Consider the following 57,671-nt stretch of genomic DNA (forward strand, 5'->3'; position numbering starts at 1 on the left):
TCTATCAAATAAAACTGCGGTCAAAAATCACAAAATTTTGACCGCAGTTTTTAACAGGGATTTTTATTAGTTGAAGGTTATTTCTTATCTTCGACCCGTACGCCGTAGAAGGATGTATAACCGAACGGGCTTTGTTTGAAATCGCGAACCCGGGCGCTTAACGGCGCATAAGTTACTGCGTGAGCCATTGGGATCCAAGGAGCCTGATCGTGCGCGATAACTTGCGCTTGTTTATAAAGTGCCGCACGTTGCGCTTTATCCGTTAAGCCGATGGCTTTATCCAACAAAGCGTCAAACTCGGCATTTTTCCAACGGGCATAGTTGCTGTTACCCGCATTAGCGCCGGCTAATAACGGTGATAAAAAATTATCGGGGTCGCCGTTATCACCTGACCAGCCAAAGGTTCCCGCGGTTAATTCGCCGGCCTTCGCCCGTTTAATGTAATCGCCCCATTCATAGCTGACTAATTTGGCTTTTACGCCGACTTTTTCCCAATCGCTTTGTACTAATTCAGACATTCGACGAGGATTAGGATTTGAATTACGCACCACCGGCTGAACCCAAAGCTCCGTTTCAAACCCGTTCGGGAAACCGGCTTCCGCTAAAAGTTGTTTTGCCTTTTCCGGATTATATTCATAAGGCTGAATCTGATCGTTATAACCCCAAATGGTCGGCGGCAGCGGATTCTTGGCGGCAATACCCGCACCTTGATATACCGCATTTAGGATAGTGTTTTTGTCCACCGCATAATTTAATGCCTGGCGCACTTTTACATTATCAAACGGCGCTTTTTCCGTATTAAAGGCGATATAGGCCACATTCAAACTTTCCTGTGACGGCATTTGAATACGCTTGTCCGCTTTCATGCGTTCAATATCCGCGGTATTCGGAAACTCCGCTAAATCACAGGCGCCTTGTTGTAATTTAGCATAACGTGTACCCGCATCAGGGGTAATGCTGAAAACCAAACGGTCAATAGCGGCTTTACCTTTCCAGTAGTCTTTGTTTGCTACAAAACGAACCGCTTTATCCACCTGATAGCCGGCAAAAACAAAAGGACCTGTACCAATCGGCTGATTATCAATAGTTTCCGGTTTGCCTGCCCGCATCATTTTATCGGCATATTCCGCCGAATAAATAGATAAAAAATCCATCCCTAAGCTGGCAAGAAAGGTCGCATCTTTGCGGGTTAAGGTAATTCTGACCTGATGATCATTCAGTTTTTCCACAGATTTCAACAAACTTGGAAATTTCATTGAATTGAAATACGGATAAGTTCCGTTTGAGACCTTGTGATAAGGATGATTCGAATCTAATTGACGTTGGAATGAAAAGATTACATCGTCCGCATTAAATTCACGGGTAGGCGTAAATTCTTTATTTGCATGAAATTTAACGCCTTTACGCAAATGAAAAGTATAAGTTAAACCGTCATCGCTGATATCCCAGCTTTCCGCTAATCCCGGTTCAATATCTACGCTGCCGCGTTTAAACTCGACTAAACGGTTATAAACCTGCTGAGAACTGGCGTTATAAGAAATACCGTCCATAACAAGCGCCGGGCTGAAGCCCGTAGGTGCGCGACTGGTACAGTTTATAAAGGTGGTTTCCGCCGCTTGAACAAAGCCGATTGCGGATAATACCAATGCCGCAAGAGTAAATTTAGTTGTTAATTTCATAGAGTTTCCTCTCTTTACAGGGGACAGATAGTTCTAAGATAAAACTAAACCAATCATAAAGTAAATAATCAATCATTATTTATTATAACTATTACTTATGTAAATGCGCACCGTCTTCCTTTTTTAATCCGCTCAGAACAAGCACTAACAAAACGCCGAAACTCGCCGAAGTTAAATAGGTGTAGCCGAAAGCTTGTTGCAATTGCACCGCACTTTCACCGATAAAATAACGATAAAGGCTTAAAATCAAAGCGGAAACCGCAATTCCCAAACCGATGCCCACTTGCTGTACAACACTTAAAAACGTCGAACCGGCACTGGCGTCCTGGTCGCTTAACTCGCTAATCGTTAATGTATTTACCGCCGTAAACACAATAGAAATGCAACCGCCATAAAGCGCCACGTTAACAATTAATATCCAAACAGGGCTGTCGATGTGTAAAAATGACATGACGGCAATAGACAGAGTTAATACAATTGAGGCGCTAATTAACGCAGTACGGTATCCGAGTTTGGTTAAAATACGTCCGCACAAAGGTTTGACTAACATCGAACTCAGCGCAATCGGCGCAATCAACATCCCCGCTTTATCCGCGCTATAATGAAAAACCACCTGATACATCAACGGCAACAGAAAGGGAATACCCGAAGCGCAAAGGCGAATCAGCATATTCGCCATAATGCCGACCCGAAAGGTACGGATTTTAAACAATGATAAAGGCAACAATGCCAGCCGTTCGCGTTTTTGGGCATGAAAACAATAAGTAATAATTAAAATCACCCCTAAAATAACGATAACCGTAGCCTGCCATTTAGCAATAAATTCTTCGCTGATGAGATCAAAACCTAAAGTTACGCCGACTAAACCGCCGCCCAGAAAGAAAAATCCCGCCCAGTCAAGTTTTTGCAAACTGCCCGTTACATTCGGCATGTAACGGTTCGCCAGCCAAATACCCAACAAACTCATAGGAATATTAATTAAAAAAATCCAATGCCAACTGGTATAAGTCACGATCCAGCCGCCTAAAATCGGGCCAAGAATAGGACCGGTTAAACCGGCGGTCGCCATTAAATTCCAGACCGGCAATAACTCCTGTTTCGGCACGCTGCGAATAATCGAAAGTCGTGCAACCGGCATCATTAATGCGCCGCCAAAGCCCTGTAACACTCGGGAAAAAATCAGCATAATTAAAGAAGAAGACATCGCACAGGCTAAAGAACCCAGCGCAAACATACCGACGGCAAAACGAAAGACCCGCAAGGTGCCGTATTTATCGGCGACCCAGCCGCTAATAGGAATAAACAATGCCACAGTCAACGCATAGCTAATCACCGCTAACTGCATTTCTAAGGGAGAATGATGAAGATCCGCGGCAATGGTCGGCAATGCCGTATTTAATATAGTGGCGTCCAAAGATTGCATAAACAAGGCGCTTGCCGCAATCCATGCTAAAGAACGATAATTTGCTTCACCACTTGCCATAATACTTCCCGAATTACTTTCTCACTTTATTTAGCAAAATTTTCGTTTTTTTGACCGCACTTTTCTTCATACCAACGTTGAATAAACCGTGCGACGGCGGGAACATCATTAATATTTAAATCCGGCAGGTTTTGAACGAGCGGATAATCCGTTGCGGTGGCTATAACATACTCATCTAATTCGGGTAACGTTTTTTCCATTCCTTTGCGGTGTAACAAAATCTTCGCAATAGGTTCCTGCTTAAAGCCTTCCACCAGCACTAAATCCGTTAATGCGCTGTCAAATTGACCGGCTAAATAGCTTAACGATACCGGTTGTCGGGTTTCCGTCATAATAGCCCAGCGCCGGTCACAGGTCATAATCACCTGGCTGGCACCCGCTTCTTTCATACGCCAACTGTCTTTGCCCGGTTTATCAATATTTACATCATGATGAGTATGCTTAATAACCGCGACACGAATACCCAATCCGGTCAGTTGCGGCACTAGTTTTTCCAATAGGGTTGTTTTGCCGCTGCCACTATAACCGGTAATGCCCAGCATTGGCAGGCTGTTTTGTGTCGTCATCTTATTCATCTCATCAAAAATCATGACGAAATTATATAATGCTTAACCCAACTTCTCTAGAAAAAACGTAGCGCTTTTTATTTTGCGACTATGGCGAATTAAGATCCGCCAAATTATTGATATTAATAAAGCCTTGTTTTTCCGTACTAAAATCTACCGCTACGGCACCGTGCATTTGCATAAACTGCAGCATCCGACGTTCTCCGCCGGCGAGATAATCCGCCAATGCGTTTTTTAATTGAGTAGAAACCAAACAAAAAGTCGGATGATCGCGTTCGCCGTCGTGGGCATAAGCCAACGAAATTTGCGAAAATTCCACCGCACTTTTTAGTTTTTCCAATAAATTCAACGGAAAATTAGGACAATCACAGGGCACAAATAACACATAATCGCTGGTCGCCCGTTCCAATGCGGTTAATATTCCGCTCAACGGACCTTGAAAGCCAGCAAGTCTATCGCCAAACACCGGCACGCCAAGGCGGGCATAAATTTCCTGGTTACGGTTCGCATTAATGGAAATCCGCTCAATTTGACGGTGAAGATGCTGATAAACGGTCTCAATTAAGGGCTTACCCCGCCAAAATTGCAAGCCTTTATCCACCCCGCCCATACGTCGACCGAGTCCGCCCGCTAAAATTACTGCGCTAATTGTTATCGTCATAAATTGTCAACCGCTCTTAATTCAAGTATGATTCGCACCATCTTTTTTTATTTATTAGGATAATAAGGAAAACTTTATGAAATGTCATCGTCTTAATGAAGTCTTAGAGCTTCTTCAGCCTTACTGGTCGAAAGATTCGGATTTAAATTTAATTCAGATTCTGCAAAAAATCGCCGACGAAGCGGGCTTTGAAAAACCGCTGGCGGAATTATCCGACGAAGTGATTATTTATCATCTGAAAATGCACGGCACGGACAAACTGGAACCGATTCCGGGCATTAAAAAAGATTATGAAGAAGACTTTAAAACCGCCATTTTAAAAGCGCGTGGCATTATCAAATAATTTTCGTTTTATTTTAAGGATCTATCGTATGAAAAAATTGTTTCTGGCTTGTTTTACAGCCTTAGCCACCGTGACTTTCCAAGTGCAGGCGACGGATTTAACCGAAGGCAAACAATATGAAGTATTGGCATTAGAACATTCCGCACAACCTGAAGTGGTTGAATTTTTCTCCTTCTACTGCCCGCATTGTTATTCCTTTGAAATGCAATACAAAATTCCGGAAAAAATCAAGCAAGCCATTCCTGCAAATGCCTCATTCAAACAATATCATGTTAATTTCTTAGGCAGCCAGGGTGAAAACCTAACCAGAGCCTGGGCGTTAGCCATGGCAATCGGCGCTGAAGATAAAATAAGAGCGCCATTATTCAAAGCCGCTCAAGCTAATAGTCTTCGTTCTATGGACGACATTCGCCAAATTTTCATTGATAACGGCGTTACCGCAGAACAATTCGACGGCAGCATTAACAGTTTCGCAGTGACTGCGTTAGTCAATAAACAAACTAATCTTGCCGAACAATTTAAAGTCCGCGGCGTACCGGATTTTTATGTGAATAATAAATTCCATATCAATATGGAAGGATTATCCCATGATAATTTCGTACAAGACTATGTTGACACGGTAAATGAATTATTAAGCAAATAATTATTTGCAAAAAGGCAAAAAAGTGGTTTAATGCCTGCCACTTTTTTAAAGTACAGACAGAGAGGATATTATGGCTGAAAGTTTTAGCGTTGAACGTCGTTTCTTCGACGACAAAAATTACCCACGAGGTTTTGCACGTCACGGTGACTACACAATTAAAGAATCGCAAGCTCTTGAACAATACGGTCAAGCGTTTAAAGCATTAGATTCCGGTGAACGTGCGCCTGTAACCGATGAAGAAGAATTATTTGTTTCTTTCTGCCGTGGTGAACGCCCTGCCGCAACATTTTTCGAAAAAACCTGGAACAAATACCGTTCCCGTATCTCTGCCACTAAACGCGTTTACACATTATCAGGTGTTGTAGGCGACGGCTTGGACGAATTCAACGCAAACGACTAATTTTAAGTTGAATACCAAAACAAAAGGCTTGAATATTGTTCAAGCCTTTTTCTTCATAAAAATTTACCGCACTTTTAAGCAAGATAATCCACCACATTAATTTCTAATTCGGCAGATAAAATATCCGCAAATTTTGCACCGGCTTCAATAAAATGCGGCTGTTGCGTATGAAGTTTCAAATCTTCCATAGACTGCCATTGTTCAATAAAGGTATAAGTATTTTCTTTACCCTGAACCAGGCCGCAGGCATAAGATATACAGCCCTGATCCCCGCGGGATTTCGCCACTAATTCTTTAACCACATCTTCAAATGCGGTAATTTTATCCGCTTTCACTTTTGCTATTGCATAAACTGCGATCATAATTTACTCCTTATTGATTTAACTAAAAGTGCGGTCGAAATTTGCAAAATTTTCACCGCACTTTTATGCCGGGATACATTAAACGTTTACGTTCGCTTTTAAAAAATCCAGCAATTGATCTTTGGCAATCATCTGTTTTTCACTCGTGCGGCGGTTTTTATATTCGATTTCGCCGTTCTCCAGATTTTTCTCGCCGATAATCACCATGTGCGGCACACCGATTAATTCCATATCCGCAAACATCACGCCCGGGCGTTCTTTGCGATCATCAAAAATAACTTCTACGCCTTGGGCAAGCAAGGTTTGATAAAGCTCTTCCGCATAATCCTGAACGCTTTCCGATTTGTGCATATTCATCGGCACAATCGCCACGGTAAACGGCGCAATGGCATCACTTGGCCAAATAATACCGCGCTCGTCATGATGTTGTTCAATCGCCGACGCCACCACGCGGGTTACCCCGATACCGTAACAACCCATAGTCATCACCAGCGGTTTGCCGTCTTCGCCTTGTACAGTGGCATTCATCGCTTCCGAATATTTCTGACCTAATTGGAAAATATGCCCCACTTCAATACCGCGTTTAATTAGTAACGTGCCTTTGCCGTCCGGACTTGGATCGCCCTCAACCACATTACGTAAATCCGCGATCTTAGGCAAGGCTACATCACGTTCCCAGTTAATGTTGAAATAATGCTTACCGTCAATATTCGCACCGGCGCCGAAATCGCTCATAAGCGCTACCGAACGGTCAATAATAACGGGAATATTCAGATTGACCGGGCCTAACGAGCCCACGCCCGCACCGATTTGGGCTTTAATGTCCGCTTCATCGGCAAATTCAAACGGGGACGCCACTTCCGGTAATTTTTCCGCTTTGATTTCATTCAAATCGTGGTCGCCGCGAATGATTAACGCCACTAAAGGCTGCTCTTCCGTTGCGCCTTTAACGATTAAGGTTTTCACCGTTTTTTCAATCGGTAAATTAAATTGCTCCACTAACTCCGCAATGGTTTTCGCATTCGGCGTATCTACCAACTGCATTGCGGCGCCGGGCTGCGCGCGTTCGCCCACCGCGATGGCTTCGGCGAGTTCAATATTCGCCGCATAATCGGATTCCGTTGAGAACACCACATCATCTTCGCCACTGGAAGCCAATACCTGAAATTCATGAGAAGCTGAACCGCCGATTGAACCGGTATCCGCCTGAACCGCACGGAAATCCAAACCTAAACGGGTAAAAATATTGCTATAAGTCTGATACATTACATCATAGGTTTCTTGCAAGGATTCTTTAGTGGTGTGGAAAGAATAGGCATCTTTCATAATAAATTCCCGCGAACGCATAACGCCGAAACGAGGGCGCACCTCATCGCGGAACTTGGTTTGAATTTGGTATAAATTTAACGGCAGTTGTTTGTATGAACTCACTTCGCGGCGTACCAAATCCGTAATCACCTCTTCATGGGTCGGGCCTAATACGAAATCACGATTGCCACGGTCGTTAAAACGCAGTAATTCCGGGCCGTATTGCTCCCAGCGACCGGATTCCTGCCATAATTCCGCGGGTTGCACCACCGGCATTAATACTTCGATAGCACCGCTTTTGTTCATTTCTTCACGGATAATATTTTTGACTTTTTCTAATACGCGAATCCCGGTAGGCAACCAGTTATACAAACCTGAAGCCATCGGGCGAATCATACCCGCACGTAACATTAATTGATGGCTAACCACTTGGGCGTCGTTCGGGGTTTCTTTGAGGGTTGAGAAAAGATATTTGCTTGTACGCATTATAATTGGATTCCTATTATTTTTTTAAATTAAAAAATTGTCGGTAGTTTACCATTTACCGCTGGTTTGTAGAACGGGATTCTGGAAAATTTTGCGATTCCTATTTGTTATGTCTAAGGAGATAGACGTTCCCGGACCCATTCGCCCTTTTCTAAACGATAACGAATGCGATCATGCAAACGGCTTGGACGCCCCTGCCAAAACTCGATTAATTCGGGGATCACAATATAACCGCCCCAATGAGGCGGACGGGGAACCTGCAACGGATGTTTTGCCGCGATCAAGGCGGCTTTGGTCAGCAATGAATTTTTACCGGAAATAACCGCACTCTGTTCGCTTGCCCATGCACCGATTCGGCTTGTATAAGGCCGGCTGGCGAAATATTCGTCGGAAGCCTGCGGGGAAATCAGCTCTACTCGCCCTTCTATCCTGACCTGGCGCTGTAATTCCGCCCAAAACAAATTCACCGCGGCAAAGGGATTTACCGCCAAATCCCGCCCCTTATGGCTGTGATAATTGGTGAAAAAAACCAATCCCCGCTCATTAACTTCTTTTAACAAAACCACCCGGCTGCTTGGCTTGCCGTTTTCTCCGACTGTTGCCACATTCATTGCCGTAGGTTCGTTTACTTTCGCCTGAATGGCTTCATTTAACCATTTTTCCAGCTGCTTTAACGGGTCGTCATCGCATTGTTTTTCCGATAACGCCTGTTGGCTGTATTCATTACGAATATTGTGTAAGTCTATCAATTTATTATTCCTGTATTTGGGAGCTGTTTATCTTTTATAAACAGACTCTAATAATAATCGGATTTCAGTATAAAACTTAACAAGAAAAAAGCCACCGCAAAATAAACGGTGGCGAAGATAATACCAATATGAAAAAGACAATTAGAGGATCAATTAGAATTCACATTTTTTAAGAAAATTTGGCGAGGTGATTTTAGTCCTAGTTTTTCCGCCTCGTTAACTAAATTCAGCGCTTTGTTTACGTCTTTCGCTTTCAGCGCTTTGGTTACCGCTTGATTGAAATAGGCTTCGGTATCTTTATCCACGGCGGTAACTACGGCATTTGGATTTTGCGCGGCGGTTGCCGGCGAAGCCGCCGGTTTGCCTACCGGAGTGGAAGCCTTGTTAGAACTGAAAATTTCTGTCGGTAAGCCTATAAATTTAGTGCCGTTTGCACTTGATACATTAATTTGAACTTGCCCGTTTAGGCTGTGTGCCACTTCAATGTCGTTAATTGCCGGCGGCTGTCTGCTCGTTGCTTTGGCATATAATTTGGCCGGGTGCGGCATCATTGTGGTTTTAGCTAAATCCTGTTGGGTAGTGTAAATCAACAGGTAAATATAATCCTGATTCATAGCGGGAGTTAAATTAAGTTCCGCGCTTAAACGGTTACCTTTTAACCCGCCTTCTTCCTGTAATTTAAATGAGGAGGAAGGATAAGTCGCCGCTACATTAAAATTGCCGTCCAATACTACTGCGGTCGGTACGAATAAGGTTTGATCTATAACCGGGCTTTCAATTTCAATTTCCAATGTGCCTTGATTAGCAGGTATACGGTAAGCCGCCACCGGGCTTGCAATACCGGCAAATTGTGCGGTAAACGCCTGTTTTTGTTGTTCCGTTAAGGTTGTTTTGACGGTTTGAGAAAACGGCACGTCTTGCCATTGAATTTGCGCTAATGCCGTTGAGTTAATATGAACGGGCGTACCTGCCGAACTATTTGCGATACCGGGCAAAACAACAAACATATTAGCCAATAAAAGTGCGGTTGAAATTAGTGTTTTTTTCATATTAACCTCTAAAAAAACGTCGAAAAATATTACAGTAAATCAAATATTTAAATCGTAACCGCAGCTTAAACGGTGGGCTGGCAAGCCCACCCTACGGTAACTATCCTCATTAAGCGGATTCTACCACCATGCTTCGAATTGTACACCGGCAATAAATTCAGCATCTTTTGCTTTGTAACCGGCATCAGTACGGTTAGCAATGTTGAATTTATCGTTCCAGTGGCCGTAAGTACCGAACACACGGATTGCAGGACGCGCCCAAATGCTGTCGCCCGCTTGCCATTGTTGTGCAAGCGTTACTTTAGCTAAGTCATTTTTCTTGCCTGATGATTGTTCTTTAATACGGTCATAACCTACTTCAAGCAATGTACTCATAGTTTTATTCCATTTATACATTGGGCGAACGCCGGCGGAGTACCAAGTTTTACCTTGATTATTATCTAAGTCTGTTTTCTCGTAAATCAACGCATACATAACTTCGACTTTATCGCTTGCCGCAACCACACCTTGGTTGATTAAACGAATCATATCACCTTTATTGCTTGCTGAACCGCCTTGTGAGTGACCAGTATTCCAAGATGTCATAGAGTCTGTCGCATATTGAGCAGTAAATTTATTGAAGCCACCGAAGAAGTTACCTTGAGTGTGTTCAACAGTTACCATATAACCATTTTTACTTGCACCTTCTACACGGGAAGCATGATTTTTAGTGTGTGAATTACCGTAATCAAAACCGATTTCCAAACTACCGTTTTCACTGACTTTAAGATCTGCTAAACGCACATCAATAACATCATTGTAAACGTCTTTCTTATCATCTTTATTTGATACCCAAGTTTTGGTTGTTGTATCGTAGCGCCAACCGTAAGCACCTTCAGGTTCAGTATTACGAGTTACCGCTAAAGATAATTTACCGAACCCTAAATCAATATTTTCAACCCCTGCACCCGGACCAGAAATATCCCAGTAGTAGAAGTCGTTCATATGCACGTCATGACGTTGGTAGAAGCGTTTACCCGCCCATAATGTCGCGCCAGGTAAAGAATCTAAGAAGTTTTTGAACTGAACGTTAATTTCACGTAATGCAGGATCTGTCGCTTCCCAGTCAACTTGTTGGTTTACGGAATACGCAACGTTGGTATCCAAATAAATGGATTTTTCGCCGTCTTTGAAAAGCTCCTGACCTAATTTGAATTCCGTATAGGTTTCCGCTTCGTTACCTAAACGGTATTTAGAACCGCCGCCATTCACTTGAAGAGCTGTTTGTTCACCGCCACCGGATGTCCAACCGATACCGGAACGGGCATAACCGTGGAAATCTACCGCCGCCGCACTTGTTGCAAACATCGCACCGCCGATTGCAACTGCTAGAAGTGTTTTTTTCATAATAAGACCTCTCTTATATTTTAGTCTAACTTAGGTTAATTATTAATTGATCGGGCGATACAGCCTTGCCCTAAAATCAGTAAATAAAAATGAATAGATTGCGTTTATACGCCTTTTTCCACAAATAAACGTTGGCAGGCTGTGCCGTCTTCTTTAAACAGATGACAACGCTCCGGCACAATACCGATGTTCATTTCATCGCCTTCATTAACTAGTATCACGTCGTTTTGGCGATAAATAAAAGACGGTTGTTTAATTTCCGGAATTTCTAAATGAATCTGGGTTTCGTTACCTAACAATTCCACTACTTGCACAATGCCCCTTAAACTAACTTGCGCTTGTTCTGCCGGTACTAAATGCTCGGGGCGAATACCCAAAGATAAATTTTCCCCTATATTTACCCCTTCGCCGGAAACAGGAATCCAGAAGTTGTGATGATTTGCATCCGGCAATTCAATTTTGACTTGGTTCTCTTCCACTGCGGTGACTTTCACCGGCAGAAAATTCATTTTCGGAGAACCGATAAATCCGGCTACAAAACGATTTGCCGGATAATGATAAAGCTCTAAAGGTTTGCCTACCTGAGCAACACCGCCCGCGTTTAACACCACAATTTTATCAGCGAGAGTCATCGCTTCCACTTGGTCGTGAGTTACATAGATCATGGTGCGGTTTAATTTTTTATGTAATTTAGAAATTTCTACCCGCATTTGTACGCGCAATGCGGCATCAAGATTAGAAAGCGGTTCGTCCAATAAGAATACTTCGGGCTGGGAAACAAGGGTGCGGCCTATCGCCACACGTTGGCGTTGACCGCCGGAAAGCGCTTTCGGTTTGCGATCCAGTAAATGGGCAAGTTGCAGGATTTCCGCTACCTGGTTGACCCGTTGATCCCGCTCGTTTTTTTTCACGCCCGCCAATTTCAAACCGAAAGACATATTGTCCGCTACGTCCAAATGGGGGTAAAGCGCGTAAGATTGGAACACCATACCGATACCGCGTTTGGAAGGCTCGACGTCATTCATTAATTTCTCGCCAATATACAGTTCGCCTGTGGTAATATCTTCGAGACCTGCAATCATACGCAATAGGGTTGATTTTCCACAGCCTGACGGACCGACGAAAACAACAAATTCGCCTTCATTAATTTCTAAATTAATATCTTTAGAAATATGAACGTCGCCATAAGATTTACCCACGTTGCGTAACGATACATTCGCCATAATTAAAACCTCTTATTTTGCTTGTGGTCTGATTTTGGGCTAAATAGTCGCCTTTTTACTTAAAGAAGAAATCATCCCAAAGCGATTTTTTTAAGGATTAGAACAAAAATGTTCTCATTCGCTCAAAAAAGACACAATTCAGGAAAATAAAATGAATTTTGTGATCCAGATCGGTTTTTCATGTCAATTTTTTGTGAGAATGATCACAAAAACGACAAAAGTGTTAGTTAGATCATACTTTTAATTGGGGGGGCGTAGGACAGAGGGTGATCTCAAATAGAAATAATTGCCCATAATTTGCCATAACTCAGAGAAATGAATTTCCTCTCATTTCTGTTCTTTCACCTCAAGGAGCTTAATTTATGAAAAATAAATGCGTCAAACTCACTTTAACCGCGATTGCAGGTTTAGTTCTTTCCACTTCCGTCATGGCTAAAATGACGGAAGGTAAACTTGTTATCTGGATTAACGGCGATAAAGGCTATAACGGTCTTGCGGAAGTCGGTAAAAAATTCGAAAAAGATACGGGTGTACAGGTGTTAGTGGAACATCCGGACAGATTAGAAGAAAAATTCGCCCAGGTCGCTTCAACCGGTGACGGCCCGGATATTATGTTTTGGGCGCACGACCGTTTTGGCGGTTATGCACAAGCCGGTTTATTGACGGAAGTCAGCGTAAGCAAAGAATTTAAAGATAAATTCGTTGATTTCGCCTGGGATGCGGAAACCTACAACGGTAAAATTATCGGTTATCCGGTTGCTATTGAAGCCATTTCTTTAATATATAACAAAGACTTAGTAAAAGAAGCGCCAAAATCCTGGGAAGAAATTCTTGAGTTAGACAAAAAGCTCAAAAAAGAAGGCAAAAACGCCATTATGTGGAATCTTTCCGAACCTTATTTCACCTGGCCGGTGGCCGCATCTAACGGCGCTTACGCCTTCAAATACAAGGACGGCAAATATGACGTAAAAGACATCGGTGTGAACAACGAAGGCGCGGTGAAAGCCTTACAATTTGTAGTTGATATGGTGAAAAACAAAAATATCAGCGCGGATATGGACTATGCCGTGGCGGAAGCTTCTTTTAATAAAGGTCAAACCGCATTAACCATTAACGGTCCTTGGTCTTGGGGTAATATTGATAAAAGCGGCGTAAAATACGGCGTAGCGGTATTACCTACTTTAAACGGTCAGGCGTCTAAACCGTTCGTGGGCGTATTAAGCGCCGGTGTGAACAGTGCAAGCCCGAACAAAGATTTGGCGAAAGAATTCCTGGAAAACTATTTGTTAACCGATGAAGGTTTGGATACGGTAAATAAAGATAAACCTTTAGGTGCGGTAGCGTTAAAATCTTATCAGGAAAAACTGGCGGCGGATCCGCGTATTGCGGCGACCATGGAAAATGCGAAAAACGGTGAAATCATGCCGAATATTCCGCAGATGACTTCTTTCTGGTATGCGGAAAAATCCGCAATCAACAATGCGGTAACCGGTCGTCAAACAGTGAAAGCGGCGTTGGATGATGCGCACGCCCGTATTCAAAAACAACAATAATTTTCTTAATTTGAGTGGGCTAATCCGCCCACTCCGTTTTCAAATTCACCCCAAAGTGCGGTCAAAATTCGAGGTGTTTTTATGTCCACTCTAACTCAACCCAAATCCACTCATTGGTTTAAATATCTGATAGCGGGCATTGTGCTGTTATTTGATTTTTACCTGGTCGGATTAATGTATTTGCAAGGCGAATATTTGTTTGCCATTTTAACCCTCGTAATCCTGACTTCGGGTGTTTATGTATTTACCAACAAAAATGCTTACGCATGGCGTTATGTTTATCCCGGTATTATGGGAATGACCATTTTTATTTTGTTCCCCTTAGTGGCGACCATAGCTATTGCCTTTACCAATTACAGCGGCTCGAATCAATTGTCTTTTGAACGTGCGCTTTCCGTACTTACCGAGCAACGCTATTTTGCCGGCGATAAATACAATTTTAAACTTTATCCGCAGGCGGATAATCAATATAAAATCGTGTTAACCAATCCCGCTACGGCGCAAACCTTCGTGTCCGAAAGTATTGCCTTAAAGGCGGCGGATGTGCCGGTTAGCGAACAAGCCGAGCCGACAGGCGAGATTGCACCGCTTAGAATTATTACCCAAAATCGCAGTGCTCTTCAGGCAATGAAAGTGATTTTACCGAATGACAATGAATTGACCATGAGTTCATTGCGCCAGTTTTCCGCACAAAAAGCCCGTTATCAATTCGATAAAGAAAATAACATTTTACGCAATAATGAAAACGGCAAATTATATAAAGCCAACGATGAAACCGGCTTCTTTCAGGCGGTAAACGAAAGCGGCGACTGGTTAAGCGAAACCCTTGAACCCGGTTATACGGTGGGTTCCGGTTTTCATAATTTTGTTAAAATTTTCACCGATAAAGGTATTCAAAAACCTTTTGTACAAATCTTTATTTGGACGGTGGTGTTCTCCCTATTAACCGTGGTATTCACCGTTATTCTCGGTATGGTGTTGGCTTGTTTAGTGCAATGGGAAGCCCTGAAAGGCAAAGCGATTTATCGTTTATTGTTGATTTTACCTTATGCGGTACCGTCTTTTATTTCCATCTTGATTTTCAAAGGGTTGTTTAACCAAAGTTTCGGCGAAATCAATATGATTCTGAACCAATTATTCGGTATCAGCCCCGAATGGTTTAATGATCCCTTCCTTGCCAAGGCGATGATTCTTATTGTTAACACCTGGCTCGGTTATCCTTATATGATGATTTTATGTATGGGTTTATTAAAAGCGATTCCGTCGGATTTATACGAAGCCTCGGCAATGGACGGCGCCTCTACCTGGCAAAATTTCAGCAAAATCACCTTCCCGTTGCTGCTAAAACCGTTAACTCCGTTGATGATTGCCTCTTTTGCATTCAACTTTAATAACTTCGTTCTGATTCAGTTGTTAACCAACGGTCGCCCGGACATGATCGGTACCACCACCCCGGCGGGTTATACGGATTTGCTGGTAAGTTACACCTACCGCATCGCATTCGAAGGCAGCGGCACTCAGGATTTCGGTCTGGCGGCGGCCATTGCGACCATTATCTTCCTGTTGGTGGGCGGTTTGGCGTTATTGAATATTAAAGCGACCAAAATGGAATTATAAAAATGTTTCGGGTTAAGGAATTACCCTTAACCCCCTGTTGATTTAAGGAGTATATATGGCGATTGTTCAATCTAAATCAGTGCGTTATCGCGTATGGGCAACCCATTTAATTTTAATTAGCTTTCTTGCCTTGATTATTTTTCCGTTATTAATGGTCATCGGTATTTCTTTACGTCCGGGCAACCTTGCTATCGGCGATATTATCCCAAGCCAAATTTCCTGGGAACACTGGCAGGCGGCATTAGGCTTTGAAGTGACTCACGCGGACGGCACGGTAACCCCACCGCCATTCCCGGTATTACGTTGGTTATGGAATTCCATTAAAGTGGCGACCATTACCTCTATCGGCATTGTGACCTTATCCACAACCTGTGCGTATGCTTTCGCCCGTATGAAATTCAAAGGTAAAAAGACCATTTTACAGGGCATGTTAATATTCCAAATGTTCCCGGCGGTGCTTTCCTTAGTGGCGTTATACGCCTTATTTGACCGTTTAGGACAATACGTTCCTTTCCTCGGTTTAAATACCCACGGCGGCGTGATCTTTGCTTATTTAGGCGGTATAGCGCTACATGTTTGGACAATCAAAGGTTATTTCGAAACCATTGACGGTTCTTTAGAAGAAGCGGCGGCACTGGACGGCGCCACACCATGGCAAGCCTTCCGCCTGATTTTATTACCGCTTTCCGTACCGATTTTAGCGGTGGTATTTATTCTTTCCTTTATTGCGGCGATTACCGAAGTACCGGTGGCGTCACTGTTATTGCGTGATGTGAACAGCTACACTCTGGCGGTGGGCATGCAACAATACTTATATCCGCAAAACTACTTATGGGGCGATTTTGCTGCCGCCGCTGTACTATCGGCCATCCCGATTACATTAGTGTTCTTACTGGCGCAACGCTGGTTAATCGGCGGATTAACCGCAGGTGGGGTAAAAGGTTAAATTTGCTTGTAATCCCCTCTTTAACAAAGAGGGGATCAGAATATTAAATCCGGCTCGGCTAATAATCCGGCCTTTTAACGATAGCCTCTAACCCATGCCCAATCAACAAGTACAAGCTAAAGCCTGCGCTATCGCAGAGACAGCAAAAGTGCGGTCACAAATCAAGGTTTTTTAAACCGGAAAACATTCTTTACAAATCAGGTTACTATGAAAAAATCGTTACTCTATCTTTGTTTGTTCACCTCTTCCGCAGCTTTCGCGCAAGGCTGGCAACATACGCATTTTCAGCATTTCAACGACAACGCCGAAAGCAATTTATTTCAATCGCAAACGCCGTTGGAAAAAGGTAATTATCCCTTAACTTTCACCTTTGATAACCAATGTTATCAGCCTCAAAGTGCGGTGAAATTAAATCAAACGGTTTCGCTGATTCCTTGCTCCGGCGAAGCGCCGCAGCTTCGTTTATTCCGGCAGGGCAATTATATTGCCCAAATCGATATGCGCAGCGGTACGCCGACCCTGAGAATCGGCGTGGAACAGCGGGCGGAAAACGATAATAATACGGTAAAAAGCTGTCCGGTTTGGAATAAGCAACCCATTGAAATCGACGTATCTTCAACTTTTACCGAGGGTGAATCGGTGCGGGATTTTTATTCGGGGCAAACGGCTAAAGTGAAAAACGGCAAAGTAACCATGATGCCCGCAGAAAATGCCGGCGGATTAATTCTGTTGGAGAAAAGTGCGGATAAAAAAACGGAAGTTTTTGACTGGAAAAACGCTACCGTTTATTTTGTCCTTACCGACCGCTTCCACAACGGAAATCCCGCCAACGATAACAGTTACGGACGGCATAAAGACGGCATGCAGGAAATCGGCACCTTTCACGGCGGTGATTTGCAGGGCTTAACGGCAAAACTGGATTATTTGCAACAATTAGGGGTAAACGTGTTATGGATCAGCTCGCCGCTGGAACAAATGCACGGTTGGGTCGGCGGCGGCAATAAGGGCGATTTTCCTCATTACGGCTACCATGGCTACTACCATCTTGATTGGACAAAACTGGATGCTAACATGGGAACGGAGGCGGATCTGAAAAATCTGATGCGGCAAGCTCACCGGCGCGGTATCCGGGTGCTGTTTGACGTCGTGATGAACCACACCGGCTATGCCACTCTTGCCGATATGCAGGAATTTAACTTCGGCGATTTTTATCTCAAACCGGAAGAAATGACCGCTACCCTTGGCAAAAAATGGACAAACTGGCAACCGAAAAAAGGACAAAACTGGCACAGTTTTAACGACTTCATCAAATTCGGCGATAGCAAAGCCTGGCAAAACTGGTGGGGAAAAGATTGGGTGCGGGCTGACATCGGCGATTACGACAGCCCTAAATTCGACGATTTAAAAATGTCGCTTTCCGCCTTACCGGATTTAAAAACGGAAAGCGAAAGTGCGGTCAAATTACCGCGATTTTTTCAACATAAAAACACCAATGCAAAAGAATTGGCAAATGCCAAAGTGCGCGATTATTTAATCACATGGTTAACGGATTGGGTGCGCCGATACGGCGTTGACGGTTTCCGCGTGGATACGGCAAAACATGTGGAAAAACCTACCTGGCTTGCGTTGAAACAGGCTTCGCAACAAGCCTTAAAAGAATGGCAACAAAAAAATCCGCAAGAAAGTTTCGGCGACGATTTCTGGATGACGGGCGAAGCCTGGGGCCACGGCGTATTCAAAAGCGATTATTATCAGAACGGTTTTGACGCTATGATTAATTTTGATTTTCAGGATCAGGCAAAAAATGCATTGGACTGTTTTGCCCGGATTGACCCCGTATATCAAGACATGAGCAATAAACTGAAAGATTTCAATGTGTTGAGTTATTTATCTTCCCACGACACCCGATTATTTTTCCATTCCGACAGCGAACGCAATGCGGTAAAACAAAAAACCGCGGCTAACCTGCTTCTTCTTTCTTCGGGGGCGGTGCAGATTTATTACGGGGATGAAAGCGGGCGTGAGTTCGGTGCCACCGGCTCCGATCCGGTACAGGGCACTCGTTCGGATATGAACTGGAAGGAGTTGCAAAATGATCAAAGTAAACAGGCGTTGCATCAGCACTGGCAAAAATTGGCGCAATTCCGCCAACGTCACCGGGCTGTCGGAGCCGGCGTTCATCAAACCCTAAAATCGGAAGGATACTTTGCTTTCAGCCGAACTCTTGGCGAAGATAAAGTGATGGTGGTTTGGGCCGGGAATTAGATAAATCAGAAAAAGTGCGGTCGAAATTTTGAAAGTTTTTCGCCGCACTTTGATTTTAGTGTTCTTAATTATATCCCATCAATGCCAGTAATTCTTTGGTGTAACTGATAGCTTCGTTGCGGTTGGTTACGCCGATTTTTTGATAAAGATTGCGGATGTGGGTTTTGATGGTCGTGGCCGCCACCTGCAATTCATCGGAGATTTGCTCATTGCTGTAACCGGAATAAATCAGCCCCAACACCTGCCATTCCCGTTGAGTCAGCGGACTGATTTTCAAAAGCTCGGGAACTTTCGGATTTTTCAATAACTGGCTGACAAAAGTTTCGTCAAAGTGGGCGAATTTATGCCGGTAGAATTGGTTAATATTGCGCAAAATAAACTGCGCTTTATGTAAAACCAGTTCGTCCAGTACATTTAATTGCAATAAATTACGGATTTGTTGCGCCATCACATCGCCTTCAACCACAAAAGCGCTGATAAAATTGGTTTGTCGCGTCAGTTTCAGAGCGGCGATGAGATCCTGTTGCGCCAGCTCTTTCGCACCTTGCAGAAAATAAAGACGATTACGCACAATTAAAGCACGATTCAAATCGCTGGTGAGTGAAAATTTCTCGGCGGTTTCAATTAAATTATCCAAAATTTCCTGCGCTTTATCATACTGCCCCAACAGAATTCTTGCCCGCGCAATATTACGCCATTGAATTTGAGTGAAATGATTTTTATCTGAAATCGGTGCGGGATTCTGAATTAACCAATTGCGTGCGGCGGCGCCGTCATTAGTCATTTGCCAATAAAGCATCCGTACTTGATCCGCACTTGCCGTCCAGTCATGATGATAAGCATGAGAACGTTCCAACTGTTCGACTTCGTTCAACAAACGCGAGGTATTATCTAAATTACCCCGCACTAAAGAAATTTTAGTTAATAGTGCCAGGCATTGCAGTTTATCCTCAAATTTTTGCAATGCGTTCATGCCGGCAACCGCCATGGATTCCGCTTTATCAAGATTGTACCATTCCCACAGAATTTTACCTTTCAATCGCAAAAGAAACTCATACATCGGCACTTTTTGCAGATGGTTTTCTTTTACGAATTCACTGGCTTTATCCAACATATCATAAGCGGCTTGAGAGAAACCTTGAGCAAGCAAAATTTCCGATTGCTGCAATAATGACCAGAGAATATTGTGATAAGTATGATGTTGGCGCGCCATACGTTCGGCTTTTTGCAACATAGACAAGGCTTCGGCAAGATTGCCGTGGCAATGATGCGCCTCGCCGATAATGGATGTCGCGACAATATGAGCGTAATAGGCGTTTTCCGACAAATCTTTCAGAGCATCGGAAGCTAACTGAAGCGCGGTGTTTTCATCACCGGAATTAATGGCAACCTGCGCGCGCAATACGTTAAATTCCGCTTGTGCGGTTTTACTTAATTCCACTTTATTTTCATTCAGCGCCCGCGAAAACTCCGCTAAAATACCGCTCACTTCGACATGACGGTGCTGACTTTGCACCAACCAGGCTTTAAGCAGCACTAAATTCGTATGTTCCGTTAAATGGGCATAATCAAGGCTGTTTAAACTTTCTTCCAATAATTGCAATTCGCCTTGATGGAATACCGTCCATGCGTGTTCATCCAAGATTTCCAGCAATAAACAGGTATCCGATAACTGCATCGCATGATGCAGAGCTTCCGTTACATAACCCAGTTTCAGCCAGGCCTGCGCCGCGCGCCGGTGGAGTTGCGATAATTCGTCATACAATTCGTGCTGGCAACAGAAATTTAGGAACGAGGCAAATAACGGGTGAAACTTCCACCAGCTGTCATCCACGGTTTGCCACTTGCTGTTCGCCATTTGTTGTAAGAACAAGCCCTGTTTCTCAAGCGATTCCAGTTTTTTACGACTGTTCGGTTCGCCGGTTACCGCCTCAACCAAGGTTTCGTTCATGGAATGGAGTACGGAACAACGCAAAATAAATAAGCGCGTACTTTTATCCACTTTATTTAACACTTCGTCGGCCAAATATTCGTTAATATGGAAATTATTGGATTTCGCTAAGCGTTTGGCAATATCCTGTAGCGGTACTTGCAGAGTTTGAGATTTATTTTTTGCAAATAAACTAATAAGTTGTAAAGCGGTCGGCCAGCCTTCCACTTCGTTACAAAGCTCGATAATATCCTGTTGTTTTAATTCGGAACCCAATCTCGCCTGGAAAAACGCCACACTTTCCTGATGATCAAACATAAGCTGATTAATGTCGATTTCCAACAGTTGTTCCTGCACCCGCAAACTGGCGACACTTAAAGGAGGAACGGAACGAGAGATAAGGATGAGAGTCATATTGGCGGGTTGATGTCTAATCCAATATTTCAACGCTTCATGGATTTCGTCATTCTCGATCAAATGATAATCATCGATAACTAAATAAAAATGCTGAGGGAAACCGGAGGCTTTAATCAACAGTTGATTAAATAAGGCTAATAAGTTAGCCTTGCGGTTTTCCTCCAGCAGAACATCGACTTCTTCATTAATGGCCGAATGTAATGCCGCGCTGAAATAGACGGCAAAACGATCCGAATTATTATCTCCTTCATCCAGCCCGTACCAGCCTACGTTCTTTTTATCTTCTATCCATTGCGATACCAAGGTGGTTTTACCATAGCCCGCCGGTGCGTTAATCAACACTACAGGATAGAAAGCGGATTTATCCAATTCTTGAATCAGACGGGTACGTGGGACGCTGTTTTGTAAGCGAAAAGAGCAAACAAGTTTTGACGGTATTAACATAATAAATCTTAATTTTTTTCTTATCGCAAAACGAGGATGAAATCTCCTCCTTTTGCATTTTAACTACTTCCCGATAATCATACCAAATAAGATGATCACAGGGATGATTTGATTTTATCCGGATTCCACATAATAAACGGCAATTAATTTCTAATTTAGGAGTTTCCCATGACATTTCAATCTATCGTCGAAAAATACTGCCGTTACTTTGATGTGGCGGACGCGAAAAATTTCACCTTACAACAATGGTATCAAATTGTTGCCGAAGGATCACTCGAGTTAGCTTACAGCCAACCGTCCGCTAAGCCTGCGGAATCTCGCCACGTCAATTACCTTTCAATGGAATTTTTGATCGGGCGTTTAACCGGCAATAATTTGATGAATTTAGGTTATTACGAACAAATTCGTGACTATCTTAAACAATATCAGGTGGAATTAGTAGATGTTTTAGAACAAGAACGTGATCCGGCGCTCGGAAACGGCGGTTTAGGGCGTCTTGCCGCTTGTTTTTTAGACTCTATGGCGGCCTTAGGGCAAAATGCCACGGGTTACGGCCTGCATTACCAATACGGTTTATTTAAACAAAGTTTTGCCGAGGGAATGCAAAAAGAAACACCGGATACCTGGGATCGCAATAACTATCCTTGGCATAGTTTCAACCCGTCTAAAACCCGTTATGTCGGTTTTGGCGGTAAAATCAAACACATTCAAGGGGATAATTACGAATGGTCGCCAAAACTGACCATTCAGGGCAAAGCCTTCGATTTACCGGTTGTAGGTTATCGGAATAATCTGATTCAGCCTTTACGTTTATGGCAGGCGGACAGCGATCAGTCTTTTGATTTTGACGCTTTCAACGAGGGTAAATTCCTCAAAGCCGATAAAACTATCGTCAATGCCGCTGCGCTGACTCAAGTACTTTATCCGAATGATAATCATAAAGCCGGACAAAAATTACGCTTAATGCAGCAATATTTCCATTGCGCTTGTTCCGTTGCCGATATTTTAGAACGCCATTTCGCCGAGGGTTATCAACTGGCGGATTTCGCCAAACGTCAGGTTATTCAGCTTAATGATACCCACCCGACGCTTGCCATTCCGGAATTAATGCGTCTGTTACTGGACGATTATCATCTCACCTGGAATCAAGCTTGGGACATTTGCACCAACACCTTTGCCTACACTAATCATACGTTATTGCCGGAAGCCCTCGAACAGTGGGATCAGCGCTTATTCAAACAATTACTGCCGCGCCATTATCAAATCGTGGAAAAAATTAATGATATTTTCCATCAAAAAGTGCGGTCGGAATTCGGCGAGAATTCTCAAGTATGGGAAAAACTTGCGATTCTTTTCGATTACCGCGTACGCATGGCGAATCTTTGCGTGGTGACCTGCTTCCGGGTTAACGGTGTGGCACAGATTCACTCGGATTTATTGGTCACTGATTTATTCCCGGAATATCACAAATTATTCCCGGGCAAATTCTGCAATGTAACGAACGGTATTACGCCTCGCCGCTGGATTCGTCAGGCTAACCCGAAATTAAGCGATTTATTGGATCGCACCTTAAAACAGGATTGGGCCAAAGATCTGGAATTGCTGAACGGCGTGGAAAAATACGTGGACGATGCCGGTTTCCGCGAAGAATATCAAGCGATTAAACATCATAACAAAGTCATACTTGCCAATGAAATCAACCGTACTTTAGCTTTAAAGGTGAATCCGGACGCCATTTTTGACGTGCAAATTAAACGTTTCCACGAATATAAACGTCAACATTTAAACTTACTGAACATTATCGCCGATTATCAATCCTTAAAGGCCAATCCGAATCAGGATTACACGCCGCGCGTGTTCGTCTTCGCCGGTAAAGCGGCGCCGGGATATTATCTGGCGAAAAATATTATCCACGCTATTAATAATGTGGCGGAAATTATCAATAACGACAAACAAGTCAATGATCTCCTACAGGTGGCGTTTTTACCGGATTACCGCGTAAGTCTGGCGGAAAAAATTATTCCTGCCGCCGACGTATCGGAACAAATCTCTATGGCGGGGAAAGAAGCGTCCGGCACGGGTAATATGAAACTTGCGCTTAACGGTGCATTAACCTTAGGTACTTTAGACGGCGCAAACGTAGAAATCGCCGAAATGGTGGGCGAAGAAAACGTCTTTATTTTCGGTCACACGGTAGAAAGCGTGCGGGAATTGTTAGCTAAAGGTTATCAGCCGAAAGATTACTACAAAAAAGACAGCGTATTGAAAAATGCGGTGGATTTCTTAGCTCATGGTAAAGCGTCCAATGGCGACAAAGAGACCTTCAGATTAATGCTGGACAGTCTGCTTGAACGGGATCCGTTCCTGGTATTCGCCGACTTCGACAGTTATCGCCTGGCACAACAAAAAATCGGCAGTGCGTATTTAAACCGGGAAGCTTGGTTACGCAGCGCGATTTTAAATACCGCCCGTCTGGGCACTTTCAGCTCGGATCGCTCCATTCGTAATTATCAACAACGTATTTGGTTGAAGAAATAATCACTTTTAGGCGGCTTCTTCCCGATAGGAAGTCGCCTGTTTTTCACTGTATCCGAAGTGTAAGCCATGGAGAAAAAAATAATGACAATAACCACCAAACAATTCCGCCGTGCAGGTATCATGCCTTATTTCTTCGATGAACGGGGCGTAAAAAAATGGGCGCCGCATAATATTAAAAAAGCGCTTTTCAACACTTTTGAAGGCAATATTCAAGCCTCTTTCACGCCGATTCCTGCGGTAAAAATTTTTTATCAAAACCGACCGCACTTTTTACCTATTAACTCGGCGGATAAAAAACATCCGTTAAAAGGTTGCTGGCAGCTGCAATTGGAAAATACCCAAACGGTAATTTCCGGACCTATTAAAACGCGCGGCATTAACTTGCCGAAAGATTTGCCGTTAGGCTACCACCAACTGCAATTACAAAGCGCCGGTAAAGTTTTCAACTGTACGGTTATTGTTGCGCCGCAGTCTTGTTATCAACCTCAGGCATTGCGCGAGCATAAAAAATTATGGGGAACCTTTTTACAGCTTTACACCTTAAAATCCGAGCAAAACTGGGGAATCGGCGATTTCGGCGATTTAAAAAAATTCCTGCAAAATCTTGCACCTTTTCAGGCGGATTTTTTAGGCTTAAACCCGATTCATTCCCTTTTTCCCGCCAATCCCGATTCGGCGAGTCCGTACAGCCCGTCTTCCCGTCAATGGCTGAATATTGCCTATATTGATGTGAATCAATTAGCCGAATTCCAACAAAGCGACGAAGCGCAGGCTTGGTTTAATTCCGCCGAAGTACAGCAAAAACTCACGGAATTACGCCAAGCAGAATGGCTGAATTACGGCGAAATTATTCCGCTGAAATTGAAAGGGTTACGCTTTGCGTTCAAAAAATTTCAGCAAAATCCGACCGCACTTTCTAGCCGCCAATTCGCACAATTTGTGCAACAAGGCGGTGAGAGTTTACAGGTTCAGGCGACTTTTGACGCCCTCCATCAGTATTTAGCCGACCGGTTTGATAACCAATGGGGTTGGGATTTTTGGGCAAAAGAATATCAGGATTATCATTCTACAGCGGTACAACAATTCCGTGCCGAGCATCAAGCGGAGATCGAATTCTACGCGTGGTTACAATTTATCGCCGATCAACAGCTGGCGGAATGTGATGAGGTTTGCCGACAACAGAATATGCGCATCGGCATGTACCGCGATTTAGCGGTAGGAGTAACGGGAAACGGCGCGGAAACCTGGAACGATAAACGGCTTTATTGTTTGAACGCTTCCGTCGGCGCACCGCCCGACGTGTTAGGTCCGCAAGGACAAAACTGGGGATTAACGCCGATGAATCCGCATGTTTTACAACAACAAGGCTACGCACCTTTTATCGAATTGCTGCGAGCCAATATGAAACATTGCGGCGCATTACGTATCGACCACATTATGTCGTTGCTGCGATTATGGTGGATTCCCAAAGGCGACAGCGCGGTAAACGGCGCTTATGTTCGTTATCCGGTGGATGATTTAATTGCCATTCTCGCTCTTGAAAGCCAGCGTCATCAATGTTTAATCATCGGTGAAGATTTAGGCACGGTGCCGAAAGAAATTGTCGGTAAATTAAAAAATGCCGGGATTTTATCCTATAAAATATTCTATTTCGAATTTGACGAACAAGGACAAAGCCGGGATTTACAGACTTATCCTTATCAAGCCATGACCACGTTAAGCACTCATGATTTACCGACAATAAACGGCTACTGGCGCGGTTATGATTTTGAATTAGGGGAAAAATTCGGCGTCTATCCGAATCCGAAAATTCTGGATATTTTGCAACGGGATCGTGTGCGGGCTAAAACCCAAATTTTGCAGCGATTACAGCAACATCATGTGCCGGTAGAGGCAAAAATCAGTACGGAATTAGGTTCGTCCGTGAGCAATAAATTTGTTCATCAATTGCAAACTTATGTGGCGCAGGTGAGCAGCGGATTGTACGGATTCCAACCGGAAGACTGGCTCGGTATGACCGAACCCGTCAATATTCCGGGAACCAGCACTCAATACGCCAACTGGCGCCGCCGTTTAACCGCAAATGTAGAGGATATTTTTGCCGATACGGATATTCAACATCTGTTAAAAGAGGTGAATGCTATTCGTAAGGAATAATTTTGTTGCGAACGTAATGTAATTTTAACGGGTGCCGGATATGGCACCCTTATCAAAACGACGAATATTATAGACCTCTTACGATGACGCATCTTTCCCCAGATACGCAGAATTAGACGGATAATGTTACGGAATATCCCGTCCCTGCGCGGCAACATAAACCTTAATCCATTCTTCCTCAGTGAAGGAAATTCGTAACGCATCCGCCGCGCTTTTTACCCGTTCAATTTTACCGGACCCCATAACCGGCATAATTTTCGCCGGATGCGCCAATAACCAGGCATAAGCCAATGTATCTAAACGGGTTTCTCCTTTCGTTTCACCGATTTCGAGTAATGTTTTTTGCACCGCCCGACTGTTCTCATCCTGATTGAATAAACGACCGCCGGCAAGTGGCGACCATGCCATCGGTTGAATACGTTTTTCCAGTAAAAAATCCAGGGTACCGTCATCAAAAGCCTGACGATGAAGAGGCGAAATCTCAATTTGATTAGTGATTAACGGCTGATTCACATAAGATTGCAACATGGCGAACTTAGCCGGCGTATAGTTAGATACCCCGAAATAACGTACTTTTCCGGTTTGATAAAGTTCATCAAAAGCCCGCGCGATTTGTTCGGGATCCGCACAGGGAGAAAGTCGGTGAATCAGCAATACATCTAAATAGTCGCATTGCAGTTTTTCAATGGAACGTTGCGCCGACCACATAATATGGCGGTAGCTGTTGTCATAGTGATGGGATTTTATATCGGGCAATTCTTCGTTAGGATACAAAATCCCGCATTTGGTCACCAAAGTAAGCTGTGCGCGCAAGGATTTATCCAGCGCCAGCGCCCGTCCGAATTCCGCCTCGGAAGTAAAAGCCCCGTAACAAGCGGCATGATCCAGCGTATCAACGCCTAATTCCAATCCTTGCTTAACGAATGTAAGCAATTCCTGCGGCGATTTCCGCCAGCTTTTTAACCGCCAGAATCCTTGAATTAAGCGACTGAATGTTAAATCGGGAGCCAGTTGAATGTGTTGCATAAAACCTCCAAATAAATTGAATCAAACAGACTTAAGTATAAATCTTTAAAGAAAAAGTGCGGTAGAAAAATATGGATTTTCCGCATAAAAAAAGCGTACCCGATTAGGTACGCTATTAAAAATATAAGCGGCGTTAACCTTCAACGCTATTTTCGCACGTTGCATTTTTGGAAACCGCCTGAATATTCGATAAAGTCACATCGGCGATATTATTCAGCGCCTCTTCCGTTAAAAACGCCTGATGACCGGTAAAAAGCACATTATGGCAGGAAGAAAGGCGACGGAATACATCATCCGTAATAACATCGTTAGATTTATCCTCGAAAAACAAATCCCGTTCATTTTCATAAACATCCATACCGAGAGCGCCGATTTTCTGCCGTTTTAACGCTTCGATTGCCGCCCGGCTGTCAATTAAAACGCCGCGGCTGGTATTAATAATCATTACACCGTCGCGCATTTTATTAAAAGCCGCTTCATTTAATAAATGATAATTATCCGCCGTAGCCGGGCAATGCAAAGTGATAACATGGGATTTTGCATAAAGCTCGTCTAAACCGACATATTTTGCGCCCAACGCTTCCGCCGCCGGATTTTTAAAAGGATCAAACGCCAGAACGTCCATACCGAAGCCTTTTAAAATGCGAATAGCCGCCAAGCCGATTTTTCCCGTACCAATCACTCCGGCGGTTTTGCCGAACATATTAAAACCGACTAATCCTTCCAGAGAAAAATTCGCATCGCGGGTACGCTGATAAGCCTTATGGATACGGCGGTTTAAAGTCAGCATTAATCCGATCGCATGCTCGGCAACGGCTTCCGGCGAATACGCAGGCACCCGTACGACTTTTAATTCCAGCTCTTTTGCCGCCTCCAAATCCACATTATTAAAACCGGCACAACGTAAAGCGATAATTTTCACTCCGATTTGCGCCAACTTTGTTAACACCGGGCGGCTCGCATCATCATTGACGAAAATACAGACGGCATCGGCGCCCTCCGCCATTTTCGCGGTTTGTTCATCAAGTAAAAAATCAAAGAAATGAAGCTCAAAATTAAATTTTTTATTCGCCAAATCCAGATGTTTGCGATCATAATTTTTAGTACTGTAAACGGCAACTTTCATAGTTAGCTCCTTATTTAAACATACTGATTTTGTCAACTATTCTACTCTCTTATGGATCTCAGTCAAGAAAGGATCCGGCAACCGCCGAACAAATGGAGACGAAGAAATTGAAAAGACGAGGAAATCAGCGCGTTAAAAATTCCCGAAAACCCACCGCACTTTTTATTGGAATTTGCTAACCTTAAAAGTGCGGTCAAAAAGTTAAAAATTTTAAGACTGCAATTCCAACGGATTCTTACCCGCTTTACGCAAAGCCTGATGTTCTTTAATAATCGCCATAAAAGGCTGTCCGAAACGCTGCCATTTAATGGCGCCGACACCGTTGATTTGCAGCATTTCCACTTTGCTGGTCGGCTGATACAACGACATTTCCTGCAAGGTCGCGTCACTGAACACAATATAAGGCGGAATGTTTTCTTTGTCGGCAATTTGTTTGCGCAGGAAACGCAGGCGGGCAAATAAATCTTTGTCGTAGTTGGTTACCGCATTACGTTGCGGAGCCTGTACCATGGTAATGGAAGATAATCTCGGCGTGGCCAGTTCCAAAGACACTTCGCCGCGCAGCACGGGACGCGCGCTTTCGGTGAGCTGTAATCTGGTCCCCATGCCGAAATCGCTGATGATTTGTTGTACAAAGCCCAAATGAATCAGCTGACGAATTACCGATTGCCAGTATTCTTTGCTTTTATCTTTGCCGATTCCGTAGACTTTCAACTCATCATGTTGATTTTCTTTTATTTTCTGATTCTGCAAACCGCGCATTACGCCGATTACGTATTGCGTGCCGAAACGTTGCCCGGTACGATAAATGGTCGAAAGGATTTTCTGCGCATCTAATAATCCGTCATATTTTTTCGGCGGATCAAGGCAGATATCGCAGTTATTGCATGGCGTTTGGCGATTTTCGCCGAAATAATTTAACAGCACTAAACGGCGGCAGGTCTGGCTTTCGGCAAATTCGCCGATGGCTTCCAGCTTATGCCGTTTAATATCCCGTTGCGGGCTTTCCGGCTCTTCCAATAAAATTTTATGCAACCAGGCATAATCCGCCGGCTCGTAAAACAGTACCGCTTCCGCCGGCAGGTCGTCCCGCCCCGCGCGCCCGGTTTCCTGATAATACGCCTCAATGCTGCGAGATAAATCAAAATGCGCCACAAAACGCACATTAGATTTGTTGATCCCCATACCAAAAGCAATGGTCGCCACTACCAATTGAATATTATCCCGTTGAAACGCCTGCTGCACCGCGTCCCGCTGCGACGACTCCATGCCCGCATGATAAGCGGCTGCGGAAATGCCTCTTTTCTTCAGGGCTTCCGCAATGCGCTCCACTTTGCTACGGCTGTTGCAATAGACGATACCGCTTTTACCTTTTTGCGCCGCCACAAAATTGCATAATTGCTCCATCGGTTTGAATTTTTCCACCAAGGTATAACGAATATTCGGGCGGTCAAAACTACCTACATACAAGTGCGGTTCGTTCAGGCTGAGATTTTGCAGAATATCCTGCCTGGTTGTACTGTCCGCCGTGGCGGTCAGCGCCATAATCGGCGCATGAGGAAAACAACCTTTCAGTCCGCCGAGCTGAGTATATTCGGGACGGAAATCATGTCCCCATTGGGAAATACAATGGGCTTCGTCAATGGCGATAAAACTCACGTTACACAGCGAAATAAACTGAAAAAAGCTGTTGGTCATTACTTTCTCAGGAGAAAGATAAAGCAATTTCAGTTCGCCCGAAATGGCTTTATTTTGCACCTGTTGCTGCTGTTCCAAACTTTGGGTCGAATTCAGAAAATCGGCGGCAATGCCGTTTGCCAGAAGCTGATCCACCTGATCTTTCATTAAAGAAATTAACGGCGAGATAACCAGCGTTAAACCAGCAAAACAAAGCGCCGGAATTTGATAGCAAAGAGATTTGCCGTTACCCGTCGCCATTACCACTAAACTATCGCGCCCGCTTAATGCCGCCTGAATTACTTCCTGCTGCCCTTTTCGGAAAGTTTGATAGCCGAAAACAGAATGCAACACATCAAGTGCGGTAGAAATTTCAGGATTTTCTACCGCACTTTTTATTAGTTCCGGTTTTATAGCTTCAGACCGATTGCTCAGTTCTGCGGTCATTAAGCAAAACTCACTTCTTCACCGTGAGCGGCGCATGCTTGCGCAAGACAATCCCAAAAGCGTTTGCCTTCGTAATTCAGCCAATCGCCGTTTTTATATGAAAAATGGAATCCGCCCAATTTGCTGGCGAGCCAAAGCTCTAATAAGGGTTCTTGCTTGTTGATAACAATTTGCGTGCGGTTTTCAAAAGTGATGGTAAACACCGCCCCTTGGCGCTCGCAATCCGCGTCAATATCCTGATTTTCCAGCTGTTCTTCAATACTGTCCCAAATTTGGTCAATGTTTTGGTGAAATTCCGCTATGTTCATAAAATTACCTTATTTTTTCCTTTAAGGTCAGAATTATAGATATTTTCCGTCTTTAAAGATAGAATGAATGCAAATTTTCATCTATCAGGAACTCAAAATGAAAAAATTTATTTCTCTCCTTATTTTGACCGCACTTTGTGCATCCGTCACCGCTTGCGGCGTAAAAGGCCCCCTTTATTTCCCGGAGCAGGAACAACCGAAACAAGAACAAGCCGAATAATCAGTAATCAGGATACAACATATGGATTTTTTCCAATATAAAAACAATAAATTATACGCAGAAGATCTGTTAGTGAGCGAATTAGCCGAACAATTCGGCACACCGCTTTATATTTATTCGCGCGCAACTCTTGAACGCCACTGGAAAGCTTTCGACAGCGCATTGGGCGACCATCCGCATTTAGTTTGCTTCGCGGTGAAATCCAACCCGAATATCGCTATTTTGCAGGTGATGGCAAAATTAGGCGCCGGTTTTGATATTGTTTCCCAAGGGGAATTGGAACGCGTTATCGCCGCCGGCGGCGACCCGCATAAAGTAGTGTTTTCCGGCGTAGCGAAAAATGAAAAAGAAATCGCCCGCGCTTTGGAACTGGACATCCGCTGTTTTAATGTGGAAAGCCTTGCGGAATTGCAACGTATTAATGAAGTTGCCGGCAAATCGGGTAAAATTGCGCCCATTTCATTACGGGTAAACCCTGACGTTGACGCCCATACCCACCCTTATATTTCTACCGGATTAAAAGAAAATAAATTCGGTGTGAGCGTTGACGAAGCCCGTGAAGTTTATCGTTTGGCAAGTCGATTGCCGAATATTAAAGTAACGGGGATGGATTGTCATATCGGTTCGCAATTGACTGAAATCCAACCGTTTTTAGACGCCACCGATCGATTAATCCTTCTGCTTGAACAATTACGCGAAGACGGCATTGAACTTGAACATTTAGACTTAGGCGGCGGCTTAGGCGTAACTTACAGCGATGAAATGCCGCCTCATCCAAGCGAATACGCCACGGCATTATTAAACAAATTAAAACAATATACGAACTTAGAAATCATTATGGAACCGGGGCGCGCAATCAGTGCGAATTCAGGCATATTAGTGACTAAAGTTGAATATTTGAAAAGTAACGAAACCCATAATTTCGCTATTGTGGACGCCGGTATGAACGATATGATTCGCCCGGCTCTGTATCAGGCTTATATGAATATCATCGAAGCCGACCGCACTTTAAACCGGGAAAGCAAGATTTATGATGTGGTAGGTCCGATCTGCGAAACGTCCGATTTCTTGGGTAAACAACGCCGATTAGCCATCGCCCCGGGCGATTACTTGGTGCAACGTTCCGCCGGTGCTTACGGAGCAAGTATGTCTTCCACCTACAATTCGCGCCCGCTGACGGCGGAAGTAATGGTTGACGGCTCACAAGCCCATTTAATCCGCCGTCGTGCGGAACTGACCGAATTGTGGGAGTTAGAATCCCTATTACCTTAAACAGGAGGAGATAATGAAACTTTATTATTTACCCGGCTCTTGCGCCACCGTGCCTTATGTCGCCCTTGAATGGATTGGCGAACCTTACGAAGCGCAGGCAGTAACTCACGACTATATAAAATCGGCGGAATATCTTGCGTTAAATCCACAGGGGCAGGTTCCTTTACTGGTGGACAATGATCTGGTTTTAACACAAAATATCGCTATCTTAACGTATTTAGACAACCTCTTCCCGGAAAAGAAAATCTTCGGCAGCAAAACCGCCCGGGACAAAGCAAAAGCAATGAAATGGCTGGCATTTTTTAACGGCGATCTGCACAAAGCCTTCGTACCGCTTTTCCGCGTACCGGCTTATGCGGAAGGCAATGAAGAATTAACCAATGAGATACGCAAAGATGCCGCCGCTAATGTTATCAGAATGCTTTCTATAGCCGACGAATATCTTACCCGCCACATTCACTTCGGCGAACAGATATCCGTTGCAGACGTATATCTATTCGTTGAATTACGTTGGTGTAAAATGTTAGGGCTGGATCTCAGCCAATTCGCCAACCTTCATGCATTCTATCAACGCATTGCCGCCGATGTCGGCGTAAAAACCGTGTTGATAAAACAGGGAATTTCGGAATAATTTCAAGCAGATATAACAGCATCGCCCTGCCCTGTCTGAACGGCGGCAATCATGCTTTCGCCGATCAGAAAAGCCCGTTCGCGCAACCGCGCAATGTTATCGGCGGGCATTTTATGCGGGCTACGCTTGCTGAAATTTATCCAGCCATGCGAGATAGCCTGCCGCGCTTTGTTCTATCGCTGTATGGCGGCTCCGCTATACCCAGCATTGCTGTCTATCGTATGAAATGCGAACAGAGGCTGCCAGTCGGCATTGCAGTAGCGCATGGATTTCACGGCTTCGTACTCCGGGCTGGTGTACCACGCGCGGGCTGCCGCCATATCGGGGAAGCGCAGGACGACCGAGCCGTCAAAATCCGCCCCTTCAAAGGCTTCGTGCGCTCCATTGGCTACCAAGATTTCGCCGCCGAAAGGGGCAAGTGTCGGCACGCCCAATTGCAGATAGCGGTCGTAAGCCGCTTGGTCTTTCATTTCGTCCCGAATAAAAACAACATAAGCTGTCATATGATTTTCCTTGTTTAAACATAAAATAAATGTGTAGAGATGGCTACACAACCCTATCTTCTTCCGTAACCGAGGTTAATTTCGCCAATTTCGGGGCAAGGTAATTCCGCATATCGTCCATCAGCGAATAAACCACAGGTACGAAAACCAAACTCAACAGAGTGGAAGCAGTTAAGCCACAAATCACAGCAATTGCCATAGGAGCTCGGAATGCTGCACTTGCACCACCGGCAAAAACAGCAGGGATCATACCTGCTACCATAGCAATAGTGGTCATGATAATCGGGCGGACGCGTTCTGCGCCTGATTGAATCAGCGCGGTGGTGCGTTCCACCCCTTGTTGACGTTTTTCAATCACAAAATCCACCAGCAGAATCGAGTTTTTGGTCACAATCCCCATCAACATCAAAATACCAATCACCGACGACATATCTAACGCGGCACCATACAACAACAAGCCTAACGCCGCCCCGCCGATAGAAAGCGGAAGTGCGGTCAAGATCGTGAACGGTTGTAAGAAATCTTTAAACAACAGTATCAGTACCAACAGTACCATTGCCACGCCTGTTGCCATGGCAAAACCGAATTGACTAAACATTTCATCCATATATTCGGCATCACCGGCAGACGGCACACGCACGCCGTCGGGCAGGTTTTGCATTATCGGTAGTTCGTTGATTTGCGATAAGGCGGTACCGATGGTTTGCCCAACTGCCAAATCCGCTTCCACTGCAATACGGCGTTCGCGATCAAAGCGTTCCAAACTTGCCGAACCTGCCCCAAACTGAATATCCGCAATTGTGTTTAGGATAACCGTACCACCGTTACTACTGGCTACACGTAGATGTTGTAATACTTCGGGTTGATTGCGTTCGTTTTCCGACAGCGTTACCCGAATCGGAATTTGTCGGTCTGGTAAATTGAAACGTGCGGCGTTGCCGTCTGTTGTACCCAAAGTTGCAATTTGTAGTAAATTTCCGACCGCTTGTGAGCTAATACCGGCTTGAGCAGCTTCGTTTTTTCGCAGTTTGACTTGCAATTCCGGCTTGACTAACGGTGCATTAATTTGCACATTTTCAATGGATTTTATTTCTTGCATTTGTTTTTTTAATTTGGCAGCTGTTTGATCAAGTTTTACCGGATCGTTACCTGTCAGTAAAATTGACACATCGCGCCCTGCCATTTCATTGCGGAAATTGGTGCGAATATCGGCGAATTTAACCAACTCATCACGTAATTTATCTTCAAATTCCTTTTGTGAAACCGATCGTTCCTTGTAAGGTTTGAGCTTAATCAGCACTTCGCCTTTGTTAATTTCACTACTCCCTGCGGTGGTAAACACTAGATCTACCTCATTAAACTCACGAATGATACGGTCAAGCTGTTGTAGCATGTCATCGGTTTGCGCTAACGGACTGCTTGGTGGCAAGGTAATGTCAATTTGGCTCATCCCCGTATCGCCTTTTGGTACAAAGCCTGTTGGGAGTTGTGGAATTATCATCGCTGACATCAACAACAGCCCACCGCCCATTAGCAATGTGGTTTTGCGAAATTGCAGGGCTTTTGCTAAGAGACTCAAATAGCTTTTCTTCAGTCGTCCTACATGTTGCGCAGTATGATGTTCGGAAATATGTGGTTTTAGTAAATAAGCAGCCAATAAGGGGATAGCAAGGCGAGCGACCACCAAGGAACTCAACACTGCCGCGGCGACCGTTGTACCAAACTGCCCGAAATATTGTCCGGTCATACCGTCAATAAAACTCACCGGCAGGAATACGGCAACAATACTGGCGGTAATGGCAACAACAGCCAAACCAATAGCATCAGATGCATCCAATGCAGCTTGAAAAGGACGTTTGCCTTGCTGCATATGGGTTTCAATGTTTTCAATCTCGACAATTGCATCATCCACCAAAATTCCAATCACCAACGTAATCGCCAACAATGAAATACTGTTGAGCGTGTAACCAAGCAATTTCATTATCCAAAAGGCAGGCAAAATGGAAAGCGGTAAGGCAATCGCCGCCACTAAGGTAGCGCGCCAGTTACGCAAAAACAGCCATACCACCAGTACCGTTAAAGCTGCACCTTCCAGTAATGTGGAAATTGCCACATCGTAGTTTTCACGCGTGGTATCTACCGAGTTATGCACTTCAGTTAAGTGAATATCGGGGTAAGTTTCGATTAGCTTTTTCAACGCTTGCTGAATGCCGCTTTCCACCACCGTATCGCTGGAGCCTTTGGAGCGAAACACTTGGAAACCCAACACTTCACGCCCATTTAAACGGGTTCGGCTACGCATTTCGGCGTGACTGTCAGTAATGGTAGCAAGTTCCGACAATTTCACTTTGCGGTTATCGCTTAACGCAATCGGTAAATTGGCAAGATCGTCTAAGTTTATTTGGCTACCGATCACTCGGACAGATTGTTCCTGATTAAACCATTCCACTCGACCTGCCGGTACATTAGCATTGGTTTGAGCAAGTTGTTGGCTAACCTGTTCGGCGGTAATCTCCAAAGCATTAAGTTTTGTTGATTGCAACGCCACACGGATTTCACGTTTTTCACCACCCAAGCGTTTCACTTGTTGCACGCCATTAACGGCTAACAATTCACGGCTGACCGCATCATCAATAAACCATGCTAGCTCGGTTTGGTTCATATTCAGCGACTGCACCGCATAATAGCCCAGTGCGGCTCCTTCAGTGTCCATTCGCTCAACAATAGGATTATCAATATTTTGTGGCAAATCGCCACGAATTTGCGTAATCGCATTACGCACATCGTTCACCGCACGGTCGGTATCGGTTTCCAAACGGAATTCCACCGAAGTGGTGGACGTACCTTCGGTAATGCTGGAGGTAATATGGCGCACGCCCGCCATACCGGCAACCGCGTCTTCTACGCGGCGGGTAACCGAATTTTCCAGTTCGTCGGGCGAAGCCCCCGTTTGCGAAATTGTAATATTAACTGCAGGAAAGCTGATATTCGGGTCGGCGTTAATCGGCAGCGCCTGAAACGAACGAATTCCCATTATTGTCAAAAGCAAAAACAGCACAATAATCGGAATCGGATTGCGGATTGCCCAAGCGGAAATTCTGAAATTCATTATTCCGCTCCCTTCGATAATACTGCTTCCACTTGATCACCTTCATTGATCAATGCGCCTGCTTTTTGCACGACTTGCTCGCCAACTTGCAAACCTGACAAGACTTCAGCTTGGATTTGGCTCACTTCGCCAAGAGTAATCTTACGGCGAACTACCATACCATCGGCATTTACCACCATAACAAAGTGATTGCCGTCAGCACCAAAATTCACTGCGCTGAACGGTACGGCAATTTGTGCCGTCATTTCAGGTAACTGAACGGCAGCATTTATAGGTGTGCCAAATGGCACTTGCAACTTTTCCTGTAAGGCAATATGAACTTTAGCTGTGTGGGTTGCACTGTCTATTTGGGAAGAAATTAAGCGAATTAGACCGCTTGTAACCTTATCAAGCATTTGCACATTAGCAACCAAACCTGTTTTCAATACCGAAATCTCGTCAGCACTGGCTCGCACCACGGCTTCCAATACACCATCACGCGCAATATGAAATAAGGCGTTGCTGTCGGTTAAGTTACCCGCTTGTGCCGAACGTTGCGTAACAATGCCGCTCGTTGGGGCAAGAACTTCCGCTTTTTTACGTTGATGACGACTATCGTCAAGCTGTGCCTGGACCTGTGCAATTTCAGCTTTTGCCGCCTGTATCGCAGCCCTTGCACTTTCTGCTTTAGCTCGTTGCTGATCTAATTCCTGACGACTGACCGCATCCGTTTTTATCAACTGCTGATAGCGTTTAAGCGTTGCTTCCGCCTCTTTTAATGTGGATTGTTGTGATACTAAATTGGCTTTGGCTCGCTGTAGTAAAGCATCATTTTGGCGAAATTGCGATTGCACTTGGCTTTGTTCCAAGGTAGCTAAAACTTGTCCTTGCTCCACCCAATCGCCCACTTCTGCTTTCACATCCAATACCTGCAAGCCTTGTAATGGCGTGCCGACAGACACATCATCTTTTGCCTGGATTGAACCGGAGAGCAATAAGCGGTAATTCAGTTGAGTCGGCTGAACTTGTACCACGTTCACTTTCATGCGTGATGTGGTTTCCGCAACTTCCGTTTGCGCTTCGCCGCAAGCGGTCAAAGCCAGCGCCAATAATAAAATCAAGTATTTTTTCTTCATAAATCCTACACCTCCACCCGCTTGCCAATATCTTTCAAATTGGAAAACTCCTCCAGCAATCGCGGCATATCGTCCAGGCTCATGGCAAATTGCCATAAGTAGGTAATCACCGCATAAATATGCCCGGCTTTTACGCCTTGGGTGGTGGCGATTTGCACCACGGTGACGCCGAACAGCAGCGCCATCGCCACGCCAATCCACAAATAACCCGCCGCTTCACGATTGGAAATGCGGATACGCAGTTTTGCCAGCCAGCCGTAGTGTTTGTTGAGCTGGTAGCCGTTGTTGCGCTCGATGACGTCCACTTCTTTTTCCAAACGGTTGTTGAGTTTGAGGTAGAGCAAATCATTGGTTTTGGCGTATTTCGGCATTAAAAAGGCGAAGAACGCCAAAATCGCACAAGCGGTAACCCCTGCCCAGAATTCCAGAATCAGCAACATCAGCGCCGAGCCGATAATCTGAAAAGCGGACATCATCAAAATCGGCAAATGCTGCTCGAAGAAATCCACAAACTGGCGGGATAGCGCAACGCGTGCGGTAACGGAAGAGGTATCCAAGCCTTTCGCACGCTGGCTTGCCACCACCGGCACGGCAAGTTCCGCATAAATTCGGGCGAATGCGCGGGTATCCACCGCGCGGCGCATGGCGCCGATACTCCAGATAACCAGCACCAACAATGAATAAGAAAGCGATGTCCACACATCGCCGCTCATCATCGCATTAACCGCGAAACTGCCGAATACGGGATAGGTCAAAAATAAAACGTTTTCCGCCGCCACTAAACCAAAAGTGCCGGCAAGGCGTTTTTTGTTGTTTTTAGCGATGGATTTTAAGTTGCCCAAGGCATTGGATGTCTGCATTATTCCACCCCTAAATTTTTGCTTAAGACTTTGTTTAAGCGGATTAAATCCTGCACCAAGGTCGCCAGTTTTTCTTCGCCGAATTCGACCGCACTTTGTTGCTCCGCCGCCGTTTGCGCTTCAATAATCGGCGCAATCACGGCAAAACCGTCTGCGGTCAAATTCATCAACTTACCGCGCTTGTCATTCGGGTCGGGCACAAACGCCAACCAGCCGCGTTCAACAAGCTGTTTGCACACAAACGACACCGTCTGCTTCGGCAATTCCCAATCCGCCACAATGTCTTTCTGCGAACAGCCCTGATGGTGATAAACGGAATACAGCACGACATATTCGTTCTCCGCCAAGCCCATTTTTCTTGCGTACTTCATGTAAATCTGAAGCGACTGCATCATGGTTTCGGCTAATAAATCAATGGAAGTGATATGGTTTTGCATGGTATTAAGGTCTAATATTGGACTAAATGAAAGCGGTATTTTAGTCTAATTTTGGACTTTGTCAATCGTGGGGGTATAAAAATGCCTGTCTGAAAGTGGTTTCAGACAGGCAATATCTCTTTTCCTTTACAGCCTTACCAAAATCTTGCCAATTTGGGCATTGCTTTCCATATAACGATGGGCGCCGGCAATGTCATCAAAAGCAAAAACCTTGTCAATTTCAGGTTGTAGCTGATCGCTTGGCGTATTACTCACGAGTGAGTATTATGAAAAAATCTGTTTATTTTTTCACTTCGATCGGCGTATATTCCACGGGAATCCAAGAATAGCCGCCTTTTTCTTCAGCACGGATATGACTGATACCGGGGAATGGTAAGTGATCACCAGCGATCCAAGTTTTATTTTTTGTTAATTCAGGTAATAAACGAAGACGTGCTTCTCTCGCCCCCTGCGCATTAACATCAAATGAAAAAGTGCGGTAAAAATCCTTAAATTTTTACCGCACTTTTAGTCTTAGTTATTTATTGAATTTTGCGTCAAGGGAAATTCTGCCTGCGCCTGTAATCATCAGAATTAAATAAGTCATGGAGTAAAGCACCGCTAATTCGCCTTGGTTTTCAACCGGGTTGAATAAGGTTTCGGCGCTTGCGTGGAACATGAAGTATGCCACCGCCATTTGACCCGCCAGGATAAATGCGGTAAAGCGGGTGAACAAGCCCAGGATGATGAAGATTCCGCCCAGGGTTTCGATGATGCCGCCTACGCCCATTAATGATGTGAGCTCAACGCCGCCGGTTAATTTTTGTAAACCGTGTAATAAGAACATATAGCCGATGATGACACGGGTCAGTAATAAAATTACCGGGCTAAGGTTTGTCGCCAGAGTTTTGATTAAGTTGTCTAATTTGTAGATTGGATTCATTTTGTTTTCCTTCTGTGAAATTGAAATTTAATTAACAAGAAACGTTTTATTGCGTTTCGATGTGATGCATTTTAATTAAATACAAATTTGCAACAAGATACAAAAATCAAAAAATATTTTGCATAAATAGAAAGATAGAATGCGGAACGCCTGAAATGAAAAGAGCGGATTTTATCCCGCTCTTCAAGTTTGCTATTTGATTTTATATTTCTTCGTCCAGAATTTTTTGGATTTCCAGTTTAAGCTCTTCATCCTGTTCAAAAGCGATTTTCAGCATATCCGCATTGGTAAACATCGGTTTTTTCGGATCATAAACGTCCGCCATTAATTTTACGCTATGACGATCTTTGCCAAAGAACATATTGCCGATACGGTGTACTTTTTCCTGTTCGATACCAAGCGTCGTTAAGGCTTGTTTGCCGGTTCTTAAGGCGCTGTCGAAGGTTTCCCTGATTTGTACGTTCGCCCCGGCCTGCGCTAATTCAAAAACATGATGGCGATCGTAAGCGCGGGCAATAATTTTTGCTTTTGGGTTGATTTGACGGATGTGCTGTACGATTTTAGTTGCCTGTTTGGTATTATCAATGGCGACAATCACCAGTTTGACCGTTTCAATTCCCGCTCTATGCAGCAGATCCGGGTGGCAGGCATCGCCGAAATAGCTGCGAATGCCGCGTTTTTTCATGCCGCTAACCAGTTTTGCGTCTTTATCAATAATAGTCGGTTGAAAACCGGATGCCCGCAATAAGTGGTTGACTATTTGACCAAACCGTCCTAATCCGATAAGAATGATGTCGTTTTGTTCTTCAATCACATCATTTTCCAGCACTTCTCTTACGGCAAATTTAGGCGCGATCCATTTTTGATAAATCACAATAAAAAGCGGTGTTAATGCCATTGATAACACGACGATTGCCGTCATATTGGCATGCACTTCCGCGCTTATTACGCCTTGTAGTGTGGCAGAGGAAAATAATACGAAAGCAAATTCACCGCCCTGCGCCATCAAAACTGCGCGATCCAGAGATTGTAGTTTGGTGGAGCCGGTAGCTCTGGCAACCGCATAAATAATGATGCCTTTGGTTATCATCATAAGGAACAGTGCCGACACAATCATTTTCCAGTGATTTAAAACATGGGTTAAGTCCAGGCTCATTCCCACGCCTAAGAAAAACAAGCCGAGTAATAACCCTTTAAAAGGGTCAATATCCACTTCAAGCTGATGCCGGAAGCTGGAATTCGACAGCAATACGCCCGCTAAAAATGCACCCATTGCCATTGATAAACCGGTGGCTTCCATTAATAAGGCGGAACCTAACACCACAAACAGCGCAACTGCGGTCATTAATTCCCGAATTTTGGTTTTCGCCACTAGGCGGAATAACGGGTCAAGCAACCAAATGCCGGCAACAATCAGCAAGGCTAAACCGGCAAAAGAGACGATGATATGTTGCCATAGGGAATGGGATTGCAGTGAGTCTGCAGTTTGTGCGGGAGAGAGAATAGCAACTAAAGCCAATAAGGGTACAATCAGTAAATCTTCAAAAAGCAGCACGGCGATAATTCGGCGGCTCGGATCCGAGGTCATATCATTACGGTAACTTAGCGTTTGCATAACGATAGCGGTGGAAGTCAGCACAAAACCGCTTGCCGCAATAAATGAAAATTGTAATGAAAAGTTATAAAGCAAGCCGATTGCGGTTAATGCACCCGTCGCACCAAGTACCTGAAGACTGCCCATGCCGAAAATATATTTGCGTAAGCCCCATAATTGCTTCGGCTGTATTTCAAGCCCGACTAAAAACAGGAACATTACCACGCCAAGCTCGGCGATATGAATAATAGTGGTCGAATCGGTGAACAATGCCAGCCCAAAAGGTCCGATTGCCAGACCTGCGGCAAGGTAACCCAACACTGGGCCTAGACCGATTTTCTTAAATAAGGGCACGACAATGATTGCGGCACCTAAGAAAGTCACAATACTGACTAAATAATTTGCACCTTCGGTAACCATAATTTCTCCTTGGTAAAAATAAAATAAAGGCGGATTTTATTCCGCCTTAATATGGGGCGCAGAGATTTAAACCAATATCCGCACGCCTTAATTATCGTAAATCGAACAACAAAAATTCCACCTCGTCCGAGGTTTCGATAGTTGCCAATTCTTCCGCGCTTATACCCAGCGCATCAGAAGTTGCAAGTGCGATATCATTAACCGTTAAATTACCTTTTACCACCTGCAGCCAGTAATTTCTGCGGGAATTTAACCCAAGCTCCACTTTTTGGTGTGCTTTATATTGGTGACGCCAAAGTTTCATATCCTGATAGACTTTGAACGATTCGCCTTCCGCATCGGGCGATAAAATCAATGTTGCCCCTTCTTTATCGGCAAACTGTTTTTGATCGTAACGGGGTTTAATGCCCTGTTCGTTCGGCATAATCCAGATTTGCAGAAGGTGCAAAAGCTCGCTTTCGCTCGGGTTAAATTCCGAATGATAGATACCGGTACCGGCAGACATAATTTGAAACTCGCCGGCAGTAAAGGTTTTCACATTGCCCATGCTGTCTTTGTGCGCAATGGCGCCTTGCAGCACATAGGTCAGAATCTCCATATCCTTGTGCGGATGGGTGCCGAACCCCATGGTCGGCTGAATGAAATCTTCATTGATCACGCGCAAGTCGGAAAAATGCATATGATTGCGGTCGAAATAATCGGCAAAAGAGAAAGTATGGTAGCTGTCTAACCAACCGTGATTTGCATGTCCGCGCTCGTTGGATTTTCTTAATTGTAACATAATTTATTTCCTCTATTTAATTTGTAGAACGCCAAATTGCGTTAGTGGGGTGATTTTATTTGAAGATAAATTTGCAACAAGATACAATTTTCAAAGAATATTTTGCAAAAATGGAAAGATAACATGAAAGAAATCAGTTTAGACGATATGCGGTTGTTTGTCTCCGTGGTGCAATCGGGCAGCCTGAGCCATGCCGGCGAATTAACCGGCATACCGGTTTCGCGGCTTAGCCGCCGTTTGACCCAACTCGAACAGGCCTTAGGTACGCAGTTGCTTAATCGCGGGAAAAAAGGCGTAAGCTTAAATGAATTAGGCGAACGTTTTTTCGAACATTCGCAACAGATGCTGCAACAGGCGGAACTTGCCATTGAAAGCGTACAAAAAAGTCTGGAAAACCCGAGCGGATTGCTGCGGATTTCCGTTGCCGCCGATATTTTCTATCTGTTTATTCAGCCGTATTTAGCTACCTATTTGAATGAAAATCCGCAGGTCAATCTTGAGATAAACCTGAGTAATCAGAAAATCAATATGATTCAGGACGGTATTGATCTCGCCGTCAGAACCGGCATTATTGATAATGAAAATGTGGTTGCCCGCCTGTGGAAAAAAATGGAATTCGGTGTATTTGCCAGCCAGGCTTATCTAGCCCAATACAGCGAACCGCAAAGCCCGAACGATCTTTATCAACACCATATTATCAGCCAAATGCACACTCTGCCCTGGCGGTTTCAGCAAGGAAATCAAGAAGTAGCGGTGTTCCCTCACAGCAGGCTGACCTGCAACGATTTCGCTATCGTCGAACAGCAGCTCAAGCAGCATTCGGGCATTGGTATTTTGCCTATAACCAAAAATCATAACCGCTCGGATCTGATTCGAATTTTAGCGGATTGGCAACTGCAAAGCGTGCCGGTTTCATTGATTTATTACCGCAACCGCGGCGCGATTGCTACGGTACGCAGCTTTGTGGAATTTTTGCAGCGATTGGTTTGAATTTGAAATTTTGCCAAAATTGACCGCACTTTTAGAGAATCGTGCAAAAATCATAGAGCATTATGCTATTGTTTTTTGATAAAGAAATTTATAATGCACTTGTTTTTTTATGAGGTACATTTGTGAAGAATAAACGTGCCTTAATTATTTTTTAATTATATTTTAGGAACTTTTATGATAAACATCCCATCTTTAATTCAGGCGCAGCGTAATTTTTTTGCCAAAGGCGCCACAAAGTCACTCTCATTTCGTAAAGAACAGCTTTTACGGTTAAAAGCTTTATTAGAAGAAAATACGCAAGCTATTATTGAAACCCTAAAAATCGATTTAAATAAACCCGCCGATCAAGTTATGCTGGCGGAAATTTCACCGTTGATTCATGAAATTGATTACATGCTGGAAAATTTAGATCGCTTGGCGGCGCCTAAAGATGTGGAAAGCCCGGAAACTTTAAGCTTTTTTGGCACGGGTGAATATCACAGCCAAATCATTTACGAACCCTACGGCGTAACCTTAAATATTTCCCCGTGGAATTATCCGATTCAGCTTTCAATCTCACCGATTATCGGCGCAATTGCTGCGGGTAATACCGTAGTGTTGAAACCTTCCGAGTTTACCGCGGCGACTTCCGCCTTATTAAACCGTTTGGTTGCGCAGTATTTTGTCCCCGAATTTTTTGTGGTGATTGAAGGCGACGTGGAGGTAAATCAAGCGCTACTAGCGGAAAAATTCGACTATATTTTCTTCACCGGTAGCGTACCGGTCGGTCGCATCGTGATGGCGGCGGCAAGTAAACATTTAACGCCGGTTACCTTGGAATTAGGCGGGAAAAGCCCGTTTATCGTAGATAAAAGTGCAAATCTTGAACAGGCCGCCGAGTCGTTGATTTTCGGTAAAACCTTTAATAGCGGGCAAACCTGTATTGCGCCGGATTATTTGCTTATTCAGCAAGATGTGAAGGCGGAATTTGTTGCGATTTTAAAGCAAAAATTACAGCAAAAATTCGATGATAACCCGTTTGAGAATTATGCAAAAGTGGTGAGCGAACGCCATTATTTACGCATTAAATCTTTCTTGAATGATGGCAAAATTGTTGCCGGCGGTTTATTTAATGACGAAACTCATCAAATGTTGATGACCGTGTTAGACGGCGTTACCTGGGAAAGTCCGGTTATGCAGGATGAGATTTTCGGCTCCGTATTGCCGATGCTCACATTTAACGGTTTTGATGAGGCTATTGAGCGGATTTTAGCTCAGCCAAAGCCACTGGCGCTTTACTGCTTTACCGAAACTGAAGAAAATGCAACTGCGGTTTTATCGCAGGTTTCTTTTGGCGGCGGTGCCATTAACAGTTGCTTCCTGCATTTCTTCAATCACAATCTACCGTTTGGCGGCGTAGGTGATAGCGGAATGGGCAGTTATCACGGTGATCGCAGTTTCTATGAGCTTAGCCATGAAAAAGCGGTAGTAACACGTAAAATAGTTTAGTAAATTGAAAAAAGGCGGAGAATTTCCGCCTTTTTTGTGTCTGAATATCAAGAACCGCACGAAAAGTGCGGTTAAATTTTAAAGAATTTCAGTAATATTCATAAAATATCAGGAAAACTTATGTTGAATTGGTTAATCCGGCAAACGCTAAAACTAAAATCGGGCGAGAAGGGCACTATGGGCATTGAAACGCCCGTTCCGGAGCTTTTTGTTTTTCATTCCGAAACCGATTTGCGGGATGTCAGCCAGTTGCAGGAAAGCGGTATCTGTTTGATTTTGCAAGGTAGAAAAGATGTACGGGTGGGCGATCAACATTATCGGTATCAGGCGGGGGAATTTGTTTGTTATACCGTGGATTTGCCTATTATGACGGAATATCTCACGGATGATGGCGGTTATTTGGATCTCCGGCTGTTTTTTGATTTGCCCTTAATGCGTGAAATTATTGACGAGTTGAACCGGCAAAATTTTTCATTTGCGCCGGCTTCTCAGCAAAAAATTGTCAGCACGGCTTCGCCGGAATTAATCCGCGCTTTTGAGATGCTTATCAGTTTAACGGAAAATTCGCAAGATTTGCCGATTATGCTGCCGCTGATTAAGAAAGCCATTTATTTTTACCTACTGACCGGCGAACAAGGCGGTACCCTGCGCCAAATCGCCTTGCAAAACAGCAACAGCCAGCGCATTGTCGAAACGGTGGGCTGGTTGAAAGAGCATTACAACGAAAGTTTTGATATTGAACAATTAGCCGCTGCGAGCAGTATGTCCATATCTGGGTTCTATGCGCAATTTCGCCGTTTAACCGGTATGAGTCCGTTACAGTATCAGAAAAATCTGCGTTTAACCAAAGCCAATGCGCTGCTTAAACTAGGGCAAAAAAATATCTCGGAAATTGCTTTTGAAATCGGTTATGACAGTCTGCCGCAATTCAGTCGGGAATATAAACGTTATTTCGGGCATTCGCCGAGATCGGATTTATCACGCGCCGGTTAAGCGCTTAAGACCGTCTTATCAATAAAAATCCGTAAAAATCGACCGCACTTTTATATAATTAAGTGCGGTAACTTCCATTAATAATAGGTTTTTCTTAGGATTTCCGTCAGTAAATCAAATACTTTAAGTACCCGGGCGGGAGTGACGGTCTGATAAGGGCGATAAAGAAAAAGCTGCCATTTATCAATTTGTATTTCAGGAAAAAGTTGAATTAATTCTCCGCGTTCCAGATAAGGTTTTACCATAAAATCATTGATTAAGCCCGCACATTTGCCAAGCAAAACCGCCTGCAGCGCGCTGTAATTATCGACGGAATAAAAAGCGGGATTTTTCGGATTTAGAGTGATGTCCTCATTTAAAAACAAAGTCCAAGGCTTACCCGTATTGGAATTAATGGGAATTGCCATGGGGTAGCGTCGTTCAAAATCCGTTAGATCGGTCGGCTGTCCGAGTTTTTTAACTAACGCCGGTGAGGCTACCAGCACATCGCCTATTTCTGTGATTTTTCGCACCACAAAATCCTGATCGGGTTCCAAGCCAATTCGCAGTCCCATATCAATACGGTCTTCCACCATATCCAGCTTGCCCATATCTTCTCGCCAGTCGATGATAATTTCAGGGTAAGACTCAAGCGTAATTAAAAGTTGACGAATAATCTCATCGTTATTCCGCCAGCTAGGCACGGTGATCCGTACAATGCCGGCAAGGTCATCCGCTTGATTTTTGCCCATTTTAAACAAGGTTTCGCTTTCCGCCAGCAGATGTTGGGCGCGCAGTAAAAATTGTTCGCCGAAGCTGGTGAGTTTTATGCTGCGGGTATGGCGCTTAAACAGTTGTTCGCCGAGCTCCGCCTCCAGTTCGTTTACGACTCGGGTAATAACCGACGGCGATACCGACAAACGATTTGCCGTTTCACGGAAATTTAAGGTTTCGGCCGCCACACAGAAATAACGTAACGCATCAAATTTATTCAGCATCCGTTGACCTCCGATTTAAATTATTCTGTTTTTAAGAATATACTGTTCTATATTTGTTTATTTTATTGTAGCAATAGTAGGATTACAATAAATTATTAAAGTAGCAATAGATTCAACAAAAGGACAGACCATGAAATTCAAACTTAAAGCATTAACCGCCACACTTTTCTTAGGTTCATCACTATTAGGAGCAAACGCTATGGCACAACTTCCACAAAACGCAACGGCAATTGAAATGCCGGCACAAAGTATTCAATTAACCCAAGAATGGGACAAAATTTTCCCGAAATCAGATAAAGTTGAACACCGTAAAGTGACCTTTAAAAACCGCTACGGCATTACCTTGGTCGGCGATTTGTATGTGCCAAAAGGTGCAACAGGTAAATTACCGGCAATTGCGGTGAGCGGTCCGTTTGGTGCGGTGAAAGAGCAAACTTCAGGTATTTACGCGCAACACTTGGCAGAACGTGGCTTTGTGACTGTTGCCTTTGATGGTTCATACACCGGCGAAAGTTCGGGTACACCGCGCAACGTACCGTCACCGGAAATCAATACTGAAGACTTCTCAGCAGCTGTTGATTTCTTAGGTTCGTTAGATAATGTTAATCGTGATGAAGTCGGTATTTTAGGTATCTGCGGTTGGGGTGGTTTTGCTTTAAATGCAGCGATTTCAGACCCACGCATTAAAGCGGTCGCAGTAAGCACCATGTACGATATGACCCGTGTGGCGGCGAACGGTTACGAGATCAAAATGGAAGCCAATCCGAAAGGTCCATACGAACGTGCACCAGCCCAAAGTGCGGATGCTCGTTACAAAGCGAAATTGGATATGAGTAACGCCCGTTGGGAAGCCTCTAAAGACGGTTATGCAGATTTGTTGCCAGCCAACAACCTTGATCCGAAAAAAGATTTCACAGCTGAAACACCAAAATTCATTAAAGAATATGCGAACTTCTACCGTACTGAACGTGGTTATCATCCGCGCAGTGTGAACTCAAACCCAGAGCATTCATGGACAGTAACAGGTATGTTGCCACTTATCAATATGCCAATTTTGAAATATGCGTCAGAGCTTAAAGCACCAGCCTTAGTGGTTCACGGTGAATTTGCCCACAGCCGTTACTTCGGCGAAGATGCTTACAAAGCCCTAGGCAGCAAAAACAAAGAGTTATATATCGTACCGGGTGCAAACCACACCGATTTATACGATGATGTAAACGGCAAAATCCCATACGACAAATTCGAACAATTCTTTAAAGCGAATTTGAAATAATAAATTGGATACAAGCGGTTGAATTTGTAAAAATTCTGTCAAATTTGACCGCTTACTTATTAAGGAAGCAAAATGAATTACAGTCTAGAGTTACCTATCAATCAACTTATCGACCAAAATAGCGAATTATTTACTCAAATTCACCAAACTGTCGATAACAATGCGCCGTTAGTAGCAGAACTTAATTCCGGTTTTAGAACGCAAAACGAAATACGGGCAATTTTAAATGAAATGACCGGCACGGAAATTGATGCAAGTTTTCACGTGAATTTACCGCTTTATACCGACTTTGGTGCGCATATTCGTATTGGCAAACGAGTGTTTATTAACACTGCGGTAATGCTTACCGACTTAGGCAGCATCACACTTGAAGATGATGTTTTGATTGGTCCGCGCGTGAACATTATCACCGTAGATCACCCCATTGATCCCGCACAACGTCGAGGCGTAATTGTTAAACCGGTTGTGATTAAAAAGAATGCGTGGATTGGCGCCGGGGCAACCATTTTAGCCGGTGTAACCGTGGGTGAAAATGCCATTGTCGCCGCAGGTGCTGTGGTGAACAAAGACGTACCCGCTAATACGATAGTAGGCGGTATTCCCGCCAAATTGATTAAGGAAATCTGATGAAAAAAATCTTCGCTTTTTTAATCGCACTTTTTTGTACCACCTCAGTTTTAGGAGCACCAATGAATATAGAAATCCAAATTGCAAATTCCAATGAAAAAATCACCGCTTCTTTGGCTGACAACCAAACCGCCCGTGATTTTTATGCGCAATTACCGCTCAGTATGCAACTGGAAGATTATGCCAACTCGGAAAAAATCGGTCACAGTATTCCCAAACGCTTATCCATTGCGGACAGTCCGAAGGGTTATGCAGGCAAAAAAGGCGACTTAACCTATTACGCTCCTTGGGGAAATCTTGCTATTTTTTATCAAGATTCCCATGTGGGTTATGCCAACGGATTGGTCTATTTCGGTAAGCTTACCGCCGGATTGGAAACCCTAAGTAAACTTAATGGCGAAGTGGTTACGATTAAGAAAGCGGAATGATTCGAATAAATCGCGATAGCAGAAGAAAGGCGTTGCGGCATACGGCAGTCTGTTTGTTTGCTGAGGTAAACTCTTGGCGGTCAAAAATTCGCTATAACGGAAGTGATTAAGCAAATTTAATACAATCACAATCGATCGTTTTGCTCAAAAGCTTACTCAAAATCATCAGTTAATTCACCGGATAGATTAGAATTAGCAAAAACTTCCGCAAAAGTTTGTGCTTTGGATTGCTTCTCGTAATAGGTATAACCTGCCAACACATTGATTACCTTACCTCATTTTGTCATATACACGGATTCTGTTTCGGAAAGTTTTAAAACTAAGTTGGCTTTTTGATGATTTGTTATGTATAAGAATTGTGCAAAAGGCTGTTTGTCTGAAGGAAATTAACCGTTGCAGGGTCATAAAATCCCATTTCCTTTGTCACGATGGTGAAAAAAAGGAGTATACTCAAATGAAATAAAAGCGATTTTATCAGCTGGAGGTTGTTATGGGTGATTTATTTGTCAAATTCAACTTTGCCTGGCCTTGGATGGGGCTGGCGATGGCGGCGGTGTTGTCGGTGTTGATGATTAGTACCGATATTTTCCGTAGTGATGAAAATAGTCACCGTTGGACGGATCCCGTTTGGTTGGCCTGGCTGGTGGTGCCTTTATATATGTTTCACCAATTCGAAGAATTCGCCCTTTCCTATAATGTGGCGACCGACAGCTATAATGTAGTCGCCGAAGTTTGTCGCTTGCACGGTTATAAGTCTTATGAACCCTGTCCGATTCCGGCGGTACATTTTCCGTTTGTGAACGTATTGTTTGCCTGGATTGCCGCGCCGCTTGCCGCCATAATGAGCAAACGTAATTCGCTGGTCGGTTTGAGTTTATACGGTTTTATCCTTGCCGAAGGCGTGTTGCACTTAACGTTCGGCTTACTTGACCATCAACCTTTCCTTAATCACGGTGGGTTAATTACCGGTTCATTACTGTTTATTCCGATTTCCCTTTGGGTGATTTTTATCGGCGTGAAGGCAAATATCATGAGCTGTAATGCGATGATTTGCACAATTTTTGCCGGTGTTATCGGGCAAATATGCTTGTTTAACGCCTATTCCATTTTGCCGGACTTCGGTGTTACAGGCATGCTCATTATGGATGCTATCGCCGTGTTTATCCCGCTGGTTCTGGCGGCATTGGTTTCCCGACGAATAATTTAGTATAAAGTGCGGTGAAAAATTAAGGATTTTTGCGGTTTATTTTTTTGTAAACAGACCCTATATTGTAGGCAGCCGCTTAATTTTAGAGAATGGTGTTACAGCAATTTTACATAGTTAGGTATAAGGTTGTTTTAGCATTTAACAATAAATAAGGATTTTTAATGGGCTTTAATAAATATTACCTAAAAATGGAAGAGCATTTTCTTTACGTACCTTATTATAACCATCAGCGTCGCATTCGGGTGCTGCTGCCTAAAGATTATTACAAAGAAGACTGGCAGAGCTATCCCGTATTGTATATGCATGACGGACAGAATATATTTTACAGTAAGGAATCTTATTCCGGTTATTCTTGGAAAATTATCCCGACGATTAAATATCATAAAGAATTTCCTAAAATCATTATTGTGGGTATTGATAACGCCACTGTTGACCGTTTGGACGAATACGCGCCTTGGCGTACGGACGTGGGCAATACGGCGGAAGCGCGTAATACGGGCGGTAAGGGTGCGGAGTACGGGCAGTGGGTAGTGGAAACCGTGAAACCCTTTATCGACGGTCATTATCGTACCAAACCGCAGCGAGAAAATACCTTATTGGCGGGGAGTTCCATGGGGGCGATTATTACCGCTTACATGGGCGCGGCTTATCCGCATATATTCGGGCATTTAGGGGTATTTTCTCTGGCTTCCTGGTTTAGCGAAAACGAATTTTTACGCTTTATGCACGAACATCCTATCGATCGGGCAAGCCGAGTGTTTATTCAGGTGGGGACCAAAGAGGGTGATGATGCGGATGCGCAATATATTTCCAATATGAATCAGGCTTATATCGATAGCACTTTGTATTATTATCAGGCGCTGATTCGTACCGGGCACCCGTTGGATAATATCCGATTAAAAATTATGGCGAATGAAATTCATCATGAAAAATATTGGGCGAGCCATTTTGTGGATTTTTTGCGTTTTTCTTTAATGGGTAAATAGTGGGAAAACGCACTAAATAAGCGAAAAGTGCGGTCGTTTTTTTAGAAATTTCAGCAAAAACGGATGCTTGTGCATCCGTTTTTAGTTTGGGCGTTAAATAATGCCTTGTTCTTCCAGTTTTGATAAGAAAAACGGCATTTGTTTGCGCCACCAAGGCCAATCGTGATCAACGTCTTCGCCCCAGTAATCAAACCAAGCGGGAATACCTTTTGCGTTGAAAGCTTCCTGTAAGCGAACCGTATCACTGACATGCTCATTTTCCCAAGCGCCTTGACCGACAGCCACAATAAAATGATTGCGGCGATATTGGTTTAAGAACCAATCGTCGTTTTGTCCCCAAAGGGAGTCTATCGGCGAGTTGAAATACACGGTCGGGTCACCATAGAATTCGCCGGTAAAGAAACGGGCGTCATACACACCGCTTAATGCGATAGTGGTGTCGAACAAATCCGGGTGGCGAAGGGCAAAGTTCACGGAGTGGAATGCGCCCATGCTGCAACCTGTTGCGATCATAGTACCGTTCCATTGGGATTCGTGACGGATTAACGGCACAAGCTCGTGTACGATATAGCGATCATAAGCGTTATGGGCTAATGCCATATCATGACCGGATTTCCAGGTAGCGAGCCAGGATTCTTTATCATAAGAATCCGGCGTATAAATTTTGATTAAACCGCGATCAATAAAAGAACGGCAGGCATCGATCATACCGAAATTGGCATATTCTTCCTGATTGCCGCCCGAAGAAGGAAATACAATAACGGGTTTGCCGGTATGACCGTATACGTTGAAGTACATCTCGCGTCCTAATTCACTGCTCCATTGGCTTCTTCTTTCAAAATGCATAAAAATATTCTCCGGTATAAGTTACAAAGAGGGTGCACATAACCAGGTGCGCCTTATTACAATAAAACGGAGGTGAACCGAATTACTGTTTTGCTTGGGCAAATTGCACGATTTCACGCATTTGCTCAATGGTTTTCGTTCTCACCAAAATACCGTGCTCGCCCATTACTTTGGCAAATACGCCAGGCACGGTTTGTACGCTGATGATGTTATCGCCGAATTTTTGACAAACATCATCAATTGAATTTACATAGTTTTGATTGGCTTTGCGGGAAATATAAACCACATTCCAAGGATGTGTAATGTCGGAATAGAATTTATTTTCCGTCACCACATTGGCGTATTCACGGAATACGTCGAAATCATTGGCATAGTTCCACATATCGATGGTTAAACCGCCCGGCGGACGACAGTTGATTTCAAGCGGCAGTAATTCGCCTGATTTTTTTACCCGGAAGAATTCAAAGTGGAAGAAACGCTCGCGCACGTTAAAGGCTTCTACGCATTGTTCGCCGAGTTTTACTAATTTCGGAGAGATTTCACGGGGCACGTAATAGAACATATCGCCGTCTTTTTCTACCGTATCAAGCACCGCTTCGGAATATTCAAGGCTTGAATAGAACACGATTTTACCGTCGTGATCCGTTAAACCGTCGAAGGTCACGATATCGCCGTCGATAAATTCTTCCATAATATATTCGACGTTCGGGTTTTTATAGCCGAAAAAGTCTTCCAATTCCACCGCACTTTTAATTTTATAAGTGTCGCTTGCACCCACGCCGGAATTCGGCTTAACGATAACCGGAAATTTAAGCTGCTTTGCCAGTTTACGCGCATCTTCATCATCTTTAAATACACGGCCTTTTGCCACTTTTAAACCGGATTTGCGGAATACTTCTTTCATTTGCGCTTTGGTTTTTATAGCTAACATATCGTCATTTTTATAACCAAACACATTGAAATCGGTGCGTAGTTTCGCATCTAGTTCCAGCCAGTATTCATTATGGGATTCTACGCGATCGATGCGACCGTATTTATGGGCAAAATAACCGACGGCGCGATAAACCTGTTCATAATCTTCCATATTATCAACACGATAGTATTCTGTTAGATTGTTGCGTAATGTTTCGCTTAATTGTTCGTAAGGCGTATCGGCAATACCTAATGTATTGATTCCTTTTTCTCTCATACGAACGGCAAAGGTTTCAAAATTTGTCGGGAAATGTGGTGAGATCATCACAAAATTAAGAGCTCTAGACATAATTTATTCTCATATTTACTAAAAAATCATCAGTACATATAGATTCTAAGCGACTTTTAACAAAAAGTGTAATGAAATTTTAACGTTTGCGTAGCGGAAAAATCGCCGAACGGCGTTTATTTTGCAAAGTGCGGTCGGTTTTTTATAAATTTTATGAAGATATAAATAAAAACCGATTATTCTACGCTTTGCCACCAAGGTTCCCGAAAATTTGGGCTGTCCGCTTCGCCTTGTTCCGAAAAATAGAAAACATCACCGATTTTTGGCGTGAATAAGTTGAAGTTTTCTTTTTGCGCGTTTCGGTAAATCTGTTCTAAAGGTGCGCGCCAGTCGTGTCGGGCGAGGGCGAATTTGGCGTTATGCACGGTCATTAAACGTTTTGGACGCAGCGCTTTTACCGCTAGTGTCAATTGTTCGGGCTGAATATGAATATTCGCCCAATCTTTATTGTATTGACCATTTTCCATTAAGGCCAAACTAATGTTAAAACGTTGCCCGATTTCCTGATAAATAGGGTCATAACCGCTGTCGCCGCCCAGATAAATAGTCTCGCCGGGCACTTCCAACATAAATGAAGACCACAAGGTTTTATTGCGAACAATGCCTCTGCCGGAAAAATGGCGGGCGGGCAGGGCGGTAATTTTGAAATGGTTTTCAAGTTCGGTTTTTTCATTCCAGTCCATTTCAATAATACGTTCTGCGGGATAACCCCAATATTCCAAATGAGCGCCCACGCCCAAGCTTGTAATTACTTTTTCCTTCATTTTGTTTTTTAGTTGGATAACCGCTTCATAATCCAGATGATCCCAGTGATCATGAGTGATAACCAAATAATCGAAATCGGGCATATCTTGCGGCTGATACAGATTGGTACCTTGAAACATTTTATTGGCAAAAGACAACGGTGAGCCGGAAACCAGCACCGGATCCACTAAAAAACGCTTTCCGTCCAATTGAATTAAATAAGACGAATGACCGAACCAAACAATAAAGTTTTTCTCCCGACTTAATTGCTGCAAATCGGTTTTTACCACAGGAAGCGGGCGATTCGGCGTAAGGTGATCTATTTGTTGGAATAAAAAGTCATACCATATTTTCCAAAGCGGTTTATCGGTGGTTTGAACTTCGGTTGGTAAATGGTTGACGAATTTTCCCGCTTTGTAGTGAACGGATTGTTCAATACGCGCCAGCCTTTGCCCTTCGGGATGTTTGCCGAAAGGCTTAGTTTGCATAAAAATAACCGCACTCGCCGCCAATAGTAAAATAAGGCTGATTAGTGCAATCAAGATATATTTTAATAAAGTCATTTGCTTTCCTAATTAAGCACTTATCACAATTGCTTAAATGATAAGTAATGAATAAGGGCGTAAAATCTACGCCCCAAAATTTGTCAAATTTTAACCGCACTTTTAAAGGCTATTTTTTCGCCGGTATGCCCGCCAGTACTTTGGTCAGCAATTCCCAATAAGTCCGTACCGCCGGAATATGTACTTTTTCATCCGGTGAGTGCGCGTTCACAATAGTCGGACCGATAGATACCACATCCAACGCCGGATAAATTTTCTTCAATAAGCCGCATTCAAGCCCGGCGTGAATCACTTTAATCGCCGGCTCATAACCGAGCAATTCGCCGTAAATTTCTTTAGTTAAGGCTAAAATCGGCGTTTCCGCATGCGGTTCCCAACCCGGGTAACGGCCGGAGAATTGAACGCTCGCACCACAAAGTTCGGTGAGGGAAATTAATAGACCGTTAATGTAATTTGTGCCGCTTTCAATTAACGAACGAACTAAAATCGTACCTTTTACCGCGTCTTCCGTAGTTTTCAATACGCCGATACTTAATGAACTTTCCACTACGTTTTCAACGACATCACTGTTACGAATTACGCCGTTCGGCAGCGCGTTCAACAGGTTAACGACATTATTTTTCGTATTTGGGGCGAACACTTTCGTTGCTTTTTCGGCAGGTTGCGCCGTTAACTGCAGATCCGGTTCGGCAATGGCTAATTCCGTTTTTAACAGGCTTTCGAATGATTTTACCCCTTGCGTGAAATTTGCGGGTTCACCGTTAAAACAAAGGGTCGCGAAAGCTTCGCGAGGAATCGCATTGCGTACGGAACCGCCGCGGATTTCGCTAAGGGAAAATTCAAAGTGCGGTTGATTTTGCTGAAGATTTGCCAAAAAACGCGCCAAAGTTTTAATTGCGCTGGCACGTCCGGTATGAATATCACAACCGGAATGACCGCCGCGCAATCCTTTCAAACTGATCTGATAACAGTGCTCATAATTATTTTCCCGCCATTGCACAGGCACGGTTAAATCTGCGTTTTCACCGCCGGCGCAGCCGATATAAATCTCACCGTTGTCTTCGGTGTCGGTATTGATCATTATTTCGGATTGCAGCCAGTTTTTGCGCAAACCCAACGCGCCGTCCATGCCCACTTCTTCCGTCATGGTCAGTAATACTTCCAGAGCAGGGTGGACGAGATTTTCACTGTCTAATACGGCTAACGCGGATGCCATGCCGATACCGTTATCCGCACCTAAAGTGGTGCCTTTGGCTTTTACCCATTCGCCGTCGATATAAGGCTGAATCGGATCCGATGTGAAATCATGGTCTGTTTCTTCATTTGCCTGCGGCACCATATCCAAATGCGCCTGTAAAGCGACCGATTGACAATGTTCCATGCCTTTTGTCGCCGGTTTACGGATTAACAGGTTGCCCGCTTCATCCCGCTCGGCATAAAATCCTTTTCCTTTTGCCCAGTTCACAATAAATTCGGCTAATTGTTCTTCGTGATGAGAAGGGTGGGGGATTGCACAAATTTGATCGAACCATTTCCAGAGTAATTGGGGTTGAAGAGATTGAATTTCGGACATCATATTGCTTCCTTTTTATAAAATCTGACGAATCTGACCGCACTTTTGCGGTTTTTTTATGAAATAATGAGGCAAATAATAGCATAAAAGCGCATTTCGGGTTATCCTTACGCAATTTTATTTACTAGGCGGCGCTTTCCGCTTTCAATTATTGTTAAAAAGGTGAATTTATGAGCGAAAAATATGTTGTTACCTGGGATATGTTCCACATGCACGCACGCAAATTAGCGGAACGTTTATTACCGGCGTCACAATGGAAAGGCATTATTGCCGTGAGTCGCGGCGGTTTGTTCCCGGCTGCGGTATTAGCGCGCGAATTAGGACTACGTCATGTCGAAACCGTCTGTATCGCAAGCTATGATCACGACCAACAAGGCGATTTAAAAGTGATCCATAAAGCGGAAACCGACGGCGAAAGTTTTATCGTGGTGGACGATTTAGTGGATACCGGCAACACGGCGCGCGAAATTCGCAATATGTATCCAAAAGCGAAATTCGTTACCGTATTCGCAAAACCGGCGGGCGCGCCGTTAGTAGATGATTATGTGATTGATATTCCGCAAAACACATGGATTGAACAACCTTGGGACTTAGGCATCGGATTTGTGCCGCCTTTAGCGCGTAAGTAATTGTAATTAAAAAGAAAAGGCGTACAAAGGTACGCTTTTTTTATGACTGATTTAATGCGATAAAATTTCGCATTTTTTGACCGCACTTTTAGGGCTTGTTTATAAAAGATAAACGGATCCTAATATGTTGAAATAACAAAAATTTTATTTCTTATTTTGTTTCGGCGTCATACCAAAATAGCGTTTAAATTCGCGACTGAACTGGTTCGGGCTTTCATAGCCAATATAAAAAGCGGCAAAAGCACATCAAGATAGCCGTAAAGTATAATCCAATAAATAGAGCGAGTATGATATTCGCCTTTTCTTTACCTACCAACTTTTATCTTGAAAAATTTCTCTGAAATAATCCAATACCGCGCGGACACTTGGGCTAATAAAAGCCGTTTGCGGATAAAGCATCGCTACATAAACGGGTACTGTTTGTGTCGAGAAA

At 44.0% G+C, this 57,671-nt stretch carries 51 protein-coding genes and 1 pseudogene (1 of these 52 running past the window's edge); 21 read left to right on the top strand and 31 right to left on the bottom strand.

The annotated features are described in order from the left end of the window. Positions 1–77: 77 nt before the first annotated feature. The 4 genes from A4G13_RS07435 to mobA form a co-directional block, all read right to left on the bottom strand. The gene (locus tag A4G13_RS07435) at positions 78–1,679 is read right to left on the bottom strand and encodes an ABC transporter substrate-binding protein (protein WP_090655530.1); all 1,602 of its coding nucleotides are present in this window, start codon (positions 1,677–1,679) and stop codon (positions 78–80) included. A gap of 91 nt (positions 1,680–1,770) precedes the next feature. After that, positions 1,771–3,162 carry a DHA2 family efflux MFS transporter permease subunit gene (locus A4G13_RS07440; RefSeq protein WP_011201209.1) on the bottom strand — a complete coding sequence of 464 codons (1,392 nt, stop codon included), beginning with the start codon at positions 3,160–3,162 and terminating at the stop codon, positions 1,771–1,773. Between the two features lie 26 nt (positions 3,163–3,188). Beyond that, a complete protein-coding gene (gene mobB, locus A4G13_RS07445; RefSeq protein ID WP_226977684.1) occupies positions 3,189–3,728 on the bottom strand; it encodes a molybdopterin-guanine dinucleotide biosynthesis protein MobB in 540 nt (179 codons plus the stop codon). 88 nt (positions 3,729–3,816) lie between these two features. Further along, positions 3,817–4,389: a molybdenum cofactor guanylyltransferase MobA gene (mobA, locus tag A4G13_RS07450; protein ID WP_090655526.1), complete on the bottom strand. Its 573-nt coding sequence runs from the start codon at positions 4,387–4,389 to the stop codon at positions 3,817–3,819. A 76-nt stretch (positions 4,390–4,465) separates the two neighbouring features. On the opposite strand from mobA, the gene A4G13_RS07455 reads away from it, so the two are divergent. The 3 genes from A4G13_RS07455 to A4G13_RS07465 all read left to right on the top strand — a co-directional run bounded on the left by A4G13_RS07455 (position 4,466) and on the right by A4G13_RS07465 (position 5,775). Continuing rightward, positions 4,466–4,732, top strand: a complete 267-nt coding sequence (locus tag A4G13_RS07455; protein WP_011201213.1) for a YihD family protein — start codon at positions 4,466–4,468, stop codon at positions 4,730–4,732. A gap of 28 nt (positions 4,733–4,760) precedes the next feature. Then, positions 4,761–5,375, top strand: a complete 615-nt coding sequence (gene dsbA, locus A4G13_RS07460; RefSeq protein ID WP_090655522.1) for a thiol:disulfide interchange protein DsbA — start codon at positions 4,761–4,763, stop codon at positions 5,373–5,375. 70 nt (positions 5,376–5,445) lie between these two features. Next, positions 5,446–5,775: a MaoP family protein gene (locus tag A4G13_RS07465; RefSeq protein ID WP_011201215.1), complete on the top strand. Its 330-nt coding sequence runs from the start codon at positions 5,446–5,448 to the stop codon at positions 5,773–5,775. Positions 5,776–5,849: 74 nt separating this feature from the next. On the opposite strand, the gene A4G13_RS07470 is transcribed toward A4G13_RS07465, so the two are convergent. The 6 genes from A4G13_RS07470 to malK form a co-directional block, all read right to left on the bottom strand. Further along, a complete protein-coding gene (locus A4G13_RS07470; RefSeq protein ID WP_090655518.1) occupies positions 5,850–6,137 on the bottom strand; it encodes a putative quinol monooxygenase in 288 nt (95 codons plus the stop codon). 78 nt (positions 6,138–6,215) lie between these two features. Further along, entirely contained in the window at positions 6,216–7,931 is a 1,716-nt protein-coding gene (gene proS, locus A4G13_RS07475) for a proline--tRNA ligase (protein ID WP_090655514.1), read from the bottom strand. 113 nt (positions 7,932–8,044) lie between these two features. Further along, the gene (gene pdxH, locus A4G13_RS07480) at positions 8,045–8,677 is read right to left on the bottom strand and encodes a pyridoxamine 5'-phosphate oxidase (RefSeq protein ID WP_090655637.1); all 633 of its coding nucleotides are present in this window, start codon (positions 8,675–8,677) and stop codon (positions 8,045–8,047) included. 152 nt (positions 8,678–8,829) lie between these two features. Beyond that, complete coding sequence (malM, locus tag A4G13_RS07485) at positions 8,830–9,729, bottom strand: maltose operon protein MalM (RefSeq protein ID WP_090655510.1); 900 nt, start codon at positions 9,727–9,729, stop codon at positions 8,830–8,832. Between the two features lie 120 nt (positions 9,730–9,849). Then, positions 9,850–11,115 carry a maltoporin gene (locus A4G13_RS07490; RefSeq protein ID WP_090655507.1) on the bottom strand — a complete coding sequence of 422 codons (1,266 nt, stop codon included), beginning with the start codon at positions 11,113–11,115 and terminating at the stop codon, positions 9,850–9,852. Positions 11,116–11,219: 104 nt separating this feature from the next. Beyond that, a complete protein-coding gene (gene malK / locus A4G13_RS07495; protein WP_090655504.1) occupies positions 11,220–12,338 on the bottom strand; it encodes a maltose/maltodextrin ABC transporter ATP-binding protein MalK in 1,119 nt (372 codons plus the stop codon). 362 nt (positions 12,339–12,700) lie between these two features. Between malK and malE the strand changes: the two genes are divergently transcribed. From malE to A4G13_RS07515, 4 genes are all read left to right on the top strand, one after another. After that, entirely contained in the window at positions 12,701–13,891 is a 1,191-nt protein-coding gene (gene malE / locus A4G13_RS07500) for a maltose/maltodextrin ABC transporter substrate-binding protein MalE (protein ID WP_090655501.1), read from the top strand. A gap of 81 nt (positions 13,892–13,972) precedes the next feature. After that, positions 13,973–15,508 (top strand): maltose ABC transporter permease MalF, encoded by a 1,536-nt coding sequence (gene malF / locus A4G13_RS07505; protein ID WP_090655498.1) that lies wholly within the window; start codon positions 13,973–13,975, stop codon positions 15,506–15,508. 55 nt (positions 15,509–15,563) lie between these two features. Then, entirely contained in the window at positions 15,564–16,454 is an 891-nt protein-coding gene (malG, locus tag A4G13_RS07510) for a maltose ABC transporter permease MalG (RefSeq protein WP_011201225.1), read from the top strand. A 207-nt stretch (positions 16,455–16,661) separates the two neighbouring features. Next, positions 16,662–18,719 carry an alpha-amylase gene (locus A4G13_RS07515; protein ID WP_090655495.1) on the top strand — a complete coding sequence of 686 codons (2,058 nt, stop codon included), beginning with the start codon at positions 16,662–16,664 and terminating at the stop codon, positions 18,717–18,719. Positions 18,720–18,783: 64 nt separating this feature from the next. Here the strand turns inward: A4G13_RS07515 and malT are convergent, their stop codons facing one another. After that, positions 18,784–21,510 carry an HTH-type transcriptional regulator MalT gene (gene malT, locus A4G13_RS07520; RefSeq protein ID WP_090655492.1) on the bottom strand — a complete coding sequence of 909 codons (2,727 nt, stop codon included), beginning with the start codon at positions 21,508–21,510 and terminating at the stop codon, positions 18,784–18,786. A gap of 168 nt (positions 21,511–21,678) precedes the next feature. On the opposite strand from malT, the gene glgP reads away from it, so the two are divergent. Together glgP and malQ are read left to right on the top strand one after the other, a co-directional pair. Beyond that, on the top strand, positions 21,679–24,048 hold the full coding sequence (glgP, locus tag A4G13_RS07525) for a glycogen/starch/alpha-glucan family phosphorylase (RefSeq protein WP_090655489.1): 2,370 nt from the start codon (positions 21,679–21,681) through the stop codon (positions 24,046–24,048). A gap of 81 nt (positions 24,049–24,129) precedes the next feature. After that, positions 24,130–26,205: a 4-alpha-glucanotransferase gene (gene malQ, locus A4G13_RS07530; protein ID WP_090655486.1), complete on the top strand. Its 2,076-nt coding sequence runs from the start codon at positions 24,130–24,132 to the stop codon at positions 26,203–26,205. Positions 26,206–26,331: 126 nt separating this feature from the next. Here malQ and A4G13_RS07535 read toward each other — a convergent pair whose 3' ends face one another. From A4G13_RS07535 to cyaY, 4 genes are all read right to left on the bottom strand, one after another. Continuing rightward, positions 26,332–27,231, bottom strand: a complete 900-nt coding sequence (locus A4G13_RS07535) for an aldo/keto reductase (RefSeq protein ID WP_041640056.1) — start codon at positions 27,229–27,231, stop codon at positions 26,332–26,334. Between the two features lie 133 nt (positions 27,232–27,364). Further along, entirely contained in the window at positions 27,365–28,357 is a 993-nt protein-coding gene (locus tag A4G13_RS07540; RefSeq protein WP_090655483.1) for a 2-hydroxyacid dehydrogenase, read from the bottom strand. Positions 28,358–28,567: 210 nt separating this feature from the next. After that, on the bottom strand, positions 28,568–30,481 hold the full coding sequence (gene recQ / locus A4G13_RS07545; protein ID WP_090655480.1) for a DNA helicase RecQ: 1,914 nt from the start codon (positions 30,479–30,481) through the stop codon (positions 28,568–28,570). Then, complete coding sequence (cyaY, locus tag A4G13_RS07550; protein ID WP_011201237.1) at positions 30,481–30,789, bottom strand: iron donor protein CyaY; 309 nt, start codon at positions 30,787–30,789, stop codon at positions 30,481–30,483. Before cyaY ends, recQ begins: the two co-directional genes overlap by 1 nt. A 97-nt stretch (positions 30,790–30,886) precedes the next feature. Between cyaY and lptM the strand changes: the two genes are divergently transcribed. From lptM to A4G13_RS07565, 3 genes are read left to right on the top strand one after another with little or no spacing between them, the layout of a single operon-like run. Continuing rightward, positions 30,887–31,009, top strand: a complete 123-nt coding sequence (gene lptM / locus A4G13_RS07555) for an LPS translocon maturation chaperone LptM (protein WP_083754321.1) — start codon at positions 30,887–30,889, stop codon at positions 31,007–31,009. Between the two features lie 21 nt (positions 31,010–31,030). After that, complete coding sequence (lysA, locus tag A4G13_RS07560; RefSeq protein WP_090655478.1) at positions 31,031–32,281, top strand: diaminopimelate decarboxylase; 1,251 nt, start codon at positions 31,031–31,033, stop codon at positions 32,279–32,281. Positions 32,282–32,294: 13 nt separating this feature from the next. Continuing rightward, complete coding sequence (locus tag A4G13_RS07565) at positions 32,295–32,912, top strand: glutathione S-transferase family protein (RefSeq protein WP_090655475.1); 618 nt, start codon at positions 32,295–32,297, stop codon at positions 32,910–32,912. A gap of 173 nt (positions 32,913–33,085) precedes the next feature. On the opposite strand, the gene A4G13_RS07570 is transcribed toward A4G13_RS07565, so the two are convergent. The 9 genes and pseudogenes from A4G13_RS07570 to A4G13_RS07610 form a co-directional block, all read right to left on the bottom strand. Further along, positions 33,086–33,415, bottom strand: coding sequence for a DUF1330 domain-containing protein (locus A4G13_RS07570; protein WP_090655472.1), 330 nt, complete (start codon positions 33,413–33,415; stop codon positions 33,086–33,088). A 43-nt stretch (positions 33,416–33,458) separates the two neighbouring features. Further along, complete coding sequence (locus A4G13_RS07575; RefSeq protein WP_090655467.1) at positions 33,459–36,524, bottom strand: efflux RND transporter permease subunit; 3,066 nt, start codon at positions 36,522–36,524, stop codon at positions 33,459–33,461. Next, complete coding sequence (locus tag A4G13_RS07580) at positions 36,524–37,639, bottom strand: efflux RND transporter periplasmic adaptor subunit (protein ID WP_090655464.1); 1,116 nt, start codon at positions 37,637–37,639, stop codon at positions 36,524–36,526. Before A4G13_RS07580 ends, A4G13_RS07575 begins: the two co-directional genes overlap by 1 nt. Before the next feature lie 5 nt (positions 37,640–37,644). Beyond that, positions 37,645–38,499: an ABC transporter six-transmembrane domain-containing protein gene (locus A4G13_RS07585; RefSeq protein ID WP_090655460.1), complete on the bottom strand. Its 855-nt coding sequence runs from the start codon at positions 38,497–38,499 to the stop codon at positions 37,645–37,647. Next, the gene (locus A4G13_RS07590; RefSeq protein WP_090655457.1) at positions 38,499–38,936 is read right to left on the bottom strand and encodes a MarR family winged helix-turn-helix transcriptional regulator; all 438 of its coding nucleotides are present in this window, start codon (positions 38,934–38,936) and stop codon (positions 38,499–38,501) included. Before A4G13_RS07590 ends, A4G13_RS07585 begins: the two co-directional genes overlap by 1 nt. A gap of 126 nt (positions 38,937–39,062) precedes the next feature. Next, positions 39,063–39,176, bottom strand: a pseudogene (locus A4G13_RS07595) (zinc-binding dehydrogenase); the annotation flags it as partial. Positions 39,177–39,453: 277 nt separating this feature from the next. Beyond that, entirely contained in the window at positions 39,454–39,858 is a 405-nt protein-coding gene (locus A4G13_RS07600; RefSeq protein ID WP_090656568.1) for a DoxX family protein, read from the bottom strand. Between the two features lie 202 nt (positions 39,859–40,060). After that, positions 40,061–41,872: a monovalent cation:proton antiporter-2 (CPA2) family protein gene (locus A4G13_RS07605; protein WP_090656566.1), complete on the bottom strand. Its 1,812-nt coding sequence runs from the start codon at positions 41,870–41,872 to the stop codon at positions 40,061–40,063. 91 nt (positions 41,873–41,963) lie between these two features. Next, positions 41,964–42,653: a pirin family protein gene (locus tag A4G13_RS07610; protein ID WP_090656563.1), complete on the bottom strand. Its 690-nt coding sequence runs from the start codon at positions 42,651–42,653 to the stop codon at positions 41,964–41,966. A 123-nt stretch (positions 42,654–42,776) separates the two neighbouring features. Between A4G13_RS07610 and A4G13_RS07615 the strand changes: the two genes are divergently transcribed. The 3 genes from A4G13_RS07615 (at position 42,777) to A4G13_RS07625 (ending at position 46,124) form a co-directional block, all read left to right on the top strand. After that, the gene (locus A4G13_RS07615) at positions 42,777–43,643 is read left to right on the top strand and encodes a LysR family transcriptional regulator (RefSeq protein ID WP_243739728.1); all 867 of its coding nucleotides are present in this window, start codon (positions 42,777–42,779) and stop codon (positions 43,641–43,643) included. A gap of 174 nt (positions 43,644–43,817) precedes the next feature. After that, positions 43,818–45,131 carry an aldehyde dehydrogenase family protein gene (locus A4G13_RS07620; protein ID WP_090656558.1) on the top strand — a complete coding sequence of 438 codons (1,314 nt, stop codon included), beginning with the start codon at positions 43,818–43,820 and terminating at the stop codon, positions 45,129–45,131. 120 nt (positions 45,132–45,251) lie between these two features. Further along, the gene (locus A4G13_RS07625) at positions 45,252–46,124 is read left to right on the top strand and encodes an AraC family transcriptional regulator (RefSeq protein ID WP_090656555.1); all 873 of its coding nucleotides are present in this window, start codon (positions 45,252–45,254) and stop codon (positions 46,122–46,124) included. A gap of 77 nt (positions 46,125–46,201) precedes the next feature. Here the strand turns inward: A4G13_RS07625 and A4G13_RS07630 are convergent, their stop codons facing one another. Further along, positions 46,202–47,101, bottom strand: a complete 900-nt coding sequence (locus A4G13_RS07630) for a LysR family transcriptional regulator (RefSeq protein WP_090656554.1) — start codon at positions 47,099–47,101, stop codon at positions 46,202–46,204. Between the two features lie 130 nt (positions 47,102–47,231). Between A4G13_RS07630 and A4G13_RS07635 the strand changes: the two genes are divergently transcribed. The 5 genes from A4G13_RS07635 to A4G13_RS07655 all read left to right on the top strand — a co-directional run bounded on the left by A4G13_RS07635 (position 47,232) and on the right by A4G13_RS07655 (position 51,622). Next, positions 47,232–48,374, top strand: coding sequence for an alpha/beta hydrolase (locus A4G13_RS07635; RefSeq protein ID WP_090656551.1), 1,143 nt, complete (start codon positions 47,232–47,234; stop codon positions 48,372–48,374). Positions 48,375–48,446: 72 nt separating this feature from the next. Next, complete coding sequence (locus tag A4G13_RS07640) at positions 48,447–49,001, top strand: DapH/DapD/GlmU-related protein (RefSeq protein WP_090656547.1); 555 nt, start codon at positions 48,447–48,449, stop codon at positions 48,999–49,001. Between the two features lie 62 nt (positions 49,002–49,063). After that, complete coding sequence (locus A4G13_RS07645; protein ID WP_243739729.1) at positions 49,064–49,429, top strand: cyclophilin-like fold protein; 366 nt, start codon at positions 49,064–49,066, stop codon at positions 49,427–49,429. A 490-nt stretch (positions 49,430–49,919) separates the two neighbouring features. Then, positions 49,920–50,636 carry an HXXEE domain-containing protein gene (locus A4G13_RS07650; RefSeq protein ID WP_090656543.1) on the top strand — a complete coding sequence of 239 codons (717 nt, stop codon included), beginning with the start codon at positions 49,920–49,922 and terminating at the stop codon, positions 50,634–50,636. A gap of 161 nt (positions 50,637–50,797) precedes the next feature. Continuing rightward, positions 50,798–51,622: an alpha/beta hydrolase gene (locus A4G13_RS07655; RefSeq protein ID WP_011201278.1), complete on the top strand. Its 825-nt coding sequence runs from the start codon at positions 50,798–50,800 to the stop codon at positions 51,620–51,622. Positions 51,623–51,715: 93 nt separating this feature from the next. On the opposite strand, the gene A4G13_RS07660 is transcribed toward A4G13_RS07655, so the two are convergent. From A4G13_RS07660 to A4G13_RS07675, 4 genes are all read right to left on the bottom strand, one after another. After that, complete coding sequence (locus A4G13_RS07660; RefSeq protein ID WP_011201277.1) at positions 51,716–52,468, bottom strand: esterase family protein; 753 nt, start codon at positions 52,466–52,468, stop codon at positions 51,716–51,718. Positions 52,469–52,550: 82 nt separating this feature from the next. Then, positions 52,551–53,729 carry an ATP-grasp domain-containing protein gene (locus A4G13_RS07665; protein WP_011201276.1) on the bottom strand — a complete coding sequence of 393 codons (1,179 nt, stop codon included), beginning with the start codon at positions 53,727–53,729 and terminating at the stop codon, positions 52,551–52,553. Positions 53,730–53,905: 176 nt separating this feature from the next. Continuing rightward, positions 53,906–55,036: an MBL fold metallo-hydrolase gene (locus A4G13_RS07670; protein WP_165898027.1), complete on the bottom strand. Its 1,131-nt coding sequence runs from the start codon at positions 55,034–55,036 to the stop codon at positions 53,906–53,908. A gap of 109 nt (positions 55,037–55,145) precedes the next feature. Continuing rightward, positions 55,146–56,609: an aminoacyl-histidine dipeptidase gene (locus A4G13_RS07675; protein WP_090656579.1), complete on the bottom strand. Its 1,464-nt coding sequence runs from the start codon at positions 56,607–56,609 to the stop codon at positions 55,146–55,148. 170 nt (positions 56,610–56,779) lie between these two features. Between A4G13_RS07675 and gpt the strand changes: the two genes are divergently transcribed. Continuing rightward, complete coding sequence (gene gpt, locus A4G13_RS07680) at positions 56,780–57,238, top strand: xanthine phosphoribosyltransferase (protein ID WP_090656540.1); 459 nt, start codon at positions 56,780–56,782, stop codon at positions 57,236–57,238. A 144-nt stretch (positions 57,239–57,382) separates the two neighbouring features. Here the strand turns inward: gpt and A4G13_RS07685 are convergent, their stop codons facing one another. Continuing rightward, positions 57,383–57,463 carry a helix-turn-helix domain-containing protein gene (locus A4G13_RS07685; protein ID WP_090656576.1) on the bottom strand — a complete coding sequence of 27 codons (81 nt, stop codon included), beginning with the start codon at positions 57,461–57,463 and terminating at the stop codon, positions 57,383–57,385. A gap of 84 nt (positions 57,464–57,547) precedes the next feature. Further along, a protein-coding gene (locus A4G13_RS07690; RefSeq protein ID WP_090656537.1) for a LysR family transcriptional regulator crosses the window boundary here: on the bottom strand, positions 57,548–57,671 show its end. The gene runs 794 nt beyond the window's last position; only the last 124 of its 918 coding nucleotides appear in the window; its start codon lies off the right edge, out of view — the gene reads right to left on this strand; the stop codon is at positions 57,548–57,550.

The organism is Basfia succiniciproducens (genome assembly GCF_011455875.1).
Classification (GTDB): Bacteria; Pseudomonadota; Gammaproteobacteria; order Enterobacterales; family Pasteurellaceae; genus Basfia; species Basfia succiniciproducens.

Excerpts from the sequence above, each read along its gene's own strand:
- A4G13_RS07585 (WP_090655460.1), bottom strand. The coding sequence starts at position 38,499 with ATGCAGACATCCAATGCCTTGGGCAACTTAAAATCCATCGCTAAAAAC.
- A4G13_RS07625 (WP_090656555.1), top strand. The coding sequence starts at position 45,252 with ATGTTGAATTGGTTAATCCGGCAAACGCTAAAACTAAAATCGGGCGAG.
- malE (WP_090655501.1), top strand. The coding sequence starts at position 12,701 with ATGAAAAATAAATGCGTCAAACTCACTTTAACCGCGATTGCAGGTTTA.
- malK (WP_090655504.1), bottom strand. The coding sequence starts at position 12,338 with ATGGCGAATGTATCGTTACGCAACGTGGGTAAATCTTATGGCGACGTT.
- A4G13_RS07605 (WP_090656566.1), bottom strand. The coding sequence starts at position 41,872 with ATGGTTACCGAAGGTGCAAATTATTTAGTCAGTATTGTGACTTTCTTA.
- A4G13_RS07665 (WP_011201276.1), bottom strand. The coding sequence starts at position 53,729 with ATGTCTAGAGCTCTTAATTTTGTGATGATCTCACCACATTTCCCGACA.
- A4G13_RS07570 (WP_090655472.1), bottom strand. The coding sequence starts at position 33,415 with ATGACAGCTTATGTTGTTTTTATTCGGGACGAAATGAAAGACCAAGCG.
- A4G13_RS07590 (WP_090655457.1), bottom strand. The coding sequence starts at position 38,936 with ATGCAAAACCATATCACTTCCATTGATTTATTAGCCGAAACCATGATG.
- malT (WP_090655492.1), bottom strand. The coding sequence starts at position 21,510 with ATGTTAATACCGTCAAAACTTGTTTGCTCTTTTCGCTTACAAAACAGC.
- malQ (WP_090655486.1), top strand. The coding sequence starts at position 24,130 with ATGACAATAACCACCAAACAATTCCGCCGTGCAGGTATCATGCCTTAT.
- A4G13_RS07515 (WP_090655495.1), top strand. The coding sequence starts at position 16,662 with ATGAAAAAATCGTTACTCTATCTTTGTTTGTTCACCTCTTCCGCAGCT.
- A4G13_RS07620 (WP_090656558.1), top strand. The coding sequence starts at position 43,818 with ATGATAAACATCCCATCTTTAATTCAGGCGCAGCGTAATTTTTTTGCC.
- recQ (WP_090655480.1), bottom strand. The coding sequence starts at position 30,481 with ATGACCGCAGAACTGAGCAATCGGTCTGAAGCTATAAAACCGGAACTA.
- A4G13_RS07575 (WP_090655467.1), bottom strand. The coding sequence starts at position 36,524 with ATGAATTTCAGAATTTCCGCTTGGGCAATCCGCAATCCGATTCCGATT.
- A4G13_RS07465 (WP_011201215.1), top strand. The coding sequence starts at position 5,446 with ATGGCTGAAAGTTTTAGCGTTGAACGTCGTTTCTTCGACGACAAAAAT.
- A4G13_RS07565 (WP_090655475.1), top strand. The coding sequence starts at position 32,295 with ATGAAACTTTATTATTTACCCGGCTCTTGCGCCACCGTGCCTTATGTC.
- A4G13_RS07540 (WP_090655483.1), bottom strand. The coding sequence starts at position 28,357 with ATGAAAGTTGCCGTTTACAGTACTAAAAATTATGATCGCAAACATCTG.
- A4G13_RS07650 (WP_090656543.1), top strand. The coding sequence starts at position 49,920 with ATGGGTGATTTATTTGTCAAATTCAACTTTGCCTGGCCTTGGATGGGG.
- A4G13_RS07600 (WP_090656568.1), bottom strand. The coding sequence starts at position 39,858 with ATGAATCCAATCTACAAATTAGACAACTTAATCAAAACTCTGGCGACA.
- mobA (WP_090655526.1), bottom strand. The coding sequence starts at position 4,389 with ATGACGATAACAATTAGCGCAGTAATTTTAGCGGGCGGACTCGGTCGA.
- lptM (WP_083754321.1), top strand. The coding sequence starts at position 30,887 with ATGAAAAAATTTATTTCTCTCCTTATTTTGACCGCACTTTGTGCATCC.
- A4G13_RS07640 (WP_090656547.1), top strand. The coding sequence starts at position 48,447 with ATGAATTACAGTCTAGAGTTACCTATCAATCAACTTATCGACCAAAAT.
- A4G13_RS07655 (WP_011201278.1), top strand. The coding sequence starts at position 50,798 with ATGGGCTTTAATAAATATTACCTAAAAATGGAAGAGCATTTTCTTTAC.
- A4G13_RS07580 (WP_090655464.1), bottom strand. The coding sequence starts at position 37,639 with ATGAAGAAAAAATACTTGATTTTATTATTGGCGCTGGCTTTGACCGCT.
- A4G13_RS07610 (WP_090656563.1), bottom strand. The coding sequence starts at position 42,653 with ATGTTACAATTAAGAAAATCCAACGAGCGCGGACATGCAAATCACGGT.
- cyaY (WP_011201237.1), bottom strand. The coding sequence starts at position 30,789 with ATGAACATAGCGGAATTTCACCAAAACATTGACCAAATTTGGGACAGT.
- A4G13_RS07615 (WP_243739728.1), top strand. The coding sequence starts at position 42,777 with ATGAAAGAAATCAGTTTAGACGATATGCGGTTGTTTGTCTCCGTGGTG.
- A4G13_RS07440 (WP_011201209.1), bottom strand. The coding sequence starts at position 3,162 with ATGGCAAGTGGTGAAGCAAATTATCGTTCTTTAGCATGGATTGCGGCA.
- A4G13_RS07630 (WP_090656554.1), bottom strand. The coding sequence starts at position 47,101 with ATGCTGAATAAATTTGATGCGTTACGTTATTTCTGTGTGGCGGCCGAA.
- A4G13_RS07635 (WP_090656551.1), top strand. The coding sequence starts at position 47,232 with ATGAAATTCAAACTTAAAGCATTAACCGCCACACTTTTCTTAGGTTCA.
- A4G13_RS07535 (WP_041640056.1), bottom strand. The coding sequence starts at position 27,231 with ATGCAACACATTCAACTGGCTCCCGATTTAACATTCAGTCGCTTAATT.
- glgP (WP_090655489.1), top strand. The coding sequence starts at position 21,679 with ATGACATTTCAATCTATCGTCGAAAAATACTGCCGTTACTTTGATGTG.
- malM (WP_090655510.1), bottom strand. The coding sequence starts at position 9,729 with ATGAAAAAAACACTAATTTCAACCGCACTTTTATTGGCTAATATGTTT.
- A4G13_RS07435 (WP_090655530.1), bottom strand. The coding sequence starts at position 1,679 with ATGAAATTAACAACTAAATTTACTCTTGCGGCATTGGTATTATCCGCA.
- dsbA (WP_090655522.1), top strand. The coding sequence starts at position 4,761 with ATGAAAAAATTGTTTCTGGCTTGTTTTACAGCCTTAGCCACCGTGACT.
- gpt (WP_090656540.1), top strand. The coding sequence starts at position 56,780 with ATGAGCGAAAAATATGTTGTTACCTGGGATATGTTCCACATGCACGCA.
- mobB (WP_226977684.1), bottom strand. The coding sequence starts at position 3,728 with ATGACGACACAAAACAGCCTGCCAATGCTGGGCATTACCGGTTATAGT.
- A4G13_RS07470 (WP_090655518.1), bottom strand. The coding sequence starts at position 6,137 with ATGATCGCAGTTTATGCAATAGCAAAAGTGAAAGCGGATAAAATTACC.
- A4G13_RS07490 (WP_090655507.1), bottom strand. The coding sequence starts at position 11,115 with ATGAAAAAAACACTTCTAGCAGTTGCAATCGGCGGTGCGATGTTTGCA.
- A4G13_RS07670 (WP_165898027.1), bottom strand. The coding sequence starts at position 55,036 with ATGACTTTATTAAAATATATCTTGATTGCACTAATCAGCCTTATTTTA.
- malF (WP_090655498.1), top strand. The coding sequence starts at position 13,973 with ATGTCCACTCTAACTCAACCCAAATCCACTCATTGGTTTAAATATCTG.
- A4G13_RS07645 (WP_243739729.1), top strand. The coding sequence starts at position 49,064 with ATGAATATAGAAATCCAAATTGCAAATTCCAATGAAAAAATCACCGCT.
- proS (WP_090655514.1), bottom strand. The coding sequence starts at position 7,931 with ATGCGTACAAGCAAATATCTTTTCTCAACCCTCAAAGAAACCCCGAAC.
- malG (WP_011201225.1), top strand. The coding sequence starts at position 15,564 with ATGGCGATTGTTCAATCTAAATCAGTGCGTTATCGCGTATGGGCAACC.
- A4G13_RS07455 (WP_011201213.1), top strand. The coding sequence starts at position 4,466 with ATGAAATGTCATCGTCTTAATGAAGTCTTAGAGCTTCTTCAGCCTTAC.
- A4G13_RS07660 (WP_011201277.1), bottom strand. The coding sequence starts at position 52,468 with ATGCATTTTGAAAGAAGAAGCCAATGGAGCAGTGAATTAGGACGCGAG.
- lysA (WP_090655478.1), top strand. The coding sequence starts at position 31,031 with ATGGATTTTTTCCAATATAAAAACAATAAATTATACGCAGAAGATCTG.
- A4G13_RS07675 (WP_090656579.1), bottom strand. The coding sequence starts at position 56,609 with ATGTCCGAAATTCAATCTCTTCAACCCCAATTACTCTGGAAATGGTTC.